Below are 53,179 nucleotides of genomic sequence, written 5' to 3'. Positions count from 1 at the left end.
CGCCCCTCGCCCCCGCCGCTCGCCCCCATCGCGCAGAGCTGACTTGTGGTCGTCAACCTCGCGCGAGAACGACCACAAGTCAGCCCTGGGCGAAGGCCTCAGCGTGAACGCATCGCCGCGCGGAGTCGGGCGAAGACGCGCGTCGGGTCCTGGATGTCGCGTCGGGTGATCTGGATGACGGTCCAGCCGAGGCTCTCGAGCTCACGTCGTCGCTCGATGTCCTCCACCGCCTTCGCCACGGTGAAATGGTGTTCTCCGTCGTATTCGAGCGCGATCTTCAGCGAGGGGTAGGCGAGGTCGATCCGCGCCACGAACCGCCGCCCGTCGAAGACGCGGTGCTGCAGCACGGGTTCCGGGAAGCGGGCCGAGATGAGGGCGTGGCGAAGCCGGGATTCTCCGGGCGACTCGACCTGCGGTCTGGCGAGTTCGACGGCAGCACGGAGCTGGGCGACTCCAGCACGCTTCGCCCAGGCGTCTGCGACTGCACGGAGCTCGTCCAGCGTGGCCAGCGAGCCGCCGTGGCGCCGTCCGGGGTAGTTGTCTGCGCGTGTGAGAAGTGCATCCGCCTGCACGAGGGTTTCGCGCGGGCTGACCTGAGCGGCGAGCTGCGCCCAGGCGACGCAGGGCGACAGCAAGCGGACACCCTCGAACTCGCGGTCGCTGAACAGGTGCGGAGCCAGCCGGATGCCCGTGACCGCGACTCCCGTTGGGACGTGCCGTGGACTCCGCACAGCGACGAATGTGTGTCTGCGCGATTCGATCGCAAGCGGGAGCGGGATTCCCCAGACCCGGCAGGCGGAGACGCTGGCCAGCGCGACGTCCCGCGGTGAGGCTCTCGCGTAGGCGAGGTCGGCGTCTCGCGGTGACGTGATCTCGCGGGTGGTTCTGATGCCGCGGTGCGGGCCGGTCGTCGTCGACGCTCTGACCTGACCCCGCGTGATCCCGTTCTCGAGAGCATCGGAGTAGCGGAACGTCGTGTCGGCGAACTCGGGTGGGAGCGGCGTCTTGGGTCGCATGCAGGAACGGTAGATGGATGCGCGCGGCTGCGCCCCGCGCATCTCCCCGCCTGTGGAGACGGCACTCTCGACACCCGACGTGCCTGCAAACCGCCCCGCCCACGCCCGCCCTCGCGCCGCCCACGCTCCAAAGATGACTTGTGGTCGTCAAACTCGAGGTTTGACGACCACAAGTCATCTTTGGGAAGACTGGGGGCGGGGAGCTACCTCACGCGGGCCCTACTTGACGAGGGGGAACAGCACCGTCTCGCGGATGCCGAGGCCGGTGATGGCCATGAGCAGGCGGTCGATGCCCATGCCCATGCCGCCGGAAGGAGGCATGGCGTGCTCCAGCGCAGCGAGGAAGTCCTCGTCGACGCGCATCGCCTCGGCGTCTCCCCGCGCCCCGAGCGCCGCCTGCTCGACGAAGCGGGCGCGCTGCTCGACGGGATCGATGAGCTCCGAGTACCCGGTCGCGAGCTCGAAGCCGCGAACGTAGAGGTCCCACTTCTCGACGACCCCGGGGATCGAGCGGTGGGATGCGGTGAGCGGCGACGTCTCGACGGGGAAGTCCATGACGAACGTCGGGCGCGTGAGACCCTCCTTCACGAAGTGCTCCCACAGCTCTTCGACGAGCTTGCCGTGCGTGGGGTGGTCGACCTCGACCTCGACCTTCGCCGCGAGCGCCTCGAGCTCGGCGAGCGACGTCGACGGCGTGATCTCGACCCCTGCCGCCTCCGACAGCGACGGGTACATGGACACTCGGTCCCAGTCACCGCCGAGATCGAACTCGGTGCCATCCACCCAGGTCACGACGTGCGAGCCCGCGACGGCCTGGGCCGCGTTCTGCACCAGCTCCTGGGTGAGGTCGGCGATCGAGGTGTAGTCGCCATAGGCCTGGTAGGCCTCGAGCATCGCGAACTCGGGGCTGTGGGTCGAGTCGGCGCCTTCGTTGCGGAAGTTGCGGTTGATCTCGAAGACCCGGTCGAGGCCGCCGACGACGGCGCGTTTCAGGTACAGCTCGGGCGCGATGCGCAGGAACAGCTCGGTGTCGAACGCGTTGGAGTGCGTCACGAACGGGCGGGCCGCGGCGCCGCCGTGCATGGTCTGCAGCATGGGCGTCTCGACTTCGAGGAACTCGTGGTTCGCGAAGGTCTGGCGCAGCGAGGCGTTGGTCTTGGCACGAGCGACCACCACCTCCCGGGCGACGGGTCGCTGGATGAGATCGAGGTAGCGCTGGCGGACGCGCGTCTCGTCGCTCAGTTCGGCGTGGAGGTTCGGGAGCGGCCGGACGGCCTTGGACGCCATCCGCCATTCGTTGGCCATGATGCTGAGCTCGCCGCGGCGAGACGAGATGATCTCACCGGCAGCGAAGACGTGGTCGCCGAGGTCGACGTATTCCTTCCACAGGTCGAGCTGCTCCTGGCCGACGACGGCGAGCGACAGCATGATCTGGATGCGCGACCCATCCCCCGCCTGGAGGCTCGCGAAGCAGAGCTTGCCGGTGTTGCGGAGGTGCACGATGCGCCCCGCGACGCCAGCGCGCTCGCCGGTCGACGCGCCGTCTTCCAGCTCGGTGTGGGCTGCCCGCACTTCCGCGATGGTGTGCGTGATGGGGAGCGTCAGGGGGTAGGGCGCGATGCCCGACTCCAGCATCCGCGCGCGCTTTTCGAGACGCACCTGCTTCTGCTCGGAGGCTTCGGCCTCGGAGAGTGCGTCTTGGATGGGCGCGTCGGCCATTCGGGCTCCTTGCGTTTCGTGCGGCTGAGTGTGGATGCGTGTCCCGGGCGCGACGAATGGCGCTCGGAAACGCACTCCCCCAGTTTGGTGCACTTCGCGCCGTCGCGCGAACCGGCGAGCCTCGAGGAGGCTACGCGGTGCGGGCCTTCGCCCAGTCGACGACGCCCTCGAGGTAGGCGATGATCGTCTCGGCCGCTGGCACGAGCTCGCGGCCCGAGCGCTGGTAGGTCTCGTCCGAGCGGCGGAACGGGTCGACCACGTCGTAGTCGGCGGCGTTCTCGAGCGGAGCGACGAGGCCGCGCAGCGGGGCGGCGGCGGCAACGGCCGCGGCGAGCGCGGCGGTGACGATGTCCTGCTCTGAGGCGCCAGCGCCGGCGCCGTCTGTGGCGCCTTCGAGCGCTTCGCGGCGCGAGCGACGCGAGCCGTGGCTCGCGCCCGGCGCCTCGTAGGACTCCTCGAGGTCTTCCGCGGTTACCTGGCTCGCGATGTGCGCGAACTCGCGCAGCGTGAACGTGCGCCGCACGACGGAAGGGGCGAGCTCGACGATGCGCTGGCGGTGGTCGCGGGAGAGCGCCAGCACGAGGCCTGCTCCCCGGGCGATGTCTTCCGTGAGCTGCCTCGAGATGTGCGCTTCCGCATCCGTTACCCCGTACTGGGCTGCGAGCGCGAGGGCCTGCTGCGGCATCCCGCTGCCGACGAGGGCACCTGTCCCCGCGCTCTCGACGGTGACGCCGGGCAGATCCCGGAGTCCGTCTCGAAGCAGCTGCTCGGCGAGTGGCGAACGGCAGATGTTGCCCGTGCAGACCGTCAGGATGCGAAAGCTCATGCGTGTGTTCCCCCAGGGGTCGTGGAACGTTCAGCGTAGCAACGAGACGAGCGGGAAGCGGCACTCGTGCTGTTCGCGCGCGTCCGGCTGAAGCCGGAGCCGCCCGCGAGCGCCTTAGCGGTACTCGCCGACGTAGGCCGGCATGTTGTCGATGAGGCGTGTGGTGCCGACGCGGGCGGCGACGAGCACGAGCGCCGTCCCGCGGTACGCCTCATTGACGAGCACGAACGTCTCGGGATCGACGATGGAGACGTAGTCCATCTTCACGAGCTTCTCATCCATGAGGGCGCCCTGGGCCTGCGAGATCATCTCGCGGATGCCGCGGTCGCCGTTGGCGGCGGCGGCCGAGAGCGCGCGCACGAGGCTGAGGGCCGCGCTGCGCTCGTCGTCGGAGAGGTAGACGTTGCGGCTGGAGCGCGCGAGGCCGTCTTCTTCCCGGATGATCGGCGCGCCGACCACGTCGATATCGAGGTCGAGGTCGCGGACGAGGCTCCGCACGAGGAAGAGCTGCTGTGCATCCTTCTCGCCGAAGACCGCCACGTTCGGGCGGATGATGTTGAAGAGCTTCGTGACGACCGTGAGGACACCGTCGAAGTGCGCGAGCCGGTGTGCCGCCTCGAGGATGCCCGCGGCGGGTCCGCCGACGAGGCGCGTCTGCTTGATGCCGTTGGGGTACATGTCGCTGACCGCGGGCGCGAACACGTAGTCGACGCCGGCCGCGTCGAGCTTCGCGAGGTCGTCCTCGAAGGTGCGAGGGTAGCGCTCGAAGTCCTCGCCGGGCGCGAACTGCATCGGGTTCACGAAGACGGACACCACGGTCTTCGAGGCGCTTCGCTTGGCGATGTCGACAAGCGAAAGATGGCCTTCGTGGAGAGCACCCATCGTGGGCACCAGGGCGATCGTGTCGGTTTTCCCGACTTCCCGGAGCACTGCTTTGGCTTCGGCGATCGTGGTCAGAACGTGTGGCAAGAGCCCTCCTCGGAACCTGCGGCTGCCGCTACGAGCGCGGGTCCGCCTCAGGAAGCGTACCGTCGAGCGGGTCGAGGCGTTGCGGGGTGGCGTCGGCGAGGGCGTTGTCTGCGGCCGAGCGCACGAGGCTTGAGAGCATGAAGCCGGGGTTCTCGACACCGATTCCGGTGAGCAGCTCCGTGGCCTGCTTGACGATGGAGCGAGTGAACTCCGTCGCAGTGTGGAGTGCTTCCGCGTAGGTTGGGCGGTCCTGCTCGGCGATGACGACCGGCTCCGCGCCGATCTCGACGACGAGGGCCTGCGCGATGGGCAGCACCGGCCGCGGCGCGGTCACTGCGCACCAGGCTTCCTTGAGGCGGTGCAGGTCGAGGCTCGTTCCGGTGATCTCGATCGCGGGATGCACGGCGAGCGGGATCACGCCTCGGTCGAGCGCCGTGCCGAGCACGGCAGTCCCGCGCCCGGCGACGGTGTGCAGGACCAGCTGACCCGCGACCCACGCTTTGGTCTCGGAGAGCTCGAGGACACGTGCTTCGAGCTCGTCCTCGTCGAAGGCGAGGATCACGAGCTCACTGCGCTCGATGGCCTGCCGCTGGGTGAGGTTGGGGGCCCCGGGCAGCATGGCGGATGCGCGCTCGGTCGCTTCGACGGACTCGGTGGCGACGCCGACCAGCGCGTGCCCGGCTCCGGCGAGTGCCGTTGCGACGATGAGGCCTGTGGGCGAGTCCCCCACGAGTCCTATGCCGAGCCGTCCCTCCCGTGTGCTCATGCGTTGCCCTCCGGAGCCTGTCTGCTGTCGTGGCCCGGCTGCTGGTCTGGCGCGGTGCCGTTCTCCCGCTGCTCCCGCAGCTGACGTCGGGTCAGTGGCTGCGCCTGGTCGGCGGCACCCGCAGACTCTTGGGCCTGGTCGCTCGCGATCTGCGGCGCCGCCGTGGGGGCAGCCTCGCGCTCGACTGGCGGGCGGTGCGTCGGCGCGGGGGCGATCGTGGCCGGCGACTGGATGGGAGTCGGGGTCGTGTCGATCGCGGACTCCACCGACGCAGGCGGCGCGGCGACGGGTTCCCAGGAGACGGGGGCCCAGGCGCCGTTCGCCGGCGGCCCTGGGACGGGACCGATGGACGTGGGCGAGGGCGCCGGAGCCAGAGCCGGAGACGGAGACGCTGAAGGACCGGGGGTGGTCGCAGGCGGGCCTGCGCTCTCGGGAGGAGCAGAAGGGCCGACGCCAGCTGAGGGCATGGATCCTGCTGAGCTGGCTGAGCCGAACTGCGCAGGGATCCTCGAGAGATCCGGCGCGGGCGTGGCCCGCTGGGCGGCGACCGGTTCCGCGACGGGCGGTGCGGAGGTGCCGTCCACGCCGCTCTGAGCGAGAGCCTGCTGATATTCGCGTTCGGCCTGCAGCACGGCGATCGTCTGACTGTCGACGGCGATCCCGCGGCTTTCCGCGTCGGCAACGCGCATGCGCGCGGTTGCGATGGCGCTGAGCGTGGCGGCTTCGCGCCAGCGGTGGGACGTGTCGAGGCTCGCGGCGCGAATGGCGACGGCGGAGACGTCGTCGAAGAGTCGGACGCCGATGTCGCCGTCGACCATGCCGATGCGGGTCGTGACGCCCATGCCGAGCACGGTGTGGGCGTGGAGGTTGACGACGTTCGCGAAGTAGCCCACTGGGCCGCGGTCGAGTCCGATGGACTGCATCCGCTCAGCGGGCACGATGGTGAGCTTGCGTGACCAGGCGCCGAAGCGCAGGTAGAGGGCGCGGCTGTCGAGGCGGAAGCCGTGTCGCCGCCACGAGAAGGGCCGCATCCACGCCGCGCGCTTGGGGGCCGTGACGAAGTAGTCGTCGTCGCCCTTGCTGTACATGCCGAGCTCGATGAGACGGCGCACCTCATCGTTGACGAGCATCGGGAGGAGGAGCGCGAGCACACGCTCGGTCTCAGCTCGCGTGCCGACAGGGAGCACGAGGTTGCGGGTGAGCGCTGCCTGGTTCTGCGAGCCGTCGGAGGAGACCTGCTCGGTGCCTGCGCGGGTGATGCGGACCATCCACCAGTCGAAGGGGCGCCAGAAGAGGGGCTGGGAGACCTGGACGGCGTGGATCCGGCCGGGCGGGACCGTGTCGTTGCTCGTGGTGAGGAGCCCTCGCCCGACGCGCACGCCGTCGGGCGTCGCGGCGATGCTGTAGTTGAGGGATGGCAGGATCTGACCGGCCGTGATGGCGAAGAACACCGCGCCGAGGGGCAGGATCGAGAAGAGCAGCCACCAGAACTCGAAGGTGAAGGTGATGATGAGCCCCGCGATGAGCGTGAGGATGACGACGACGAGCCACGGGTTGACGAGGTTGGCGACGACGAGGCGCCACGGCGGGAGGCGCACCACCGACTGCGGCGCCGCCTCTCCGGGGGCGAGCTCGGGGCTCGTGAGCTCCTCGACTCGCTGCGCGAAGAACTCGGAGGCTCTCGTGCGCAGCTGCTCGGCGGTCGGCGGGCGCTGGGCCGCTCCCTGGTCCACTGCCCCGGCGGGGCCGGCACCGCGCGACTGGCCTGCGCTCGTCGGCATGTGCATGCCGCCGTTGGCACCTGCGAAACCGGGCTGAGCGGGGCCCTCGAACGACTGGCCGTGGGCTGCGCGCTCGTTGCGCTTCGCCCCCGATGCGCGTTGCAGGATGCCGGCGCGAATGCCGTCGGCGTCGCGGGTGCGGACATAGACGAGCTGGATGTTCGCGTTCTCGCCGGCGACGCCGATCTCGATCTTGGACGCCCCGACGATTCTCGCGACGAGCGGGCGCTGAATGTTGATGTCCTGCACTCGATCGAGTCGCGCCTGACGGCTCTTCCGGAACAGCACGCCGCTCTGCAGCTCGATCGTGGTGTCGCTGACTCGGAACTGCGCAAAGCGCCACGAGAGGTAGCTGAAGAGTCCCAGGAGGATGATGACGAGGAGCGTCCCGAGCGCGGCCCAGAGCAGCCAGGTCTGGTTCTCGAAGACCATTCTCGTGGGGTCGTACTCGGCGCCGCTGTACTCGTCGAGCTGCGGGAAGATGAAGCTCGTGATCGTCTGCCAGGACTGGTTGATGAGGAAGGCGCCGATCGCGATGACGAACACGCCGACTTTGAGGAGCGGTGTGAGCGGGTGGAGTCGATGCCACTCACCGTCGATCAGGTCGGAGCCCTGGCCGAGCGCCGGCCCCGGAGGCTGCGCCTGTGGCGCCCCAGACGGCGGGCCCCCGAACTGGGCGCCGGGTGACTGAGGCGGGAGTTGGGCACTCATCAGAGCCCTGCTCGACGAGTCTCGGCGAGTGCGACGAGGTCGTCCCGGAGCTTCTCGGCGTCGCGCCAATCGAGGCCGGGAATGGTCACGTTGGTGATCGCGGCGGCGGTGACGACCTTGAGCGAGGAGAGCCCGAAGATGCGGGTGACCGGACCGCGTTGGATGTCGACCAGCTGCAGACGGCCGTACGGGATCGCGACCATGCGGCTCCAGAAGAGACCACGGCGGAAGACGAGGTCGTCCTGGCGCAGCTGGTAGCCGATGGCGCGCACGCGTCGCCATTCGAAGGGGATGGAGATGAGGATCAGCAGGAGGATGGCACCAGGGGCCAATGCGATCCAGTTCGAAACGTCCGGGATCACGAGGAGAGCGATGACTCCCGCGAGCGCCACAAGCGCCCAGAAGAACGCCCCGAGGAGTTCAGACCAGATGTACTTCGCGGAAACCCTGCGCCATTGCACGGTGGTGTGGTCAAGCGCGGTCATGCTGCCCCCTCGTTGCGACGTGTCGTCATGCGCCTACCGTATCGAGAACGACCGACATGTCGGGTCGCCCTGCCTGGCATCGGCCGAACTGCACTGTCCGCGTCAGCAGGTCGGTGCGACCAGCGCCTTGATGAATGCCCCGGATTGGTACAGGTACTGCCAGGCCCAGTTGGAGTCGCCGATGCCGACGCCGTCGTCCGTGGCGAGCACTCCCCCGCCAAGGCAGTCGGTGAAGATCATGCGGGCGCGGGAGATATGGGTGACGCTCGTGACGATCATGACCGACTCCCATCCTTCCGCGGCGGCCAACCGCTTGACCATGAGCGCTTCCCCTGCCGTGGTGAAGGGTTCTGGGATGAGGCACCGCGTGACGGGCGCGGTGGACGCGTGGTCCGCCCCGACCTCGCACGCAGGGATGTTGATGGCGGAGTCGATGCCGTAGTCGTCGACGGCGATGACGACCGTGTCGCTGTAGCCGTCGGCGGCCAGCTGCTGGGCGGCCTGGATGCGTGCCTCACGCGGCGGACCGAGCACGATGATGGCGTCGACCTCTCGGGGTTCGTCCGTGGAGGGGAAGACGAAGAGGGGAAGTCCGGCTGCGATGACGACGACGAGCAGAGCAAGCGCCACGCCTGCGATGGACGCCACCCGTCTCGCCATCCCCGTTCTGCTTCCGCTCACCAGCACAGGCTACGTGAGCGACGGGACCCGCCTCCGCCGCGCGCCGCGTCTCACTGCCGCGCGCGGTCCGAGCACACCCTCACCCCGGCACCTCGTGGGTGGACGCGGCCTGAGCTGGCGCCGCCACGGCGATGGCGATGATCGGAGTGGCCCAGGCGACAGCGCCCAGTAGGCTGCGCCGTTCAGCGCCCCGCTCCGACTCTGCAGCTGATTCGTGTGTGGACATCGTCGTTCCCCCTTGCTCTCGTGCGCGGGGCGTTTCCCGCGCACCAGGTCGGCCGGCGACTGACCCCCGTCGAGTTCCGACCTCCCGAATCCCCGACCCTACCCGGATTGGCTCGGTCCAGGTATGGGCAGAACTCCCCTGTGGATGCTTCTAGCAGGTCGCCCGTCCGAACGTCGCCGCCGGGCAGGTGCGGTCACGCGGGAACCGGGGGCAGGGCACCGGCTCCGTCGATCGCGCAGGGCAATAGCATTGGCCCATGAATGTCCCGGCGGAGCCGCCTCCAAGACGCTTCCTCGGCGCTGTCGAGCGGCGGCTTCCTGCCACGCTCGTCGAGCATCCGTTGCGCTGGAGCTGGGCGTGGTTCGTGGTCCTGGCGTCCGCGACGATCCTGGGCTGGGTCGCCGACTGGCCGATGCCCGTGTGGGCGGCGGTGGTCGTCGTGGGATCGCTGCCCTCGCTGACGGCGACGGTCGCTCTCCTCCTCCGCACTCCTCGCAGCCACCTCGACGAGCACGACTCGGTCTTCGGTCATTTCTTCGTCCGATTCGTGACGCTCGTGGTGGGGTTCGCGGCGTGGACGATCTCGGTGGTCATGAGCGCGAGCCTCTCGACGCTGCTGCAGCTCATGGCGGAGAACCGCGAGGACGAGATCACCTACTCGGGCATCCAGCTCTTCGCAGGCCTCATGCTCCCGGTCGTGCTGGCGATCTGGCTCGTCTTCCTGCTTCGCTGCGCCTGGTTCCTCGCCAAGCTCCGCGGATGGCGGGAGCACCCATCCCCTGAGCGCTCGCGTGTGCCAAGCACGTTCCTCGCCGAGTTCCCGAGGATGCGCCACGTGGTCGTCGGGTTTGCGCACCCCGGTGCGCTGCTCGCATCCGCTGGGCTCTCGTCGGCTGCAGTCCTCACGGAGGAGACGCTGCGCCTGACCTTCACGATGCTCTTCTAGACCTCTCGGGCCGTGCGCGCGGCCCAGGCGACAAGGGCACCACCGAGGAGCAGGACAAGAGCGGCCCCTGAACCCAACCCGCCCAAGACGCGGTCGACGATCGGAGCGAGCCGCTCAGGGCCTCGCCGAGCCCTGGCCGGGCATCGTCCTGACAGATAGCCAGTCAAAGCGACTACGCCGCATTCCGCCCCGCTCCCGGGGAACGGCGACGGGCCCCCGGCGAGTTCTCCACCCGATCGCGCTCGAGCTGCTCGGCGATCGACTTCCACATCTGGTCGAAGGTGTACCGGTCCTCGACGGCAGCTCGCGCCCTGCGGCCCACCTCGAGCAGCTCGGCTGGCCGGGCCAGAACCCTCTCGATCACCGCGGCAACCCCCTGCGGGTCATGGAGGGGCATACCGAAGTTGCTCACGCCCTCGTCGATGTACTCGCGCATCGCCTCCGTCTCGGTCACGACGCAGGCTTTGCCAGACGACATGGCCTCGAGCAGCACGCTCTGGCCAGTGGGGTAGGCGAGGTCATGGGTCGGGGTGACGACGAGCTGGGCCGCGAGGAGATTCTGCCGGTGGGTCTGCCCGTCGGTGGGGCCGCTCGTCGAGACGTTCTTCGGCAGGTCCATCTGCTGGAATCGGTGGAGGTGCGAGACGAGGTGGAAGTCGACGTGTGGGAGGAGCCGTGCGGCCTCGACGAGGGTCTCGAAGTCGCGGCCAGCATCGAGGCCTCCGCTGAAGACCTGGAATCGCTGCTCGACCGAGGAGTCCGGCACGTACTTCGTGTGCTCGACCCCGAAGTTGATGGGAGCGACTTTCCCACCGGCGCCGATCTGAGCGAAGAGCTCGACTTGGTTCCGTGAGAAGACGAAGATGCGATCCACACCCGCCACCGTTCGCGCGATCTCCTCGCGCCGCGCAGCCGAGCCGGTCTTCAGCTCCTCCCCCCACCAGCAGGAGACGGCGGCGAGTCGCGTCTTGGCATACGCGGTCAGGCCCCGGCGCTTGAGCGCGGCCGGAAGCACAGACTTGTCTTCGAGGATCGCCAGGACAGCATCCGCCCGCCGCGCCGATGCCAGCCCCCGGATAGCGAGGTCGGCGGGGACACCCGTTCGGTGCTCGACGACGTCCTTGACCTTTCGGTGCACCCGAGAGCTCGGCATGCGAACCGTGACCAGGTTGGCGTACTGGCCGAGCAGCTCCGCGCAGTAGGGCCCTCGCAGCTGATCGCCGGGCGAAGTCCCCGAACGGATCGAGGGCAGCCCGTCGTGGTCGAAGAGGCCCAGGATGGTGATGTTGTTGTTCACAACCTCAGCCTAGAGACACCGCGGCCATTTTCTCCCATCTTGTATGCTCGGGCGCATCTTGTTGCACACCAGGCGCTAGCCTGAGTGCGCAAACGCGTCCACCCCCCTGAAGGCGCGCGTACTTCTTGAGGGGGATCCATTTCATCGACACGATTCAGAGAACTGGACGGCCTGCGCGGCCTTGCGGCTGCTGCGGTCGTCGTAGGTCACTTCACGACCACATTCTCCGTTCACTACCCGACGGCGCCGGCAAGCTCCTTCGAGCTGCATCACGGCCAGTTCGGAGTTCAGCTCTTCTTCCTCATCAGCGGGTTCGTCATCCTCATGACCGCTGATCGGGCCAAGCGCGCTTCCGACTTCGCAATCTCACGGTTCGCCCGTCTCTACCCGGCCTACTGGATAGCCGTGGTCATCTCGGTCGTCGTGGGCGCGCTCGCGAACGTTCCGGGAACGCAGCTGACGCCGCTCCAGACGCTCCTCAACTTCACGATGATCCAGCGGCTGCTGCTCGTTCCTGACGTCAACGGCGCCTTCTGGACGCTGGCGGTGGAGATGCAGTTCTACATCATCGTCTTCCTCGTGCTCTTGCTCACCAAGTGCAGGCTGACGGACGTGCTCCTGCGATGGTTGGTGGCGGCCTGGCTCGTCATCGCGGTCGGTTCGGCCGTCGTGGCGGCAGTCCTTGCCCCCGGCATCGACATCACGGCCGCTCCAGTTCTGGTCCGCGCGATGGTCAACGTCACCCTCGCGGAGTACGGGCCGCTGTTCTGCCTCGGAATGCTGCTCTTCATGGCCCGCAGGAACCAGCGGTTCGAGTGGCTGACGATCCCGGCCTTCCTCGCCGTCGTCGTGTCTGCCGCCCTGCTCCACTCGCCGAGCTACGCCGCGATCGTTGCCGGCATCAGCGTCTTCTTCGCTTTCGTCGCGCTGCGCACGTCGACTCCTCCGCTTCGGCTGAGTCCCCTGCTCTGGCTCGGAAAGATCAGCTACTCGCTCTACATCGTGCACGTCGTCGTCGGCTACGCGACGATCGATCTCCTCTGGCCGCTCATCGGACGCGACCTCGCGGTGCTCGTGGCGATGCTCGTGGTCACCGTTCTGGCCTGGGGCCTGTACTCGCTCGCCGAAACCCGCATCACGCCAGCTTTGCGACGTTCATTGCTGCACCGGGCTGACGGACGAGGAAGGACCGCGACGTGAGCCATGTGAACACGTTGGCCATGGCCGTTGGCGCCAGTCTCGGGCCGACCTGCTCCTTGGCGCGTTCTCGCCGGCGCCTCAAGCTGCACGAAGGCCGGCCTCCGCGACGATCTGCCGAACGCCGCGGCGCTCCTCTCCCGAGTCGGGGCCCGGATGTAAACCGCGACTTCTGGAAATTGCACGTGATTTCGCGGGTGATATCCTCCGTTCGGGGCCAGCTGATGCTGTCGGCTCTTCACACACCGAAGTCCACTTGAGGTGACTACGATCTTGCTATCTAAACTGCAGCTCATCTTCTCCAAGGGGGCTCGCCGGAAGTTGATCATCGGGCTGATCGGCTCGGTGATCGTCGCACTCGCTGAGACTGGGTCGGTGCTCCTCGTCGGTCCGCTCTTGGCCATCCTCGCCGGCGGCTCCACGACAGAGGGCATGCTGGGCACCGTCGCGACGCTCTTCGGGAACCCCACGCCGGAAGTACTGATCATGTACCTGCTCGGAGGGGTGGTCGTCGGCTTCGTGCTGAAGGACATCTTCTCGATCGCGTTCCGCTGGTGGATTCTGGGCTTCATCAACCGCGAACAGGCCCGAACGGCCACTCGAATCCTCAACTACTACCTGCATGCGCCGTACAGCCTCCATCTCGGTCGAGGCACGGCTGATCTCCTGAGGACCATGGGCACCTCCGTCGGCCAGCTCTATTCGCTCGGCGTGATCGCGGCGCTGAACGCCATTACCGACAGCATCACGATCGTGGCGCTTCTTGTGTCGATGCTCATCGTCATGCCCCTGCCCACGCTGATGGCCTTCGTCTACTTCGGCATTGCCATGTTCGTCTTCGCCCGAGTCATCCGTCCGCGTGCGGAAGCGGCTGGCCGGATGAAGATGGATGCAGCAACACATGGCTATCGCGCGGCCCTGCACGCCCTTGGCGGCGTCAAGGAGATCAAGATCCGCAGCGCTCAGCCGCACTTCGTCAACGTCTACGAGAAGGTCGAGCTCCAGCACGCGCAGGCTCTCCGCCTCGTCGGCTTCCTCGCGGAGGTTCCGAAGTACTTGCTGGAGGCGCTGTTCATCCTGGGCCTGGGCGGGCTCATCATGTTCCTGCTGAACACGGGTGGAGGCATTGCAGCGGTGACCTCGATCGGTCTCGTCGGAGCCGCTGGCTTCAGGCTCCTCCCGTCGCTCTCTCGTCTCCTCGCCTCGATCTCGAACCTGCGCGTCGGAGCGCCCGCGCTCGACGAGGTCTGCACCGAACTCGAACGCGCAACAGAGTACGAGACGAGCGCGAACCTCGCGGCCGCCAACGACGGCACGCTCGACTTCTCTCACACTCTCGAGGCGAAGAATCTCGGCTTCCGCTACGAAGACGCCTCGGAGAATGTCCTGAGCGACATCAACCTGACCATCCCAGCAGGTTCGACGCTCGCGCTCGTCGGATCAAGCGGTGCAGGCAAGAGCACACTCGTCGACATCATCCTCGGGCTCCATCGCCCCACCGCAGGCACGCTCACCGTTGACGGGCAGGACCTGCGCGACGACCTCGTCAAGGCCTGGCAGCACCACGTCGCGATGGTTCCGCAGGAGGTCTTCCTCCTCGACACCAGCCTGCGGGAGAACATCGCGTTCGACGCCACGGCCGATGAGATCGATGAGGAACTCCTCGCCGAGGTCGTGCAACGAGCACAGCTGCAGGACCTTGTCGATTCTCTGGAGGGAGGCCTCGACTCCTCTGTCGGCGACCGAGGCTCACGGCTTTCCGGCGGTCAGAGGCAGCGCGTGGGCATAGCTCGTGCCCTCTACCGGCGCCCTTCGCTTCTCGTGCTGGATGAAGCGACTTCAGCTCTCGACAATGAGACAGAACACAAGATCATCGAGACCATCGACGGGCTCAAGGGCGAGGTGACCGTCGTCATCGTCGCTCACCGGTTGTCCACGGTCCGCGAAGCAGACGCGCTCGCCTACATGAAGAACGGGCAGGTCGCCGGATACGGCACCTTCGAAGAAGTGCGCTCCAGCAACGCTGATTTCGCTCGTCAAGTCGAGTTGGGCCTGCTGAAGGTCACCGACAGCGATCCCGTGACTCCGTGACGCGGCCTCAACCTCTTGAGACGCGCGTCGTCATGCTCGGCGGCGCGGTCCCGTACCCGGGTGTTCGCCACGCGGGCGGCCTGTACGTCCACCACCTGACGCGGTCGTTGTCGGAACACGGTGTGGTCGAGGTGATCGCTCCGGACCACACCGCGAACCAGAAGGCGCTCGAGCATGTGGACGCGCGCGTCGCAGCGCACCTGGTCGGCCGATGGGCGTCCCCCAGCTCACGACAGCGGCTGCTGCAACGCGGCGTCGGGATCGTCGAGAGGGGCTGGAGGCGCGTCGATCCTGCAGCACCCCCACTCGGCATCCTCGTGAGCCTCTACTTCGATCCGCGGGTGCGCGAGTCCGTCGCGAGCGCCGACCTCGTCGACCTGCAGTGGTTCGAGTTCATTCGCCTCGCCCCGCACATCCGACGTCTCAATCCGAGCGCACGGATCGTGGGCACCTTCCACGATGTGCTCTCGCAGCTCTACGCGCGTCGCGCTGACGACGGAGGCCTCGGGCGGTGGCGGCGCGCTGAGACCGTGGCCATCGCCGCGGAACGTCGCTCCCTCCGGCACCTCGACAGCGTCCTGACTCTGAACGAGAAGGATGCGGAGCTGCTGAGGCGACGCGGAGCGACCGAGGTCGAGGTCATCGACCCGCCTCTCTCCCCAGTTGCACTGCCGACTCGTGACGTGGACAGCGCCTCCCCGGAGGTCGTGTTCGTCGGATACTTCGCGCGGCAGGTGAACGTCGATGCGGCGAGCTGGTTCATCGATCAGGTCTGGCCGGAGGTCATCGCCGCGGTTCCCCACGCCCGGCTCACGCTGGTCGGCCTCGACCCGGATGGGGCGCTGGCTCCTCTCGTCTCGCGGGCGGTCCAGGTGACCGCGGCGGGATTCGTCGACGAGCTGTCGCCGGTCTACGCGCGAGCCGCTGCTGTGGTCGTTCCGCTCCTCTCAGGCTCGGGTGTGAAGTTCAAGACCATCCAGGCGATGACGCACGGCGTGCCGACGATCTCGACCTCCGTGGGCGCCGAGGGGATTGCGCACAGCGACGAGCTGGAGGCGGTGACGGACAACCCCGCAGCGTTTGCGGGGGCCGTCGTCGGGGTCCTGCGCGACCAGCGAGGCGCCGACCTCCGAGCCGACGACCTCGCCGGGAGACTCTCGGCGACCTACGGCGAAGAACGGTTCAGGGAGACAGTGAAGAGAATCTACGGCCAAGACGAGCCACAGGCAGCCGTCGACACGGACTCCGTGACGGTGGTCATTCCCTACTACGGGGAGCCGACGGACACACTCAACCTCATCGAGCAGCTGCGCGGGCAGGACGGTCTCGCCGAGATCATCGTCGCCGATGACGCGTCTCCCGTCCCCTTCCCCCAGCAGCCGGGGGTACGACTCGTGCGCCGCGAGGCCAACGGCGGGTTCGGCGCCGCAGTGAACACCGGCTCAGAACTGGTGGAGACCGACCTGATGCTGGTCCTGAACAGCGATCTGGAGGTGGGCGCAACGTTCATCCGCGACCTGCTCGATGCCGCTGGACCACTTCCTACCGCGGTCGTCAGCCCTCAGGTGGTGAAGTCGAGCGGTGAGCCGGAGTGGACCGCTCGCCAATTCCCACGCATCAGACACCACGTGGTCGAGTGGCTCTCCCCGCTCGCGCGCTGGCGCCACCTTCCTGCACTGCAGCGTGCCGTTGGGCACGTGACTGCGCTCACACCAGGGGGCAGCGACCGAGTCGACTGGGTCATCGGTGCCGCAATGCTCCTTCCCGTCAGGGATTTCAGGAGTGTCGGAGGTTTCGACGAGCGGTACTTCATGACGTCCGAGGAAGTCGATCTGCAGCGGCGTCTCCTCGCACGGGGCGTTCCCTCCTACGTGGCGAATACCGTCACCGTCACGCACGTCGGTGGCGGATCGTCGGACACTTCTCTGCGGCGGCAGTGGCTTCTGACTGCTCGGCAGCGCTACGTGAACAAGTGGGGCGGTTCGGTCGCCTTCACGACATCCCTGGCGCTGGCGAGCCTCGTCAACTTCGCGGTGAACGCCCCCCGGCAGCTGACCGGACGTGACCTCGACGCGCGCGCGACGCTGCGATACGAACTCGGCCTCCTCCGGACAGCGAGGCAGCAGGCGAGCCAACCGTCGCACCCGTCGACCCGTATCCGGGCGGAGCACGCATGACCGCCAAGACTCCACGCACGGTGGCCCTTCTGGGGACCAGGAAGGTCGCGCACCTCGCGAAGGGTGCGCTCGGCAAGGTCCACGGCGCACTCGCGGACGTGGAGGCCCGCCTCAGCAGGCGTATAGATGCGGGTGCGCGAGCCTCCGTCACGCCGGACGAATTGCTGGCGAGTCGCTTCGCCGCCTTCCGCCCACTCCACGCAGCCCCGCCAGCGCCCGGTCAGCGCCCGTCGGTCACGGTGTTCGGCTTCTTCAACAGCAGCGGCTTCTTCGGCGGCATCGCGACCCTGCTCAATTTCAGTGCGACCGTCGCCAACCACCTCGACTACGACCTGCGCCTGGTGCACACCACCTCGTTCGACGGTGACCCGGACGTCGCCGGCTTCCTCAGGAACCAGGGCATCGATGTCGACCCTTCGCGCATCCACTTCGTGAACGCAGCTCACCGCCGGGCCGCCGGCGCCTCGCTCCCCCTGCACCCCGACGATCTGCTGGTGGTCAGCGCCTGGTGGGACGCATTCGCGGTGGATCGACTGGCACACGACCGCCCGTATGTGTACCTCATCCAGGACTACGAGCCGATCTTCTACAACAACGGCGACCAGCAGCTCTGGGCTTCGTCGACGTACGAGTCAGTGAAGTTCGTGCCCGTCCTCAACAGCTCGATCCTGCACGACTACTTCCGGACGACTCCGCACCATCGCGTCGCGGCCGAGGCGCTTGTCTTCGAGCCAGCGGTGCGAGTCCCCAAGCGAGAGTCGACGCTCGTCGAGCGACCTGGCAAGAAGCGCCTCTTCTTCTATGCCAGGCCAGAGACTGATCGGAACCTCTTCTACACCGGCCTGCTCGCCATCGACCAGGCATTCGAGGAAAGCGCCGAGCTTCGTGACAACTGGGATGTCTGGCTCGGTGGAACCCACACGATCCCCCCGCTGCGGCTCAAGAGCGGACTCGAGTTGCAGCGGCTGGGGAAGATGTCGTTCGAGGACTACCAGCAGTTCACGCTGACCGCAGACCTCGCCATCTCCCCGATGCTGGCACCCCACCCGAACTACCCGACCCTCGAGTTCTCCCGCCTCGGGACGCCAGTCATCACAACCTCCTGGGAGACGAAGATCGACCTCGACCGCTACTCCGAGATGATCACGCTCGTCGAACCGACCGTGGCCGCGATGTCGCAGGCGATCATCGAGCGCGCGACGCGCGAGACAGCGCAGGAGGGCGCGGCTCCGAAGACCGAGGAGTCCTGGACACAGGCACTCGCTGAAACTGCCGCGACCGTGACCGCTCTGCACAGAGGCGCTCTCGGATGATCGCGCACGATCTGACCCTCGTCATCGTGGGCTACAAGCACGAGCGCTACGTCGGAGACCTGCTGCTCTCTCTCCAGCAGCAGACGATCTTGCCCAGCCGGATACTGCTCATCGACGACGACCCAGCAGGAGAGACCGCGGACGCCGCCGAGGTGTACCTCGAAGAGAACCCTCTTCACGTGTCCATTCAACGCAACCGGGTCAATCGAGGGCTCTGCGCGAGCCTGAATTCCGCGCTGTCGACGATCGATACAGAGTTCTACGCATACATCTCTGCCGACGACTGGATGCTCCCGACCCGCTTCGAGCGCCAACTCGAAGCGATGGCCGGCGCCTCCGCAGATGTCGCTGTCGTCTACTCGAACGCACTCCGAGTCGATGAGCACGGAAAGCAGCTCGAGCGCGACTTCAAGACTGAGTACGCGTGGCCTCCTCGACTGAGCGGGTCTGTCTACAGTGAGCTCTGCGAGTACAACTGGTTGCCTGCGCCCTCGGTCATGCTCCGGACTCAATCGGTGAAGGAAGCAGGAGGCTACGACCCCGATCTCTTCTTCGAAGACCACGACCTGTGGATCCGGCTCGCACTGAAGTCGGACTTTCTCTGCGTGGACGAGCCTCTCGTCGCTTTCCGCGAACTCGGGTCGTCGCTTGGACACCAGCAGTTCCACACCACGAATCCCCGCTTCGTCATGGCGTATCTCCAGATATTCTCGAAACAACTCGGGATCACGCCCGAACTCGACGCTGAGATGGAGAATCGCATCTGGACGCTGGCTCTGCGTCTCTGGCGCATCGAAGGACCGACGCCACGAGTCGTCGACTACCTGAAGACCTCTTTCCGTTCAGCTCCGAACCGGGTCACCGCACGGGTGTACGTTCTCTTGGCTCGTGCAGGGGTTCGAGCAACGGCAGTAGATCGCGTTCGAGGGTTCCTCCGCGCTCCGCGCGCCTAGGAGTTCGCGACCGTTCGCCTCGGAGGCGAAGCTACGACGCGCCAGCGATCGCTCGAAAGTGGTTCACTCGCTCGTCGAAGGTGGTCTCGAAGGGGACCGCCTCCATGAACGAGAGTCCACGGCGGGCCTGAACCTCGAGCTCCATCGGCCCGGTCGCGAGCCGTTCAGTCACTGCTGCCGCCGCGACCACGTCTGGTCTTGCTACGGCCCAGCCACCACCGCCAGCGGCCAGCAGCGGCGTGAGCGTCCTGTTGTGAAAACCAAGGACAGGAACCCCCGAACCCATCGCCTCGAAGTACGTACTCGCCGAATCCCCCTGAACGTGCGGCAGGAACATGAGGTCGACCTCGCTCCGCACAAAGGGCTTCCAGTCCTTCTCGAAGTCCAGGAATCCCGCGAAGCGCACATTCTTCGACTCGAGCCGGCGGAGCGCCGGTTCCAGATTTCCTGATCCGATTATCGTGAACTCGAAGCTGATCGATCTCCGTTCGAGTTCCGCGATGAACGGCTCGATCAACTTCACTCCCTTGATCTCGGTCAGACGGCCCGAGTACGCGATTCGCAACGGCCGATCGCCGTGCCAGTACTCCCGACGGCTTGCGGCAGCCATGTCACCTGCACGCATCCTGTGATCGAAGTACATATGCGTGGAGGGGTTCACGGCCTTGTAGTGCTCGGCTGCCGAGTGACCGTTGCATTGAAAACCATCGGCTCGGGCCGCGAGGGCATCCAGACGCCTCGTGCGCCGAAGCGCGCCGACTCTGATGCGGGCCCGGTCGACAGCTCCACGGGCCGTGACGAGACCAACCTCAAGGCGAACGGCGGGCGACCAGTCGTCAGTGAAGATGACCTTGAAGTGGTGGCCGAGAAGCGACGGACTCAGCGGTCCCACAACTGAATGCATGACCAGGTCAGCCCCGAGTCGGGAGAGGGCGGGCGCGTCAACTTGCGGGATGAATTCGAGGTCAGCGGCGAGATCGTGATCGGCCCACATCATCTGGGGGTCGTCTTCCTCGGCGAGAAGAGGAGCCTCGAGCGAGGACACGAGCACCTTGCCCGGCCACCTCTTCGCGTACTCGGCCAAGCCCGTCATGGATTTCGCGAATATGCCGAGCTTGCCATCCGCAGTCACACGAAGCGGGCTGTCGTTGAGGTAGAAGAATCTCACGGGCATTCCTTGGAGAAGGAGGTGGACAGGATGGGTGTCGACATTCGATGTTCACCAGCACGGCGATGAAACGCAGAGCTCACTTCGACGTGGAAGCCGAGCGTCGCCGCTGGAGTCGATTCGAGATCTTCACGGTGAGGATGCGCAACACACGCTGCCACCGCTCCAGCGAGCCGATGCGCTGACGCTCGACTCGACCACAGAGGGCTGCCCACTCGTCGACGAGCTTCACAAGCGAGTACTCATCGGCGCGGCGTGCCGCCCCGAGGCGGATACGCTCGAACGCCTCGGGTTCAGCCCGCAACCGTGCGAGCGTCGCTGGAAGCTCTCGAGCGTCGTTGATCAGCAGGCTGTCCTCTCCCGGGCTCGCGAGCTCGAGGTACGAGGCCTCGCCGCTGATAATCGGCACCGTGCGGGCATTCCATGCGTTGATGAGCTTCGTGGGCGGCTTCCGCACGTCGGCGTTGTCGACCATGCTGCCCCGGATGCACAAGGTGAGATCAGCGTTGCTGAAGTCATGCCAGGTCTGATCGCTGCCGTTTGTCGTGCTTGGAGAATCTATGTGCAGGCTGAAGCCGCTTGCGACGATGCCTGCAACCATGTCGGGCTCAAGGAGAACCTTCGGCACATGCTCCGGATTGCATTTCAGCGTGATCGCCTCGAAGACCGTCCTCGTCTGATCCCTGGGTATCAGCCCCCTCTGCGGGAGCGCAGGAAGGTACTCGGCGTCAGCACCGTAGCGCTGAATCCAGTACGCCGAACGATTCGGCACGATCACACGGTCTGGCCGGAATGGTGCGTCGAAATGCAACGCGGAATCACTGCGGATCATCAGACACGGGAATCCCGACAGCACCAGCGCCGTCCGGAGGTTGACGAAGTCCGAGATGAAGGCGACGACAAGAGATGTGCCGCCCGGCACATCCGGTCCGAGCGTGACGTCGTACCCCCGATCACGGAAACGCGCGAAGAGCTCGAGGATGTTGTGCCCGAATCCCGATGCGAACTTCTCGGGATCCTCGTCCGGTCTCCAGTGCCGGGCAACGCTTGCTACCTCTGGATCTTCGCAGTAGAAGTGCCAATTGCCATCGTTCACGCTGACCTCGACTTCCCGAGCGGCTGACCTACCAGCACCAGACGCAGGAGTTCACTCACCGAAGCCGCGCCGGCACTCGGGGAGTAGTGGTCCTGCCAACGCCGCGCGTTCGCGTCCACGTTGCTGTCAAGCCCACGCTCGATTTTCCGCTCGATAGCTGCCGCGAGTGCGAGTGCGTCGCCGGCAGGAAACACGTCGCCGCTCTGCGGCGGAACGATCTCCGGCAAGGCCCCAGCGTCGCTGACGAGCACCGGGACTCCCGCGGCCATCGCTTCGGTCACGACGAGTCCGAACGGCTCGGGCCACACCGAAGGGACCACAAGCAGGTCGATGCGATCGAAGAACGCAGCTGGCGCCACCCAGCCCGGCCGGTCGGTGAGGTGCGCGACGGGCTGCAACGCCTTCTCCACGGCCAGCTGAGCCTGTTTCGAGACGAATCGTGGCTCGCCGGCGAGCAGCAGCCGATAGCGCCCAGGTTTGCGCGCCTCCAGCTCCTGCACGGCGGCGGCCAGCACGTCCACGCCCTTGTCGATGGATGGCCTGCCCAGGAATCCGAGCACGATCGGCGGGCCGCTCGACACCCGGTTGCGTGTGCCGGGGCTCTGGCTCCAGTTCGGCAGCACCTCTGCGTTGCCGACGGCGGCCGCCATCGACGCGGATGGCACGAGCGTCGTGAGCGCCTTGAAGCGCGCCAAGGGCTCGAGGACGCGCAGCGCACCCAGTGGGCGTTGGTGGAGGTGCACGATTCGACCGGGGTGCCCTGCTGTCGCGGCGGCGGGTACGAGCCCGTTGCACCAGAGGAATCCCCGTCGCTGTGCGGCATCCCAGCGGCGGAGCGCGAGCATCCAGGATCTCCGCCCGGCCGCCTCGAGTTCCACCACGCGATGCCCGGCACCCCGCGCCGCAGCGACCAGCTCGCCCGGTTCGGAGGGGCCGACGATGGTCACGTCGACGCCGAGCTCCTCGAGCACGGCGGCGATGTTGAGGAGCATCACCTCTCCCCCGCCGATGTCGCCGTTGTTCGTGGCGATGGTGATGTGGTCCGGGAGGCCGCCCGGCAGGTCGGACGTGACTCCCGCCTCGGCATAGACACCGGCGATGGCTGAGGTCATGTCGGAGACCGACGGCCAGTCGTCGAGCGTCGTGACGGCGTCGGCGTCCAGGAGCGCACGCGCGACCTGCGCGACATCTTCGGCGTCGACGAGTCCGGCCTCCGCGACGATCTCCGGGTTTCCGCCGACTCTGGAGGCCACGATGCGCATCCCACGATTGGCCGCGTCGAGCAGCGAGTAGGAGCAGTTCTCCCAGACCGACAGCTGCGCCAGCACGTCGGCTTCCGCCATGGCCGCGTCGGGGTCCACGAACCCTGGGAAGTCGACGGCGTCGGCGAGGCCGAGGTCGCTGACCCGACGCCGCAGCTCCGCGCCCAGCTCGCCGACCCCGGCGATCGTCAGCCTGGCGCCCGGTCTCTGCGCGTGCACGCGAGCGAACGCATCGATGAGCTGCGGGATGCGCTTCTCGGGAGAGAGCCGCGCGAGGGCGAGCACGCGCAGGGAGTCGGAGGCGCGCACCGCGTGCGGGGGCAGCCGGTCGACGCCGTTGTGCACGACGTGCACGTGCTGCTTCGGGCCCCACTTCGCGAGCATCGCCTGCTTGGTCGCCTCGGAGACGGCGATGACGCCCTCGAACCGACGGAGCCGCACTCCGTGCACCCGAGCCATGAGCTGCGACTTCCAGGAGGACCCGTGATAGACGCTGTCCTCGCCGGCGATACCGTGCTCGCTCGTGACGCGCACGGTGCCAGGTGGCAGGGGCGTGGCGGCCACGACGACATCCGCGTACGCGAGATGCGAGTGCACGACAGCAGGCCGGAGGCGGCGCGCCGCCGACCTGAGGGTCCGGATCGACCGGCTCAGGCCGGCGTCTGGCCCGACCCTGCCCACGGCGAGGCGTGCGCCGACGGCACGGAGACGATCGACGAGAGGCCCCTCCGGGCAGAGCACGACGAGCTCGAAGCCGGGAATGCCCGCCTCGACCACGTCCAGGACGTGACGCGCGACCCCGCCCAGGTCGGCAACAGGAATCACCCAGAGCGCGATCGGCCGCGAAGAGCGGCCTCCGTCAGGTGCTGCCCGTGCCTCTAGAGCCACTTCTCGAGCCGATCGAGCGCCGTCCAGAAGCCCTGGCCGTTGTCGATGTGACCCTGCCAGATCTCAGGGATGAACGGGGCACCCGGCGCGAACTCGTCGAGCTGGCCCGCCAGCAGCGGCCAGTCGACCTCGCCATCGCCGACCTGGACACCCTCGCCGTCGACCCCCGTCGCGTCGACGAGGTGCAGGTGGATGCTGTGCGGCGCGACGAGCTCCGTGTAGTCGGAGAACTGCATCCCGAGGAAGTTCGCCGCGAGCTTCGAGTGAGACACGTCGAAGCAGAGCTTCGTCCCCGTCGTCGCCGAGAACTCCGCAGTGTCATGAGGATCGAGGAAGAGGTTGTGGAACTGCTGGCCTCCCATGAGCCACGGGAACGGCGGAAGCGTCTGCGCCGCGATCCGCACGCCGTCCGTGTCGAGACGCTGCACTGCATCCGCAATCCGCGCGTACATGGCGGTGCGCGCCTGAGCGGGGACGTGCTTGTCCTTCGTGAAGCCGCCCATCGTGACGACCATGATCGGCTCGCTCGAGCGCGTGAACCACTTCTTCAGGCTGCGGGTCGTGTCGATGGTCCGCTGCACCTCGCGGATCGACCGTTCCCAGTGCTCGTCGTCCGTCGATGCGAGGTCGACGAGGAAGTCGCCGGAGAACAGGTCTGGCAGGTGCGTCGTGAAGTCCATGTCGAGGGGCTCCGTGAAGAAGCTGTCGATGTCGACCTCGAGGTCCTTGTACGAGAAGTGGAACTCCAGGAAGTCGGGAGTCGAGTTCTCGATGAGCTTCTTGTAGTCGTGGTACCGAACAGGGAGGCCCCACGGGCGACGGAACTCGAACTCTCGCCCGACGGAAGCGGTGTCGGTGAGGTCGCTCTCGAAGAAGAACTCGCCTTCCGCCATGTCGTGGTTCACCGCGCGACCCACGAGCTCGTCGAGACGGTTCGGCTGCAGTCCGCGACCGGGGCTCTTCACGGCGATGTCCTCAGCTCGGAGCACCTCGCCCTCGCGCAGCTCTCGCGCCGCGACCAGCGACTTCGCGAGCGTCGTCCGGTTCATGAGCTCGCCCGTGGACACCTCTCGCGGTGCCGCGTTCCCCAACGAAAGCTCGATGTCTCGGATCTGCTCGACCATCTGCGCGAACTCGTCCGGGAGCAGCGAGACCGTGTGGTCATTGCCCTCCATGCCGCGATCGACGGTGAAGTGCTTCTCGATGATGCGCGCCCCGCGTGCGACCGCAGCGACGGGCACGTGCCAGCCGCGCTCGTGGCCCGAGTAGCCGACGATGCTGTCGCCGATCTCCGCGAGCCGGTCGAGGTAGGCGAGGTTGATGTCCTTGAACGGTGCCGGATATGTCGACTGGCAGTGGAGCAGCGCGAAGCTGGAACCCAGGGAGCGCATGAGCCCGACGGTCTCGAGGATCTCCGACTCCCGGGACATTCCGGTCGACAGGATGAGCGGGAGCCCACGCGAGCCCGCATCGCGGAGCAGCTCGTGGTTGGTGAGGTCGGCGGAGGCGATCTTGAGCCCCTCGATGCCGTAGTCGACGAGCGCCTGGACGCTCGGTCCGTCCCACGGCGTGCACATGAGGTCGACACCGCGGTCGCGCGCATGGTCGAAGACCGTGAACAGCTTCTCCGCGGGGAGCGAGACGCGCGAGAGGAGATCCAGCGTGTACTGCGCTCCGAGGTCTTCGCCTGCCGTCGACCCGCCGCTCTGGCGGTACAGCGCGTCCATGTCCCGCAGCTGGAACTTCACGGCGTCGGCGCCCGCGTCGGCGGCGAGGTCGACAAGTCGCTTCGCGAGGTCGACATCGCCGTTGTGGTTGTTGCCGATCTCAGCGATGACAAACGCGGGGTGGCCGGCGCCGATCTCGTGCCGACCGATGCGCAGCACATCATTGCGGTCGATGGCGACGGCGATCAGGTGGCCCGTCTCGTCGACGAGCGGCAGGTGCGTGATGCCGCCGTGCCCGAGCAGCGGAGCCAGCTCGGACGGCGTCGACGTCGCCGGCGCGGTGCGGGTGCTCGTGTTGGCGACTTCGACGCACGTGACGTCGAGCGAGGCCGTCGGGTTCGCGACGATCCAGCGACGGAAGTCACCGTCGGAGAGCGAGCCGCGCAGACGACCGTGCTCGTCGACGCAGAAGACGATGCGCTGCTGGTTCGCGCTGATCTTCTGCAGACCGACGACGATCGGGTCCTCCGCGAAGACGATGTACGGGGTGAGGTTGCGCTCGAAGATCACTGAGCGGAGTCCTTGTCTGTCGATGCTGCGGTGTGCGCTGACGGAGCGGCGGCCGCGTCAGGATGAAGCTGGGAGAGCTGGTGGTCTGCGATGGAGAGATCGAGCTCGGTGTCGATGTCGACGCCTTCGAGGTCATCCATCTCGAAGATGCCGATCGTGCCACCGAGCCGGTTGTGCTCCCGCTCGTAGATCTCGGTCTTCGTGAGGTAGAGCGAGCCCGTCTCGCGGTAGAACATCTGCGTGCGCTGCAGCTCCTGGCGGCGGGGCCTCGCGCCGATCGTGAAGTGCGCCTTCGGCTGGTCCCCCTCTGCCGCTCCGTACTGCCAGAGGAACGGCGTCTGGGGCACGGCACCCACCATCGAATCGACGCCCGTCGCCGCGAACTGCGAGATCGCACGGTCGAGGGTGCCCGGAAGCCGCACGGGCGAGGTCGCCTGCAGGAGCATGACGGCATCCGGTCGTCGCCCGGCGGCCGTGTACTCGGCGATGGCGTGCTCGACCACCGGCTCGGTCGCCGTCGTGTCTTCAGCGAGGTGCGCGGGGCGCAGCCACGGCACCTGCGCGCCGGCTTCCCGTGCGATGGCGGCGAGGGCCTCGTCGTCGGTGGAGACGAGGACATCCATCTGGGGACGCGCCGCGAGGGCCTGCTCGATGGTCCAGGCGACCAGTGGCTTGCCGGCGACTCGGCGCCTGTTCTTGCCCGGGATGCCTTTGGAGCCTCCCCGCACGGGGATGACGCACAAGATCCTCATACTGTTTCCTCCAGAATCCGCGAGATGCTCGCGGCTATCAACTGTGCTGGCTCTGTCTGGGGAACAGGAGGGGCAGGAGTCGAATCGCTGCCCCACTGCGAAAGACCATACCGTGTCCAGAAGTCGCGCACCCACTCGGGCGGGTCGACGCACGTCACCCAGGCATCCTGGCCGGCGGCGGCGGCCTCGAGGACCCCCGTGGAGAAGACGGAGACGACCGGCCGGTCGAGGGTCGCGAGCGACTGGCCCGAGCTCTCGAAACGCACTCCGCGCCGCTGCCAGGCGCGGTGCTGCAGACGCGACAGGCGGTCGGTCTCCGCTGGGTGCGGACGATACTCGGCACCGGTCGTCGTGCAGAACGTCCGGGCGGTCCTCGCCGACGTCCACCGAGACAGCTCAGCACCGTGCAGCTGGCCGAGGAAGACGGGAGTCGCGTCTCCGGGACCTTCGGGACGCCCGCGGTTGCGACGCGAGGCATGCCAGAGCAGCTGCGCACCCACGACCTCATGCGTGACATCACCTCGTCCCGACTTCCAGAACTCGGCGTCGTCCTGGGAGAACGCGAGCAGGTGACTGCCGCGAGCCAACGGCGGCGCGAACGGCGTCGTCAAGCCATGCTGGGCCACGACGAACCGTGCCCCGAGCTGCCTGCTCCAGCGGTAGCCGACGGCCCCAGCGGGAAGGAAGTGACCTGCTGCGAAGACGGCACGAACGCCGCGGAGCTCCCCCGGGAGGTCCAGCCCCTTGAGCCGACGGCTCGTCCAGCTGCCGTCGAGCATCCCGCTGAGGTCTTTCGGCGCGAGAACGGCGACCTGTTCGCCTTCGAGGAACCGCAATGGCTCCGCGTAGGCCGCGACCGCACTGGGGGTCGGCACATCGATGAGGACAAGCAGACGCGGTTCGGGCCCGTTGACCATGAGCGTGAACTCCGGCTCCGCAGAGGGACGCCGCACACGGGTCATGATCTGGCGTTTGAGGGACCTCGAATTCTGCCAGCGCTGCCACGCCTCGAGGTCCTCCGGAATGTTCAGTCCCACAGCGCCTCCAATGCTCGAGCGCGGTGCTCGAGGGTGTGCTCGGCCAACGTCCGTCTGCGAGCTGCCTCGCGCACCTGGGCGGCCCACGCGGGCTCGCGCTGCGCGCGACGCGCCGACTCCACGATCTCCTCGACGCTCTCGAACACCAGCACCTCCTTGCCGACGTCGTAGAACTCGCTCACATCGGGCCTGTCCACGAGCTCGAGCCCGCCGACGCCTGCGGCCTCGAAGGTGCGCATGGTGAAGCCGTCCTGATTCGCGTGCACGTTCAACGTCGCGAGGCTTCCCGCCATCACGCCGTACGCGGCGCCCCGCGTCAGGTCTCCGCTGGCAGGCACGCCTGCCGACCGGAAGCGTCGCGTCCTCACGACGTCGGAGAGCTTCCGTGACCAGTCGCGGCCGTACGCGCGCACGGGAACTCCAGAGCCCTGGATGCCGCGCACCAGCTGCTCGCGATTCGGGTAGCGGGCACCGACCAGCGTCACCGCCGGCACCTCGACGCGCGCGAACGACTGGCTCGAGTCGAAGCCGAGGGGAACGAAGACGGCATCCGCGCCGTGTTCTCGAAGGAGGCGCACGTCGTCGTGGCTGTAGCTCGCGACGCGACCGGTCGACGCCAGGAACTCCGGCGTGTACCTGGTCCTGCGGATCTCGTCGTACAGCCAGACGACGGACGGTACCGACTGTGCGCTCAGGGCCTCCCACCAGGCGTCGCCGAGCTGGTCGCCCTTGATGACGAGGACCGCCTCGAAGGTCTCTGCGCGCAACTGCTCTACTGCGCGCGAGGTGGCCTTCTCCGCCGCGGCACGAGACCGCATCGACTCCGGGAGGTCATGGAGCAGCTTGTTCTGGAACCGATCGGCGAACGTCGCGTGACTGTCGTAGCGGTGCACCCTCACCGAATAGCCGATCGACTCGAACGCCGAGGCAACCGCCTTCCAGTACCCGTGGAAGTCGGGACTCACGATGAGCAGGCGCTTCAGCATGCGCCAGCTCCCGCGCAACCCGCACTCGCGCGGCGCCAGCGTGACATGTCCACGTTCATTCCCTCGAGGTCAGGTCGTTTGCAGACGGGGAGTCCGTGCGATCGCGTCGATGCCCGGGAGGATGGTCGCCAGGAGGGCGTCGATCTCGGCGACTGCCTGCTTGGCCACCGCGGGGCCGCGGCCGTACGGATCCGCGAAGTCGAGGTCGCCGCCCGGCGGGGTCTTGACATGCGCGAGGAATGGCAGCGGCGCCGCGCGCCGGGGAATGGTCTCGAGCAGCCGTGCCGCGCTGCGGATCGTGAAGGTGTTTCGGACGGCCTTGGGCGACTCGCTGAGCATCCACGATCGGTGCGCACCCTCGAACGCGAGCACCAGGTCTGCCTCCTTCAGCATGGAGACGTCGACCTGCCGCGCCGCGTGGGGCGTCGGCTCGACGCCCAGCTCACGGACGGCCGCCGAGATCGTCGGGTCGATGTCCTCGCCGACGAGAGCACGGACGCCAGCGCTCGACACCTGCCAGTCGCTCTCAGGCCCGAGCTGCGCACGCGCGAGGAACTCGGCCGCGGCCGAGCGCGCGATGTTCGCGTGGCAGACGAAGAGCAGGCTCGGCACTAAGCGCCTCTGCGCGATCGACGGCTCTGTGGCTGCTCGGTTGCGACGGCAGTCGGAGCCGAGGACGGAACGGGGCCCGCCTGCGGCTGCACAGGAGCAGCCTGCTCGGCGGCCGGCTGGGCCGGGCGGGAGGGCGAGAGCGACTCCCGCTGCGGTGCGGCCACGTCAGGCTGGGCACCGAAGTGCTCCGAGGGGTCGGTGTGCCCCTTGACCGCCTTGAACTTCGGCATGCCCTTCTTGTCTGCGGTGACGTAGTAGCTGCGGTTGCGGCGGTACTCGTAGCCGTCTGCGCTGTCGCGCGGGGGCACCATGTTGAGCACCGTTCCGAGCATGCGGCTGTGCACCTGCTTGAGCATGTCGCGCGCGGCCATCACGTCCTCCCGGCGGGTACGACCCGCGGAGGCGACGAGCACGACGCCGTCGACGCGCGTGGACAGCACGGCGGCGTCGGTGACGGGCAGCAGCGGGGGCGCGTCGATGACGACGATGTAGTCCTTCGAGAGCAGGCTCACGATGGACTTCATCGCCTCCGAGCCGAGCATCTCCGACGGGTTCGGGGGGATGCGCCCGGACGGAAGTACGTAGAGCCCGGGGATCTTCGAGCCGACGAGCGCATCCTCGAGCGACACCTGGCCGCTGAGCACCTCGCTCAGACCGATCTTGCCGTCGATGCCGAGGACGGTCGCGACGGTCGGACGACGGAGGTCCGCGTCGATGAGGATCGTCGGCGTGTTCGACTGCGCCAGGACCTGCGCGAGCGAGGTCGCGACGGTCGACTTGCCCTCACCCGCGTTGGCGCTGGTCACGACGATGGAGCGGATCTCCTCGTCGACGCTCGCGAAGCGGAGATTCGTGCGCAGTCGCCGGAAGGACTCGGCGGCGATGGCGTCGGCGTCGTTCGTGCCCCGGTTCTTGCCCATGAGCTGCGGCGACTTCGGGATGCGACCGAGCGTTCCGGCGCCGGAGGCCGTTGCGAGGTCCTTCGAGTCGCGGACCTTGACGTCGAGCGAGCGACGCAGGAGCGCGAAGGCGTAGGCGAGCACGAGGCCGATGGCACCACCGATGATGAGATTGTTGCGGAGGTTGGGGCTGACCGGCGACGTTGGCTCGACGGCGTTCTGGAGGGGAACGACGGTGACTCCGGAGGTTCCGCCCCCGACCTGCGTCTCGATCTCCGTGATGACGTCGGCCATCGCCTGCAGCGCCCCGTTGGCCAGCGCGACCGCCGATGAAGGCGTGCTGGCACTGGCGCTGACCTGGATGAGGTTGCTGTTGGGTGCGACCGTCGCGGAGAGACGACCGGTCAGCGTCTCGCCCGCGGCGAGTCCGGAGTTGGGGTTCTCGGCGATCTTGGCGTACACGGGCTGGCTCGTTATGAGGGGAAGGTACGAGTTCGCCTTGGTGATCGCCTGCTCCGAGCCGTCGATGGACGAGAACTCTCCGGAGCTGCCGGCGATGACGAATCCTGCGGAGTCGGCTTCGTAGACCTTCGGCTGGATCTGCGTGTAGCCGAACGCGGCCAGCAGCCCGACGATGACCCCGATAGCGAGGATCTTCCAGCTCTTGCCGGTGAGACGCAAGAAATCGAGTACCGTCACAGCGCGTACGCCTCTCCTAGACACAACATTCCGCGCACGGGCATGAGACCCGTGCGCGAGGACAACTCACAGTAACAACTGGACGCACCGAACGCCATCCGCTGGCCGTTCATGCGGTCCAGGGATGCGGCATCGCGCGACACGCGCATGTCACTTCTCCCCACGGCGCGTGGCCGCTTCGTCGACGAGTTCGTGCAGCCGCCGCGCGAATGCCTGTTCGGAGAATCCGTGGGCGTGGGCCTTGATGGCCGCGACGTCCCAGACCTGGAAGCGCGAGGCCGCGACGGCGTCCGCGATCGCGGCGGCGGTCGGCACGTCGAAAAAGCGTCCAGTTGCCCCTTCGCGCACGGTGTCGAGGTACCCGCCGGCCCGGAGGGCGATGCTGGGCTTGCCCCACGCCGCCGCCTCGATCACGGTCAGTCCGAAGTCTTCATGCGATGGCGCGATCAGCGCGCGGCTCCTGGCGTACAGCCAGCGAAGGTGCTCGTCGCTGATGCCGGAGACGAGGCGGACGTTGTCCGGCAGCATCGCCGACAGCTCAGCCCGCTGGGGACCGTCGCCGACGATGACGAGGCGCTCGTTCGGCAGGCCCGCCACGGCTCGGATCGCGGCGTCCACGTTCTTGTAGGGAAGCAGGCGCGACACGAGCAGGAGGTGCCCACCGCCGCCGACGAAGTCAGCGAGTTCTGGCATTGCGGTTCTCGGCCCGCTGATGTCGACGCTGTGCGGTGGGAAGAGCAGCTCTGACGAACGCCCGTACACATCGGAGACTCGCTGCTGCACGATGGACGAGTTCGTGAGGTAGGTATCGACGCTGGCTGCCGCCTTCTGGTCCCAGCGCTTGAGGAACGGCGTGAGCATGCGCAGGCCCATTCGCGCAGGGGAGAGACGGCCAGCGCCGCCGAGGTACTGGTCGCTCAGGTAGAGATAGCGGGCGGGCGAATGGCAGTACGCGATCGTTCTTCCGGTGGTTCGAAAGCCGTGCGCCCACCCGGTTGTCGATGCGATGACGACGTCGGCGTCGATGTGCATGCCGGAACTCGCGGCCGCCAGGAGCGGCAGCGCCTTGCGGTGGTCTCTCCGGAGCGGCCCGACCTTGTTCAGCGGGGACGTGACGATGTCGATGTCGCGGAACTCGGGGAACGTCGTCTCCGGCTCGTAGAGCGTCGTGAAGACCTGCGCCTCGGGGAACGCTCGGCTGAGGGAGAGCACAACACGTTCTGCGCCTCCGCGCTGCGTGATGTAGTCGTGGGCGATCGCGACGCGGGGACGCGGAGAGCCAGTCGCGCGCATTCCACCACCTCGGTTTTCGTTCATGGGCCACCAATGGGAGGTGAAATGCAGATTCCCCGAATGCGGATCCTGGAATTCCAGAAACCCGACTCCCCACATTCTATGCAGGCCGGCTCAGCCCTGTGGCCGAGGAGCAACGATCCCGCAGAATCGCTTCCCCCCGGAACCGCTCTGCAGCGGCGCTGTTGGACAGCACCGGCAAACACCGTAGCATCGGAACGTGACAGAGCATTCTCCGTTGGCAGGGGCCATCAGCAAAACTCCGGACTTCGTTCGAGATTCCATCTTTGCCGTCGGCAGCACTCGCATCATCGATGCCGTGCTGATGATGTTCTTCGTCGTCCGCATCGCGACACCCGGCATCGGGCTCCCCGTGAACGACGTCGCCGGACTGCTCCTCGTCGCCGTCGCCGCCTTCCGCCGGCCCACCAGGCAGCTGAGCGGCACGACCTGGTTCGCGGCGATCAGCGTCCTCCTCGTCACGTTCCTCGTCATCGTGGCGATCGCGACGGGCCCGAATCAGGCAGACATCACCCGCCTCGGCCGAATCCTCATCCTGTTCTTCCTGGCCGGCTTCATCGCCAGCGGACGCATCGACATCGTCTCGGGCCTCAAGGGATTCTCGGTCGGGCTGCTCGCCAACATCCCGCTCTTCTACGCAGGGCTCGCCCCGGACACCTACGGCGGGCTCCTCACCGGCTTCCTCAACGACAAGAACGTCGCCGGATTCACGTACGCGATCATGACCGTGCTCCTCTTCCTGATCTACAGGCGCCTCTGGACCCGAATCGCCCTCACCGGCCTCGGCCTGGGGGCAGTGGTGCTGACCGACTCTCGGACCTCGATGGCCGCACTTGCCGCAGCCATCATCTGGCTGGTCCTCGCGCGCTTCCTCGGCCCGTTCTTCCGCGTCGTCCTCGCCGGAGTGCTGCTCGGCGGGTTCTTCTATGCAGAGAACAACCTCTCGCAGGTCGGCGCCTACGCCGCACGTTCCGGATCAGACGAGCTGCGCGACCGAATCGATGCCGCATCGCTCGAGAAGACACTGGCTGCGCCCTGGTACGGCCACGGACTCGGAGAGGCGACCACCGAGGTCGCCGGGGATGTCTGGTTCTTCCACAACTCCTACTGGGGCCTCATCACGGAGGGCGGCTACGCCTTCCTGCTCGCCATCCTCGCGCTCCTCGCGTTCGCTGGATTCCAGTTCCTGGGGAAGGGTAAGCAGACGCCTGAAGCCCGCATCGTCGAGGCCGCGACGATCGTCATCCTGCTCTGCTCGTTCCGCCTCGGAGAGGTGTTCATCACCCTCCCGACCTTCATCGCCATCGGCATCGGCCTCGGCATCTACTCGCAGCGACACTCTGACTGGCTCGTCCGTCAGGCGGCAGCGGGCCCGGAGGTCGAAGGGGCGCTCTTCCCCATCCAGCAGCGCGTCAGCTAGGTCGCCGACCCGGCAGCGTCCGGCAGCGCACGAGACGACGAAGCGCCCGACCCGCACGAGGCGGGTCGGGCGCTGTGCTTCCAGCGCAGGGGGCCGAGCTGGAAGCGTCTGGGCCGGGACGCGTCTCCCCAGACACGAGACCCGACCTGCGCCGCGAAGCGGCGGCCGGTGCCCCCAGGCGCCAGCATCGCGACAGCACGTCCATTGTGCTGCGAACGCGGATACCGCTCACGCGAAAGGGAGATTCTGGCGCAAGTGGGGCACGAAACGGCAGCAGATGCCGCGCCCACCGCGCCGGGCCGCTGACGGGTCAGACGGCGCCGAACCGCGGAAGCGGCCACACGATGGAGAAGACCTCGCCCACGACGTCGTCGTCGCGGACCGTGCGCAGGCAGGAGGCGTCCACTCCTCCGCCGCGGCACGCGGCGAGCGAATCGGAGGAGTTGGTGCGGTTGTCTCCGAGGACCACGATCTGGCCTTCCGGCACGGTGAACTCGTCGAAGCAGCGCAACGAGGCCGGAGACGTGGAGCAGTCGAGCGTGCCTGGCACGAACTCGAAGTCGAGGTCGACGTAGGAGCTCTCGTCGAGCGCGGTTCCGTCCACGACGATGCCACCTGTCGCCGGGTCGACCGCCATCGTCTGACCTCCGGTCGCGATGACGCGCTTCACGAGGATGTGCGAGAAGCCCTGGCCGATGCCGAAGACCTCCCCCACCACGCGTGCGGCGAATCGCAGCGGATCGCTGGGAGCCTCGGGCGGCGCCTCGTCCCACGTGTCAGAGGCCGCGAACACGACGATGTCACCCGTGATCGGTTCGGCGTCACCCAGGTACGCGAGGCGATTGACCAGGATGCGGTCGCCGACGGCGAGCGTGTCGTCCATGGAGGCGGACGGGATGGCGTACACCTTGACGAAGAACGCCTGCACGAGCGCGAGGACCGCGAACGCGGCGACGAGATGGAAGAGCGGATGCGACGTCACACGTCGCAACCGCGATCGCGGCGCCCGTCTGCCAGGGGCGTCCGCGAGGTCGCCGTCGCTCACTGACCCGCCGTATTGCCGACGACCGCGGCTTGCACGCGTTCGACGAGATTCGCCTCCACGAGACCTTCGAGGGCCACCTGCACCAGGTGACGCGCGTCCGGGACCTCACCGTACTGCTCGATGAGCGCAGCTGTGAGGCTCGTGAGGGTCGTCCAGTCGCCGAGAAGCTCCCAGAGACCAGGCGCGATGCCGGCCAGTTGCCTGACGATGCGCGATTCGAGCGTGACCGCCTCGTTCTCGAACAGCAGCCAGTGGACGCCAGAGGCGCGTCGGTAGGAGTCCTCTCGGACGGTGGCCGAGGGTGTCCTCGTGTCTGCCACGCTGTGACCCGATGTCCACGGCTGGAGGTCGCCCTGAGCGGCGAGGATCTCGGGGACCAGCGCAACGACCTGCGAGGCCTCTGAATACGTGACCCGTCGCACGCCGTCGGTGGCGTCGATGAGCTCCGCAAGCTGCACCAGCGGATCCGGCAGGGCGGGCAGGTAGCTCAGCTCCGGGACCATCGAGCCGATCGCACTGCCGGTCGCCACTGGCGAGAGCTGCGGGCCGTCGACGAGCTCGTGCTCGTCGACACGGTGCAGGAGCACGATCGCGGCGATCTTGAGCGGCGCCTGCGGGAGGGGGCGCAGCCCGAGCTTCGCGGGTGAGAGCTGCGCCTTGGGCCGAGCCGAGTCGACGATGACCGAGAGCGGCTTGCGGTACGGCAGGACGGTGCCGTCGAAGTCGACGGCGAGGGTCTCGTCGGTGACGTAGCCGAATTCGCGGCCGAGGGTCCTCGCGAGGGTCGTCTTGCCGCGCCCAGAAGGACCGACGAACGCGATGACTCGGCCGTCGTCGAGCGCGACGCCCGCCGCGTGGAGCATCACGAGGCGACCGCCGTTGTGCTCGATCGCGTCGAGCGTCACCGTGGTCGAGATCTGCGAGGCCAGATCGGCTGCCGAACCGCTCACCACGTCGGTTGCCTCGGGTTCGCTCAAGGGAGCGAGCGCAAGACGATGTGATTCGTCAGGCTCACCTTCCCCGGGCTGGCCAGTCACGTCGGCCCAGGACTCCCGCAGATCCGCCTCGAACTCCGCCGAGATGCTCTCATCGAGGCGAAGTTCTACGTCTACGCCAAGTGGATTCAGGCGCAGTGTTCTCGTCATGCTGGCAACTGTACCAAGCAGGCGCGGCCTGGGACGGCTCAGGGGAGCACTCCCCATTCCCGCGCCTCGAGCTGTCGCCCGAAAGGGAGGCTTCGAGCACACCTTCGAGGCGGTCCGAACGTGCCGTCCGACGCCTCAGAAGTGCACGCCCACACACTCGCAGACCTCGATATGCTCGCTCTTGCGAGTTCTCTCGGCTCGCGACGCAGATCTAAGGACCCCAGTGACCGCAGCAGCCGCGTCCCCGGACGCCGCGACCATCGCGTTCTCGGTGAACGATGGAGTCGCGCTGTCGACGGCGCTCACGCAGCATGTCGCCCGCGAGCAGGGCATCCGCATGCTCGTCATCAAGGGGCCGATCTCCGCCGATCTCGGACTGCGCACTCGCCGGTACTCCACCGACGTCGACATCATCGTCGAGCCCGGCCGCGCGAAGGACCTCATCGAAGCGCTCCAGGCGTACGGGTGGCGCCCTCGCCCTTGGCCCGACTTCCCGAAGCTGCTCGAGCAGCACTCGCGCACCCTCATCCACGAGTCCTGGCCGAACGACATCGACGTGCATCACTACTGGCCTGGTTTCCTCGGCAGGCCGCAGGAGGCATTCGATCGCCTGTGGGCGCACCACATCCAGGTCACCGTGGCCGGCCACCCCATCGACACTCCCGATCGGGCGGGCAGCGCCCTCGTCCTCGCGCTGCACTCCCTCCGCGAGGAGGGCCAGGTCTCAGCGGACTCCCGCCAGATGACCGAGTACAGCGAGCTCGTCAGCGCGCTGAAGAAGATGGATGGCTCCGACACGCAGTTCGTCTCGGACGCGCGCTCGACCGCGTCCCTCACGGAGCAGATCCTGCAGGACGCGGTCGGAACGGACTCGACGCAGACCGCGCGACGCTTCCTCACAGACCTCGGACACGATGTCCCGCTCGTCCCGAACTCGAACGCCAGCGAGGCGCTGCGCCTGTGGCGTCTCAACGCCAAGGCTGAGCACGCGATGACGGGCTGGATGCTCAAGCTGCAGCGGGCTCCCGTCCTCGAGAAGCCGGGCATCGCGGCCCGCGCGTTCTTCCCCTCTCGCGCGGATCTCGCGGCCATCGACCCCGAGCTGCGCAACGGCACGATCAGCGTCGTCAGGGCCTGGTGGAAGCGAGCGAGCCGAGGGCTGCACGGTCTTGTGCAGGCCAGGCGCGATCTCAAGGCGTTCGACAAGCGCTAGCGGCGTCGGCCACCCCAATGCTGACGGCGTACGTCGCGACTGCTACGCGGAGGTGTGCGAGTCGAGGATCTGCAGCAGGTGGGCGTCCAGCAGCTGCGTCACGAAGCCGAGCACCTGCTCACCGATGACCTGCTCGTCGAGCCCGTAGTCGGCCGAGAGCTCGCGCACGATGAGCTTCAGCGAGCGGACGCCGTCGAGCTCGTCCCAGATGACGGCCGCCGTCCCGCTGAGCACCAGCGGCTTGCAGCTCGTGTCGACGAGCGACAGGACGGTCAGGTCTCCGCTCTCATCGTCGCGGACGAGGGCCAGAGCAGGCGCCGGGGTGATCACGGCCTCGAAGAGCTGCTCGCTCTCACGACGCTGATCGCCTATCGCCTGATCCATCCCGCCAGCCTACTGTTCGGCTGAGATCCACTGCGTGCAACAGACCGGCGCACACAAAGAAGCAGCGGCGACCCACCTGGTGGGTCGCCGCTGCTCACTGTGCGTGATTCGCCCTAGTAGGCGCCCTCGCTGGCGACGACTGCACGAGCCGTGCGGAAGAGGATGACGAAGTCGCCGGCCATGGACCAGTTCTCGACGTAGTAGAGGTCGAGGCGCACCGTCTCCTCCCAGGTCAGGTTGGAGCGTCCGCTCACCTGCCAGAGGCCCGTGATGCCGGGCTTCACCATGAAGCGACGGTGCACGTGGTCTTCGTACTGCTTGACCTCTCGGTCCAGCGGCGGACGGGGGCCGACCAGCGACATGGAGCCGCCGAAGACGTTGAACAGCTGCGGGAGCTCGTCGATCGAGTAGCGACGGATGAACTTGCCGACCTTCGTGATGCGAGGGTCGTCCTTCATCTTGAAGAGGATGTCGTTGCCCGCGTCGCGGCGCTCGCTCTGCAGCTTCTTCAGCACCTCTTCGGCGTCGGCTCGCATGCTGCGGAACTTCCACATCGTGAACCGGCTGCCGCTGTAGCCAACGCGCTCCTGCTTGAAGAACACGCCGCCAGGCGAGGTGACGGCCACGGCGATCGCCGTTCCGACCAGGAGGGGCGAGAGGACGAGGATGAGGAGGCCGGAGACGAGGATGTCGAAGGCGCGCTTGAGCAGGAGCCCCATGCGCGTGAACTTCGGGGAGTCGACGTGCAGCAGCGGCAGGCCGGCGACCGGGCGCGTGACGATGCGCGGGCCACCCACGTCGAGCAGGCCTGGCGCGACGATGAGGAAGTGGCGGTCCGGGTCGAGGTCCCAGCCGACTTCGCGAAGCCACTGCGTCGAGGTGACGTCGTTGCCTGCGATGACGACGGTGTCGGCACCGATGGCGTCGAGCGAGCCTGCCAGGTCCTCCGGGTTGCCGCCGATGGGGACATCCGTTCCCGGCAGGAAGTCGGGAGAGTTGGGGTCGAGCTCGCCGCTCTTGCCGTCGATGAGGCAGGCGCCGACGACGTTGTAGCCGGCGGCTTCACGACGCGAGAGGTCGCGGTTGAGGTCGAGCACCGAGTAGCGCGAGCCGACGAGCAGCACACGTGCCTGCAGGTTTCCGCCCTTGCGCTGGCGGACGAGCCACTGGCGACCGATCCAACGGGAGAGGAGGAGCGCGACGGTGCCGACCGGGAAGGCGATGAGCACGTATCCACGGGCAAGCTCGAATGCCGAGAGGTAGGCGAAGATCGAGACGATTCCCGCGAGCATGAGCGAGGCGTTGAAGATGCCGCGGTACTCCTCGAACCCTGAGCCCAGGATGCGGTAGTCACGGGTGTCGAAGAGGGAGAGCATCCAGGCCCAGCCGACGACGATGACGGTTGAGACGAGCCAGTAGGACACTTCGCTGCTGATGAAGCCGCTGCCGCCGGCGGGAACGGCCGCGTTGCCGCCGCCGAGCCAGACGAGCTGGGCTCCCACCATGACGACCGCCAGAATGGCGAGGTCTGTCAGAACGAGGAGCTGCGCGTACCCCTGGCGCCAGTTGGCGCGGCGTTTGTTGCTTCGCTGGACCCGAGCGTTCTGTTCTGAGGAGGTCTGCGCGAAGTGCGGTTCGACCGAGGGCAGCATGTCGCTGTCTCGCGAATCGTCAGTCGCGGTTGCGACTGGGATCTGCGAGGTAGCGGGCCCTGAGGTGGGTGGCGTCACGTGTGCTCCAATAAGAGATGAGTACTTCTTGGTGCGCAGACCGCGTCGGTTCCGGGAATGCGCTTCGGGTCTCCGTGGCCACGGGCCACGCTCTGTATGGGCCTGTGGGCTCATCGTAGAGATCCTGGGTGCTAGCTGAGACTATCTCAACGTTCCCGCATAACAAAAGGGTCACCCAGGTATTTTTTCCGCATCTCTGGCGTGTTTTCCTGACCGAAACACACTTGTTGTGCATTTGGGTTTCATTTCAGGGAAGCGAGACATCGCTCGGCCCGACTCGTGCTCGAAACTTGCGCCGTGTCATACTCGCCTGCATGGAGCAGACCCCAGGACAGCCTTCGTCGCGCCCTCGAAGCGACGACGACGCCCTCACAGATCTCTTCGAGCACGAGGCTGATAGCGGTTCCGGCGGCACACGCCGCGCGGCACGCGAGCACGGCAAGAAGAAGCGTCGTGGGCCGAAGATCCTGCTGTGGACACTCGTGGGCGTCCTCATCGTCGCAGTGGCAGGTGCCGGCATCATCTGGTGGAACGTGAACCAGGCGTTCAACAACATCGAGAAGATCGATGACGCCCTCCCCGGAGACTACGAGGGACGCCCGGAGCAGGTCGTCACCGAGGCGGGCTCGCCCATGAACATCCTCCTGCTCGGAAGTGACTCGCGCGTCAGCGGGAGCACATCGATCATGACCGACCTCGGCAGCCGCAGCGACACGATGATGCTCGTGCACATCCCCGCCGATCGCAGCGACGTGCAGGTCATCTCCATCATGCGCGACAGCTGGCTCGCGATCCCGGGCCACGGCGAGGCCAAGATCAACGCGGCGCTGTCCTTCGGTGGCGTGCCGCTCGTCGTCCAGACGGTCGAGGGCCTGCTCGGACTCCGCATCGACCACGTCGGGGTGGTCGACTTCGACGGCTTCGCGGGCATCACGGATGCGCTCGGTGGCGTCACCATCAACAACGACGTCGCCTTCAACTCGTCGCACATGCAGGGCAAGACCTTCGAGGCCGGGCCCATCACGCTGACGGGCGATGAAGCGCTCGCCTTCGTGCGAGAGCGCTACGCCTTCACCGACGGCGACTACCAGCGCGTGCGGAACCAGCAGGCCTGGGTCAAGGCGGTGCTCGACAAGATGCTCACGGCGGAGACCCTGACGAACCCGGGCAAGGTGCAGGAGATCATCACGAAGTTCTCCCCCTTCATCGCGGTCGACAGCACCTTCGACCTGCAGACCATGCTCAACCTCGGCCTCTCGATGCGGGACATCCGCGGGAGCAACGTGCGCAGCTTCACCCTGCCGACCAACGGCACCGGCATGGTCGGCGACCAGTCGGTCGTATTCCTCGACACGGTCAGCATCGGGGAGCTCAAGAAGCACCTCGTGACCGACACCGTCAGCGAGTACCAGCCCACCGGGCGATAGCAGGGCCGCTCCGCCTCCTCGCCCCGCGCATCCGACTGGATGCGCGGGGCGATCTGCGTCTCCGCATCCGGATCCACGCATCACCGAATCCGCCCGAGTCTGCGAACACCAACATGTCCGAGGCACATGCTCGGGACTGAAGCACGTCTCCGTCGCGAGACCCGAGCAGCAGTCCACGACAATCGCCAGAACATGGCATCTCCCGCCGAAAAGTGCGACGTATTTTCTGGTGATGCGGCAAAGAGTGAGACTCGATACAGCTTCGTTCAACCCGCAGATCCTTCCGCGGTCACAGCAGGGGTTCTCCCCGTTCCACCGAAGCCCGCCGTGATGTGAGTCGGAAAGGAGATGACAGGCGTGATCTCGGAGCTCGATGTCGCACTTCGTGGTGAGAGGGCCGTCGATTGGCTCCAGTCACGTGGCCTCCAGGTCGTCTCAGCGGACGGCGAAGTGAAGATCTTCGCCGACCTCGCGACGTGCCCCACGATCGTCATCGGCCGCATCTGGGTGACCCCGATGGTGGTCCAGATCAAGCCGCGCCCCCAGGACGACAACGGCTTGGTCTTCCTGAGCTTCGCGATGCGCGGCACGTCGAGGCTGAACGGTCAGAACGAGTCCGAGGGTTCCGTGCCGTCGCCGTTCTACGTCCACGAGTCCTCGGAGCCCATGCGCGTCGAATCCTCGGACGCCTCGACTCGACTTCTGTTCGGGATACGACGGTCGAAGATCAAGGCGGTGCTCGGGAACGAGCTCAACTACACCGGCCCGCGCACACCGAACGCGCACCTGCGCAAGGTCCTGACCAGCGCCGCCATGGCATCGCTTGACGGCTCGATCGACGAGGACAACCCGGGGTTCCCCGCCTGGCGGACCGCGATCGAGAACCTGGTGATCGCCGTGCTGCGCTCGTCGATTCGCGAGAGCACCGTGGCCGGCCCCTCGAAGACCCTGCTGATGCGCGCGCACCGGCTGATCGCGGAGCAGGCCCACGACGCGAACTTCTCGGTGGTCGATCTCGGCCAGCAGCTGGGCATCTCGCAGTCGCACCTGCACAGGGTGTTCAGGGAGACTGGCACGACGCCCGCGAGGCTCCTGCGCGAGACCCGTCTCGCGTTGGCGGAGGACTTCCTCGGAACAGGCGACCCGACGGTGCAGGATTTGAAGGCCGCAGCCGCCTACAGCGGGTTCAGGAATCTCCGCATGTTCCGCCGGGCAAGCGCAGAAGAGTCAGGTCAGGCCGAGGCGCAGACCGGAGGAGTCCAGGGCGCACAGCCGACCTCGGAGGATGGCCCGGAGAGCTCGTCTGAGGACGCTTCCGAGAACGCGTCGGGGTCGGCCCTGGTCTGAGGGACTCCCCCGACGGGGACTGACCTCCAGGCGCGGAGGAGGACTCAGCACTGCATCCGGAAGTAGTCCGGCACGTCCGGTGCGAGGAGATCACGGTCGCGGATGACCGTGAGCGGCGCGCGGCTGTCGTCAGCGCAGACCTCCTCAGGTGTTCCTGCGAGAGCATCGGTGTACTCGATCTGCAGGACGAGATCGCCGTAGGCGCTCGAGTACGCGGCGCACTCCCCGTACACACCGCACTCCTCCGCGACGGCGAAGTCGAAGCCCAGCTCGGCTCGGCCGCGATCGGCGAGCTCTGCCGCGTTCTTCTGCCCGATCGCGAGACCAGCAGTGTGGGCGGCTTCGACGTATGCCGCCGCGAGCTCGAGCGCCCCGCTCTCGTCGATGCCGTCTCCCCCACCGCTCGTGGACGCGTCGAAGCGCGTGAAGGTGTCGAGGTTGTCGATCTCGACGGCGTCGAAGCCCGACTCGGCGCAGCCCGTGATGATCGGGGCCATCACGGCGAGGATGCCGTCGCGCTGCTCGGCCGTCGACGGGTCGAGGATGTACTCGTCGGGCCAGTCCGGGTCGACGACCGGCTGACCGGCGTCGTCGTGGAGCAGCAGCTCGCTGCGTTCGTCGAGCCAGGTGGCAGATTCCCCGGGCTGCGTCTGGAAGCCGTTCACGTAGCAGATGCTGTACGCCCCGGAGTCGGGGGCGGCAGTGGAGTCTCGGGCGACGACGTCGAGGCCACCGTCGATCTCGTACGGCTCGCCGAGCTGGTAGTCGAAGGTGCCGTTTGTCGGCGGGAGGGGCACGTACGACCCGGTGTATTCCACCACCCCGCCCTGCGCGCATCCGCTGAGGACGAACACACTCACGACGAGGAGCAGAGCTGCTGGAGAGACGCGCATGACGTCATCATGCTCCACGGCAGATCTCGGTTCTGTGTGCATCCACGTCGATTTCACCTCGCCTTTCACCTCGAGAACCTCTCTCGAGAAGAGGGCCGCGCCTAGGCTTGTTGGCCTCACCACGAAGGAGTGCCGGTGTCCCCCACCACGCCCCGCGGCCCATCCCCCGATGCACGCGCCGCCGACCGCCCGGCGTCGGCGTAGGCCGGACAGGCGACGGTCGCTGCGTGGTTCACCAGCCAGACACGGTCCTGCAGCTCGTCGGGTGGATGCTCCTCGCCTGCGGTGCTGCGCTCTTCGCGCTCATGATCGTGGCGGCGGTGCTCGCAGCTCGACGGCAGGACTCCTCGAAGCGCAGGCTGCAGGCGCTCAGCGTGATCCTGGCGACGCTGGGCAGCCTGAGCGTCGTCATCGGCGGCGTGAGCCTCGCTGCCGGGACCTTCGCGTGATCTCCCGTGCCGCCGAGACGACCTAGCTCGCGAACACCGTCGTGAGCTCGCCGATCCCCTCGACTCGGATGCGCACCGAGTCGCCGTCGGCGACGGCGCGGTGGTCGCGGAGTGCATCTGGCAGCTTCTGCGGGGTGCCTGTCGCGATGACGTCACCCGGCTGGAGCGTGATGGACTGCGAGATGTACGAGACGAGCTCCGCGAACGGGAAGATGAGGGTCGACGTGCTCTGCGACACGGTCGTCTCGCCGTCCCGGATGACCTCGACGAGCAGGTCTGCGGGGTCGTCGATCTCGTCCGCCGTCACGATGGCGGGCCCGAGCGGCGCGAAGCCGTCGAAGCACTTTCCGAGCGTCCACTGGCTGGTGCGGTTCTGCCAGTCACGGGCAGACACGTCGTTGACGAGGGTGTAGCCGGCGACGTGCGCCAGCGCGTCCTCGGCGGATACGGCGTGCGCCGCCCGTCCGATGACCAGACCGATCTCGCCCTCGTAGTCCACGTCGCTGCTCTGTGGGGGCAGAGTGACGGCGTCGTCTGGTCCGAGCAGCGTGTTCGCGGTCTTCACGAACACGTCGGGGCGTTCGGGGTCAGGCTGTCCCTCCCCGCCCGCGACCACATGGCCGCGGTAGTTGTAGCCGACGCAGAGCAGCACCCGCGGCGTCACGGGCGCGAGCAGTCGCTCCCCGTCGCGCAGCGGCAGGCCACTGACGTCGGCCGACGCGACCGCGGCGCGTGCATCCGCGAGCAGCTGCTCGTCGGAGAGCAGCTCGAGTGTCGATGCGACGAGACCGGCCAGGTCGAGGAGCCGATCACCCTCTGGCGACTCGACGAGGGCCGCGGGCACGCTCTGCCCGGCACGATCCCAGGTGACGATTCTCATGCGCCTGCTCCCCCGCTCACCAGTACCGCTGCCAGTCGGGACGCGACGCGCGCGTCAGCGCCTCCAGGAAGAAGTAGTCGCCCCAGAGTGTTCCCTCGTCGACGCCCACGAGCTTCGGCATGTCGTACACCCCGTGCAGGAGGAGCGCGTCAGAGGACTCGGCCGGCCGCGGCGTGGCCTCGGCGATGAGCGCGTCGAGCTGCGCGTACGCGGCTGCGCGGGCGCGCGCCGACCGCTCGGGGTCCGGCTCGACCGCGGCGAGCTCGAAGAACCCGCAGGCGGCGATCGCGGCGGCAGAGCTGTCGCGGGGAGCGTCGCTGCCCTCGGTGTAGACGAGGTCCCAGTAGGGGATGCCGTCGCTCGGCAGGTGCGCGAGGTAGTAGTCGGCGCACCTCCAGGCAGCCTCGAGCTGCCTCGGGTCGCCAACGGCCTGCGAGTTGAGCGCGAAGCCGTAGATGCCCCAGGCTTCCCCGCGCGCCCAGCACGACTCGTCGAACGCGCCCTGCTCGGTGCCCCCGCGCAGGGGCTCGCCGGTCTCCGCGTCCCAGTAGAACGTGTGGAACGTGGAGTCGTCGGCACGGAAGATCTGCGTGCGCAGCTGCTCCGTGTGGCGCCGGACCGCATCCGCGTATCGGGGGTCGCCCGTCTGCTCGCCGACCCACGTGAGCAGCGGCATGTTCATGAGGCTGTCGATGATGGCGCGGCCACGCTGCGCTGGGTCGCTGAGGTCCCCCCAGGCCTGCAGGATCCCGGCAGGCTCGAGGAAGCGCGTCATGAGCCGCTCCCCGGCCTTGACCCCGGCGGTGCGCCAGCGCTCATCGCCGGTCTGCTTCCACGCGGTGACGACCGAGAGCGAGTAGAGGAATCCGAGGTCGTGGGTCTCGAGGTCCTCGTCCCCGTAGAGGCGGCGCTCGAAGTCGGCGGCGTGCGCGAGGGCGGCTTCGTGGAAGGCCGCGTCGCCGGTGACATCGCCGGCGAGCCACATCATGCCCGGCCAGAAGCTCGTCGTCCAACCGCGGTTGGCTCCCTCGGCGAATGCCTCGGTCGCGGGTCGCAGCAGGTAGCGGCCGTCGGTGGTCGTGTCGTCAGGGTAGGCGGCGCCGAACGCGACAATGTTGCGTCGGACGGTTTCGGTGGCCGCTGCCAGCGCGTTCTCCACGGTCGTGGATGCGGGCGCGAAAGTCATGGGAATTCCTTCGAGTGAGTTCGTGGTGTCCGTCAGGCCGCGGCGTGTGCCGGGGTCTGCTGCAGGGTGTAGCGGCCGCCAGCCCAGACGACGTAGAGGCAGGCGGCGGCCGAGAGCCCGATGGCGATGGCCGGGGCCGCGGTGAGCACCGCGGCCTGGACGGCGACGATCGCGAAGGACGCGAAGGTCATCGGCCAACGGCGCACGGCGAGGAAGAGGGATGCGCGCACCAGCACGAGCAGGCGCGTGTCGTCGGCCTGCGTGATGGCGACGAGCGACACCGCTGCGGTCGCGAGCGTCAGGATGGCGACGACGGCCAGCAGCGGGACGATGAGGACGCCGATGCCGGTGGGAACGAGGACGAACACGTCCACGAGTGCGACCGTGACGACGGCGGAGGTGACCGCCGAGATCACGAGTGCACGCTTCCAGGTGCGGCGAACACCGCGGAGGAACGCGCGGATCACGTCGCTGTCGCCCTCGGCATGCGCGCGGAAGGTCGCGAATGCACCGGCGATGCCCGGGCCCGTGAGTGCCGCGCTCGCCGCGAGCAGCGGCCACGACAGCGATGGGTCCGTCGTCACGAGCAGCACGAGGAACGGCAGGCTCATGATGGCGAGCATGGCGTTCACGCCGAGGGCGAGGTACGCGACGTTGAACGCCGTCGAGTAGATGCTGTGCGGGATGCGCTTCATGATCAGCCCTTCAGTCCGCTCGTGGCGACGCCTTCGACGAAGTACCGCTGGCCGAGGAGGAAGACGATGGCGATCGGGATGACCGAGATCGTGAGCCCCGCGAAGAGCACGCCGTAGTCGACGTCGTACAGGCTGGAGACGAAGTTCTTCAGACCGAGCTGCATGGTCCAGAGGCTCGGGTCGCGCAGGTAGATGAGCGGTCCGAGGTAGTCGTTCCACGTGTTCACGAAGGTGAGCAGCGAGAGGCTGGCGATGGCGGGAATCGAGAGCGGCAGCATGATGCGCCGCCAGATGCCGTACTCGCTGAGGCCGTCGAGGCGTGCTGCCTCGGAGAGCTCCATGGGGATGGACTCGTAGAACTGCTTCATGAGGAACACGCCGAAGGCGCCGAAGGCCTGCAGCAGGATGATCGCCCAGAGCGTGTTCGAGAGGTTCGCGTTCGAGAGCATGATGAACTGCGGGATCATGTACGACTGCCACGGCACGGCGATCGTTCCGACGTAGAGCAGGAACAGCGCATCGCGGCCGGGGAACTTCACTCGCGAGAAGCCGTAGGCGGCGAACGAGCCGGTGAGCACCTGCAGCGCCGTGACGGTGACCGACAGGAACAGCGTGTTGCCGATCCAGGTCATGATGTCCGACTTGGTCCAGATGTCGACGTAGTTCTGCCAGACGAAGACCTCGGGGATCCATCTGACCGGCACCGAGAAGACCGCGTTCGCGTCTTTGAGGGAGCTCATGATCATCCAGAAGAACGGCGTGAGCATGGCTGCCGCGGCGATGATCAGCGCGATGTAGAGCAGCGCCTTCGCGAGCCCGGCCTTCTTCTTCTTGCCGGCTGCCGCGGGGTGCGCGGGTGGGTCGATGAGGAGGCGACGTGAGTCCTCTTCCGGGAGGACGACTGCCATGGTCTGGGACATCAGTTGTCCTTCCGCTTGTTCCACAGGAACTGGATGATCGTGACGACGATGCAGAGGAAGAACAGCACGACGGAGGCCGCTGACGCGTATCCGAACTCGTTCTCCTCGAAGCCCTTGCGGTAGATGAACTGTGAGATGACAGTCGTGGACTGTCCCGGCCCGCCCTCGGTGAGCACGAGGATGAGGTCGAAGATCTTGAAGGAGTTGATCGTCAGCATGACGGTGACGAAGAACATGGTCGGGCGCAGGCACGGGAGGGTCACGTTCCAGAAGCGCTGCCAGGCGTTGGCGCCGTCGACTCGGGCGGCCTCGTGCAGCTCGGGCGGCACCGTCTGGAGGGCCGCAAGGAAGAGCACCATGTAGTAGCCCATGTCGCGCCACGTGCTGATGATGACCACCGCCGGCATCGCCCACTCCGTGGAGGTGAGCCAGCCTGGCGGGTTGTCGATGCCGATGAGGCGCAGGCCCTCGTTGATGGGGCCGAAGTCCGGGCTGAAGAGCAGGTTCCAGACGAGCGCGATCGCGACGATCGACGTGATGTAGGGGAAGAACGCGGCGGTGCGGAAGAACGCGACGCCGCGGAGCTTGTTGTTGAGCAGCAGGGCGAGGCTCAGCGACACGACGATCGTGAGCGGGATGTGCAGCACCGAGTAGTAGATGGTGTTGCCGAAGGCGACCTGGAAGCTGCCGTCGTTGAAGAGTCGGGTGAAGTTGTCGAAGCCGATGAACGTGGACGTGCCGAAGATGTTCCAGTTCGTGAGAGACATGTAGAACATCACGATGACGGGCACGAGCGTCAGCGTCGCGAACCCGATGAAGTTCGGCAGGATGAAGCTCCACCCGACGAGGGTGGTCTTCCTTCGCAGGCGGTTGCGCTGCTTGCGCGCCTCGGCTGTCAACTCCGGCGGGGCTGCCGACGGCGGCGTCGGTTCCGTGGTGGTGGTCATGATTCTCCTGGAGAGAGGGTGCCGGTCGGCCGGTGAGAGAGCACCGGCCGACCGACGGCAAGGGGGTTAGTCGAGGCCGACTTCGTTGGCCACTCGGCCTTCGGCTTCAGCGATGGAGTCCTGCACCGACTTGGAACCGGAGAGGATCGAGGAGTGCATGTCGTTCAGGATGTTCTGGACGGCTGCGGTCTTCGAGTTGGTCGGGCTCTCGGGGAGCGTCTCGTGCGTCTGCACGGCGAACGCGGAGAGCTCGTCCTGCGGGGCGCCCTCGACGGCGAAGTACGCCTCGACGACGGGGTCGCTCAGGAGCGCCGGCGTGATGCCGATGCCAGCGAGCTTGGTTGCCGCCTCTTCGCTCGCGGCGTAGGCGAGGAAGTCCTTGGCGGCCTGCGTCTTGCCCTCGTCGATGTTGGCGTTGATGCCGAACCCTGCCGGGTCACCGAACGTGACGGGAGTGTTGTCCATGCCGGTGGTGGATGCATCCATCTGCGGGACGGGTGCGATGCCCCACTCGAAGTCGTCGGCTTCGCCGGAGGCCTGCTGCGAGATGAGGGTCGCGACGAACCACGAGCCCATGGGGATCATCGCGGCCTTCTGCTTGCCGAACTCGCCCTGGTAGGTGAGCTTGTTGGCCGTGACCGTGTTGAAGGAGGCCTGCGCGCCGTCGTCCTGGAGCTTGAGCGACTTGTCGTAGTAGGGCGCGAAGTAGTCGTACTCGCCGCTGAAGATGTCGCCGCCGGCCTGCGCGTTCGCGAAGCCCTGCACGGTCGACTGCCAGCTGTGCTGGTGAGCGCCCTTGGCGGTCGAACCCGCACCGGCGAGGTTCGTGGTCAGGAGGTCGGCGTTCTCGACGTAGTCATCCCAGGTCCAGCTGCCGTCGGGGTAGGCGACACCTGCCGCGTCGAAGAGGGCCTTGTTGTAGTAGAGCACCCACGAGTCCTGGCGGTAGGGAACCGCCCACGTCGTGCCGTCGATGTTGTACGACTCGGCACCGCTGATGCCCTCGGGGAGCGCGACATCGGAGACGTCGAGGAGCTGTCCGCCCTCCTGGAAGGTCGTGACGAACTTGATCTCCTTCTGGGTGATGATGTCCGGCCCGGAGCCCGCCGCGAGGTCCGCGGTGATGAGGGTGTTGTACTCGGCGGGGTCGTAGTCGACGACCTCGACGGTCACGTCGGGGTACTTCTCCGTGAAGCCGTCTGCGAGCAGCTGGAACTCGGGGGTGGATGCGACGCTCCAGCCCGACACCGACAGCGTGATGGGGCCGTCAGGGTCGACGCTCCCGCCGCCGCTGCATCCGGTGAGGGCCAGTGCGGCGGCGGCGAGGCCCGCAGTGGCGATCATGGTGCGCTTCTTCATGGTGCTGCTCCTTTGCTGCAATGAACGAGATCCGCTTCGAATCTCTGAGAACCGACGCCCGGGCTACGAGAGGCGGTAGTTGGTGAGGTCGACGGCGCTGTGGGCTCCGTCTGACCAGGTGATGGCGGCTCGCTCTTCGGTGAGCTCGACGCCGGTGGTGCTGCTGGGGGTGTGGTCTGCGCCCGCGAGGGTGAGGTGCGCGGCGACCCAGGTGTCCGGTTCGACGGGGGCGTCGAGGATCGGGACCCGGGTGGATGCGCCGAGCGGGCTCGCATCCGTCCTCGTCACGGTCCGGGCCGTCGTGCCGGCCGTCAGCCCGCGGAGCGCGCTCGTGACCTGCGCGTCCTGTCGGCTCGTGACGGGCCAGCCGCCCCAGCGGAGCCGCCAGTCGGCCCCGTCGACCCCTGCCTCGGTGTCGGTGACCCGGGCGAGGCGCACTTCCTCGGCGCCGCGGACGACGGAGACGACCGTGAGCCGCGCGATGACGCTCGCGTCACCGTCGAGGCCCGAACCGTGACGCTGCTGCTTCAGTGCTGGCTGCAGCGTGTGGGCGAGCCAGGTGGATGCGGCCACTCCGGCGGCGCCGTCCTCGCTCGTGCTGAGGAGCTCCATCGCGGCGCGGTGGGTGGCCGTGCCGGTTCCGTCGACGAGCGCCACCGACTGCTCGAGGGGCTCGTGCCAGGCGAGGTCGTCGAGCAGCGGGCTCGTTGCACTCGAGTAGGCGAGGCGGGCGTAGAGGGGTGAGTCGCCGACGAGGGTGTTCGGCTTCGCGTGGTCGGTGCCGTGGTTGGCGATGCGAACGATGCCGTCGCGGCTCGTGCCGGTGACCACCCAGCCGGGGGCCGCGATCGTGCGCACGAAGTCGCCCTGTTCAACCGGGAGTGGCTCGGCCTCGGCGGCCCAGACGGGGTGGTCGGCGGGAAGCAGCACACCCAGGAGTCCCTTGGAGGCCCAGTACGGTGAGGCCGGCCCGGAGTAGGCCTGCGCGAGCTGCCGCCATTCGCCGTGCCAGCCCATCGTGAGGAGGCCGCGCTCATCGGGAACACCGCGCTCGTCGAAGTGGGTGACGACCTTCTCGGCCGCGTGCCGAAGGGCGCCGAGCGACACGGAGGGGACCTCCGCGAGCGCGCCGACCCAGAATGGGGCAGCCGCCGCGAAGCGGTAGATGAGGCTGCGGCCCTGGAGCAGGGGCGAGCCGTCGCCGCCGATGAGGTGCACGGCGTCCTGCAGGAAGCGGTCGAGCGCGGCGACGTCGCCCGCCAGGCGGTCGCCTGCCAGCTCGTCGGCGCCGCGCATCCGGGCCCAGAGCACCGGGTAGATGTGCAGCGCCCAGCCGACGTAGTGGTCGTAGGAGCGCTCTTCCCCGTCGGACAGCCACCCGTCGGCACGCACGAACGAGTCGTGCAGCGCGAGGTCCGCGGTGACGTCCTCGGGCGACCACGGGCCGCCGACCGAGCGGAGGAAGGTCTGGACGACGAGGCGGAACCACAGCCAGTTGGTGCGCGGGTAGGTGTCGTCGCCGACGGCGGGAGCGAAGTAGTCGACGACACGCTGCTGCGTGAGCTCGTCGAGCGAGTCCCAGATCCAGGGACGGGTGAGGTCGAGGATGAGGGCGAGCGACGCCGCCTCGACCTTCGCCTGGGGGTGCTCCTCGAGCCGCACCCATCGGTCCGCGGCCTCGGGGTCGACACCGGTTCGGATGCCCTCGGAGAAGAAGGAGATCAGCTCGTCGACGCCCTGACCGCGCTCCCCGGCGATGCGGAATCCTGCGAGGAGGAAGGTGCGTGCGAAGCCCTCGAGGCCGTCGATGTCGTGGCCGTAGCCGCCCTCGGCGCCGGGAGGCGTGATGCGCGCCTTGCCCGGTGAGGCCCAGGCCATGGCTCCGGCAAGAAGGCGGTCGGCGTAGCCGGTCCAGTCGTCGCGGGTCCATGCCGACTGCGACGCTGACTGCGCCGCGGTGGCGGGCGACGCGGGCGTGAATGCAGTGGACACGGATTCTCCTTTGAATTGCCGTCCGAGGGAGGGTGAACCGTCTCCTCGGGGTGGTGACATTTCCGAGCGTAGCAATCATTCTCGATCACAACAATGCGGTTATGATCGTGCATGATCGTTTACGATCGATTTGTGAAAGAGGTCAACGATGACAGACACCAGGCCTAGGCCGACGCTTCGCGCTCCCCTGCTGCACGCCTTCACGGCGCAGCTCGGGCTTCGAGGCGACCTCGATCTCGCAGCCGCCCTCCGCGCGATACTCGCCGACCCGAGCGACGCCCTGCCCGTGCCACCCGCATCCTCGTGGCAGCCGGACGGACCAGATCCGATGACACTCGCCGCCCTGAGTGCGCGCGCCCGCACTGAGCGCGGCACCCCCTGGCCGCAGCCGCTCGCCAGCGACGCCGCCCGCTACCACGGCGACGGCGACCGCCTCGCCTGGGAGACGCCCGCCTTCGCGCGGCAGGAGCGCCTCACCCGCGTCGCCGTGGCCGCCACCGCCGACCCGGCGATGCTCGGCGACGTCGTCGACGGCATCACCCTCCTCTGCGAGCAGAGCTCCTGGTGCTGGCCCGCCCACGACGACACGCTCCAGCGCCACGGCTCGGTCCTCGCCACCGTCACCGACCCGTACCTCGACCTCGGAGCAGGCGAGGTCGTGGGCCAGCTCGCCTGGATCGACCAGCTGCTCGGCGACCAGCTCGACGCCCGCTACCCCGGCGTGCGAGCCCGCATCCGCCACGAGGCGCGCGTGCGGGTCTTCGAGCCGTTCACGCGCCGCCGCGACTGGCACTGGCTCGGCCTCGACGGCGACGCCCACAACTGGAACCCGTGGATCCACGGCAACGTGCTCGTCGCCGCGCTGCGCCTGCTCGACGACCCGACGGAGGCCGACGAGCGCGCCCGCATCCTCGCGCTCGTCATCGAGGGACTCGACCGGTACGTCGCCGTGCTCCCAGAAGACGGCGCCATCGACGAGGGCTACGCCTACTGGTGGAACGGCGCCTGCCGCCTGCTCGAGGCCCTCGACCTGCTCACCTCCGCGACCGGCGGCCGCCTCGACCCCGTGCCGAGCATCCGGGCGCTCCGCGAGACCGTGGCCTTCCCCCACCGCATGCACCTGGGCGCCGGCTGGTTCGTGAACGCCGCAGACGGACAGGCGAAGCCGAGCGCCGACCAGCCCTGGCACTCCCTCCACCGCGCCGCGGTGCGCGCCGGCGACCTCGACGCGCAGCGGTTCGCCGCCTCCCATCGGCGTCCGGATTCGCCAGCGGTCGTCGAGGCCGAGGGGCTCGGCCGGGTACTGCGCGGCATGACGGATGCGGCCTGGCTGCAGGCGAGGGCGTCAACTCCCCCGACGCCCGCCGCGACCTGGCTCCCGTCCACCCAGATGCTCGTCGCCCGCGAGCGCGACAGCTCGTCCTCTGGGTTGTCTGTCGCAGTCAAGGGCGGGCACAACAACGAGCACCACAACCACAACGACGTCGGCAGCTTCCTCGTCGCCTCCGACGGGGTGCCCGTCATCGTCGACGCCGGTCGCCCGAGCTACGACGCCCGCACCTTCAGCGAGCGCCGCTACGAGCTGTGGCCGATGCAGAGCGAGTGGCACAACGTGCCGTTCGTCGCCGGGCGCGGCCAGCCGACGGGCCGCGAGCATGCCGCCACCGTCATCGACGTGCAGACGGGGGATGCCCCCTCGCTCGAGCTGGAGCTCGCCGGCGCCTACGACGTCGCCGAGCTCGAGTCCTGGCGCCGCGAGGTGCGCCTCGACCGCGAGCGTGCCGAGGTCCGCATCCACGACGCCTGGCGCTTCGCGCAGCCCGGCCCTGCGCCGGCCGCTGCGGCGGCCGCCCCGTCCCCCGCACCCCACGCGGGCCCCGCTCTCGCCGCGCCCGCCGAGCCCTCCGCGCCCGCAAAGTTGTGGCCAAACGCGATCGCCCGCGACACGAACCGCACTTCGCCACAACTCTCCGCCGCGGAAGCCGCATCCGCGCCGGCCGCGCTGGCCCAACCAGCGACCCACGCACCCACACCCGCCACATC

Annotated in this window: 44 protein-coding genes; 12 read left to right on the top strand and 32 right to left on the bottom strand. The window is 67.6% G+C overall.

Annotated elements, in window-relative coordinates; translation table 11 throughout:
* Window positions 1-98 precede the first annotated feature (98 nt).
* The 9 genes from C5B99_RS03370 to C5B99_RS19170 form a co-directional block, all read right to left on the bottom strand.
* Window positions 99-1,016: an endonuclease domain-containing protein gene (locus C5B99_RS03370; RefSeq protein WP_181064926.1), complete on the bottom strand. Its 918-nt coding sequence runs from the start codon at window positions 1,014-1,016 to the stop codon at window positions 99-101.
* A 219-nt stretch (window positions 1,017-1,235) separates the two neighbouring features.
* Complete coding sequence (gene lysS / locus C5B99_RS03365) at window positions 1,236-2,735, bottom strand: lysine--tRNA ligase (protein WP_104240383.1); 1,500 nt, start codon at window positions 2,733-2,735, stop codon at window positions 1,236-1,238.
* Window positions 2,736-2,865: 130 nt separating this feature from the next.
* Window positions 2,866-3,561: a low molecular weight phosphatase family protein gene (locus C5B99_RS03360; protein ID WP_104240382.1), complete on the bottom strand. Its 696-nt coding sequence runs from the start codon at window positions 3,559-3,561 to the stop codon at window positions 2,866-2,868.
* A 114-nt stretch (window positions 3,562-3,675) separates the two neighbouring features.
* Window positions 3,676-4,530 (bottom strand): pantoate--beta-alanine ligase, encoded by an 855-nt coding sequence (panC, locus tag C5B99_RS03355; protein WP_104240381.1) that lies wholly within the window; start codon window positions 4,528-4,530, stop codon window positions 3,676-3,678.
* A gap of 28 nt (window positions 4,531-4,558) precedes the next feature.
* Complete coding sequence (locus tag C5B99_RS03350) at window positions 4,559-5,296, bottom strand: DUF2520 domain-containing protein (RefSeq protein ID WP_104240380.1); 738 nt, start codon at window positions 5,294-5,296, stop codon at window positions 4,559-4,561.
* On the bottom strand, window positions 5,293-7,788 hold the full coding sequence (locus C5B99_RS03345; protein ID WP_104240379.1) for a PH domain-containing protein: 2,496 nt from the start codon (window positions 7,786-7,788) through the stop codon (window positions 5,293-5,295). The genes C5B99_RS03350 and C5B99_RS03345 overlap by 4 nt, the downstream gene beginning before the upstream one ends.
* Window positions 7,788-8,273: a PH domain-containing protein gene (locus C5B99_RS03340; protein WP_104240378.1), complete on the bottom strand. Its 486-nt coding sequence runs from the start codon at window positions 8,271-8,273 to the stop codon at window positions 7,788-7,790. Before C5B99_RS03340 ends, C5B99_RS03345 begins: the two co-directional genes overlap by 1 nt.
* Window positions 8,274-8,375: 102 nt before the next feature.
* Entirely contained in the window at window positions 8,376-8,954 is a 579-nt protein-coding gene (locus C5B99_RS03335) for a YdcF family protein (protein WP_146081926.1), read from the bottom strand.
* A 79-nt stretch (window positions 8,955-9,033) separates the two neighbouring features.
* Complete coding sequence (locus C5B99_RS19170; RefSeq protein WP_181057739.1) at window positions 9,034-9,180, bottom strand: hypothetical protein; 147 nt, start codon at window positions 9,178-9,180, stop codon at window positions 9,034-9,036.
* Window positions 9,181-9,436: 256 nt separating this feature from the next.
* Here C5B99_RS19170 and C5B99_RS03330 point away from each other — a divergent pair, with 256 nt between their 5' ends.
* Window positions 9,437-10,126 carry a hypothetical protein gene (locus C5B99_RS03330; RefSeq protein ID WP_104240376.1) on the top strand — a complete coding sequence of 230 codons (690 nt, stop codon included), beginning with the start codon at window positions 9,437-9,439 and terminating at the stop codon, window positions 10,124-10,126.
* 172 nt (window positions 10,127-10,298) lie between these two features.
* On the opposite strand, the gene C5B99_RS03325 is transcribed toward C5B99_RS03330, so the two are convergent.
* A complete protein-coding gene (locus tag C5B99_RS03325) occupies window positions 10,299-11,423 on the bottom strand; it encodes a glycosyltransferase family 4 protein (protein WP_104240375.1) in 1,125 nt (374 codons plus the stop codon).
* A 138-nt stretch (window positions 11,424-11,561) separates the two neighbouring features.
* On the opposite strand from C5B99_RS03325, the gene C5B99_RS03320 reads away from it, so the two are divergent.
* From C5B99_RS03320 to C5B99_RS03300, 5 genes are all read left to right on the top strand, one after another.
* Window positions 11,562-12,623 carry an acyltransferase gene (locus C5B99_RS03320; RefSeq protein WP_104240374.1) on the top strand — a complete coding sequence of 354 codons (1,062 nt, stop codon included), beginning with the start codon at window positions 11,562-11,564 and terminating at the stop codon, window positions 12,621-12,623.
* Window positions 12,624-12,881: 258 nt separating this feature from the next.
* A complete protein-coding gene (locus C5B99_RS03315) occupies window positions 12,882-14,711 on the top strand; it encodes an ABC transporter ATP-binding protein (protein ID WP_146080475.1) in 1,830 nt (609 codons plus the stop codon).
* Window positions 14,708-16,888 carry a glycosyltransferase gene (locus tag C5B99_RS03310; RefSeq protein ID WP_146081925.1) on the top strand — a complete coding sequence of 727 codons (2,181 nt, stop codon included), beginning with the start codon at window positions 14,708-14,710 and terminating at the stop codon, window positions 16,886-16,888. The genes C5B99_RS03315 and C5B99_RS03310 overlap by 4 nt, the downstream gene beginning before the upstream one ends.
* Window positions 16,885-18,201 carry a glycosyltransferase family 1 protein gene (locus tag C5B99_RS03305; protein ID WP_104240371.1) on the top strand — a complete coding sequence of 439 codons (1,317 nt, stop codon included), beginning with the start codon at window positions 16,885-16,887 and terminating at the stop codon, window positions 18,199-18,201. Before C5B99_RS03310 ends, C5B99_RS03305 begins: the two co-directional genes overlap by 4 nt.
* Window positions 18,198-19,154 (top strand): glycosyltransferase, encoded by a 957-nt coding sequence (locus C5B99_RS03300; RefSeq protein WP_104240370.1) that lies wholly within the window; start codon window positions 18,198-18,200, stop codon window positions 19,152-19,154. The genes C5B99_RS03305 and C5B99_RS03300 overlap by 4 nt, the downstream gene beginning before the upstream one ends.
* Before the next feature lie 31 nt (window positions 19,155-19,185).
* Here C5B99_RS03300 and C5B99_RS03295 read toward each other — a convergent pair whose 3' ends face one another.
* From C5B99_RS03295 to C5B99_RS03250, 10 genes are all read right to left on the bottom strand, one after another.
* Window positions 19,186-20,238, bottom strand: a complete 1,053-nt coding sequence (locus C5B99_RS03295; RefSeq protein ID WP_181064925.1) for a glycosyltransferase — start codon at window positions 20,236-20,238, stop codon at window positions 19,186-19,188.
* A gap of 163 nt (window positions 20,239-20,401) precedes the next feature.
* Complete coding sequence (locus C5B99_RS03290) at window positions 20,402-21,418, bottom strand: glycosyltransferase (protein ID WP_104240368.1); 1,017 nt, start codon at window positions 21,416-21,418, stop codon at window positions 20,402-20,404.
* Window positions 21,415-23,568, bottom strand: coding sequence for a glycosyltransferase (locus tag C5B99_RS03285; protein WP_104240367.1), 2,154 nt, complete (start codon window positions 23,566-23,568; stop codon window positions 21,415-21,417). Before C5B99_RS03285 ends, C5B99_RS03290 begins: the two co-directional genes overlap by 4 nt.
* Window positions 23,559-25,805, bottom strand: a complete 2,247-nt coding sequence (locus C5B99_RS03280) for an N-acetylneuraminate synthase family protein (RefSeq protein WP_104240366.1) — start codon at window positions 25,803-25,805, stop codon at window positions 23,559-23,561. Before C5B99_RS03280 ends, C5B99_RS03285 begins: the two co-directional genes overlap by 10 nt.
* Window positions 25,802-26,557 carry a cytidylyltransferase domain-containing protein gene (locus C5B99_RS03275; protein WP_104240365.1) on the bottom strand — a complete coding sequence of 252 codons (756 nt, stop codon included), beginning with the start codon at window positions 26,555-26,557 and terminating at the stop codon, window positions 25,802-25,804. Before C5B99_RS03275 ends, C5B99_RS03280 begins: the two co-directional genes overlap by 4 nt.
* Window positions 26,554-27,594: an RNA-binding protein gene (locus tag C5B99_RS03270; protein WP_104240364.1), complete on the bottom strand. Its 1,041-nt coding sequence runs from the start codon at window positions 27,592-27,594 to the stop codon at window positions 26,554-26,556. Before C5B99_RS03270 ends, C5B99_RS03275 begins: the two co-directional genes overlap by 4 nt.
* Window positions 27,585-28,580, bottom strand: coding sequence for a glycosyltransferase (locus tag C5B99_RS03265; protein WP_104240363.1), 996 nt, complete (start codon window positions 28,578-28,580; stop codon window positions 27,585-27,587). Before C5B99_RS03265 ends, C5B99_RS03270 begins: the two co-directional genes overlap by 10 nt.
* A gap of 69 nt (window positions 28,581-28,649) precedes the next feature.
* Window positions 28,650-29,192: a hypothetical protein gene (locus C5B99_RS03260; RefSeq protein WP_181059669.1), complete on the bottom strand. Its 543-nt coding sequence runs from the start codon at window positions 29,190-29,192 to the stop codon at window positions 28,650-28,652.
* On the bottom strand, window positions 29,192-30,790 hold the full coding sequence (locus C5B99_RS03255) for a polysaccharide biosynthesis tyrosine autokinase (protein ID WP_104240361.1): 1,599 nt from the start codon (window positions 30,788-30,790) through the stop codon (window positions 29,192-29,194). Before C5B99_RS03255 ends, C5B99_RS03260 begins: the two co-directional genes overlap by 1 nt.
* A 150-nt stretch (window positions 30,791-30,940) precedes the next feature.
* Window positions 30,941-32,083, bottom strand: coding sequence for a glycosyltransferase (locus C5B99_RS03250; protein WP_104240360.1), 1,143 nt, complete (start codon window positions 32,081-32,083; stop codon window positions 30,941-30,943).
* 220 nt (window positions 32,084-32,303) lie between these two features.
* Between C5B99_RS03250 and C5B99_RS03245 the strand changes: the two genes are divergently transcribed.
* On the top strand, window positions 32,304-33,524 hold the full coding sequence (locus C5B99_RS03245) for an O-antigen ligase family protein (protein WP_146081143.1): 1,221 nt from the start codon (window positions 32,304-32,306) through the stop codon (window positions 33,522-33,524).
* A gap of 310 nt (window positions 33,525-33,834) precedes the next feature.
* Here the strand turns inward: C5B99_RS03245 and lepB are convergent, their stop codons facing one another.
* Window positions 33,835-34,506, bottom strand: a complete 672-nt coding sequence (gene lepB, locus C5B99_RS03240) for a signal peptidase I (protein WP_181059671.1) — start codon at window positions 34,504-34,506, stop codon at window positions 33,835-33,837.
* Window positions 34,507-34,565: 59 nt separating this feature from the next.
* Entirely contained in the window at window positions 34,566-35,714 is a 1,149-nt protein-coding gene (locus C5B99_RS03235) for a hypothetical protein (RefSeq protein WP_181064924.1), read from the bottom strand.
* 223 nt (window positions 35,715-35,937) lie between these two features.
* Here C5B99_RS03235 and C5B99_RS19165 point away from each other — a divergent pair, with 223 nt between their 5' ends.
* Window positions 35,938-36,927, top strand: coding sequence for a nucleotidyltransferase family protein (locus C5B99_RS19165; protein ID WP_181064923.1), 990 nt, complete (start codon window positions 35,938-35,940; stop codon window positions 36,925-36,927).
* A gap of 42 nt (window positions 36,928-36,969) precedes the next feature.
* Here the strand turns inward: C5B99_RS19165 and C5B99_RS03225 are convergent, their stop codons facing one another.
* Both C5B99_RS03225 and C5B99_RS03220 read right to left on the bottom strand, forming a co-directional pair.
* A complete protein-coding gene (locus tag C5B99_RS03225) occupies window positions 36,970-37,311 on the bottom strand; it encodes a PqqD family protein (protein WP_104240355.1) in 342 nt (113 codons plus the stop codon).
* A gap of 113 nt (window positions 37,312-37,424) precedes the next feature.
* Window positions 37,425-39,041 carry a sugar transferase gene (locus C5B99_RS03220; protein WP_258063023.1) on the bottom strand — a complete coding sequence of 539 codons (1,617 nt, stop codon included), beginning with the start codon at window positions 39,039-39,041 and terminating at the stop codon, window positions 37,425-37,427.
* Between the two features lie 314 nt (window positions 39,042-39,355).
* On the opposite strand from C5B99_RS03220, the gene C5B99_RS03215 reads away from it, so the two are divergent.
* Together C5B99_RS03215 and C5B99_RS03210 are read left to right on the top strand one after the other, a co-directional pair.
* Window positions 39,356-40,468 (top strand): LCP family protein, encoded by a 1,113-nt coding sequence (locus C5B99_RS03215; protein WP_104240353.1) that lies wholly within the window; start codon window positions 39,356-39,358, stop codon window positions 40,466-40,468.
* Window positions 40,469-40,816: 348 nt separating this feature from the next.
* Window positions 40,817-41,815 carry an AraC family transcriptional regulator gene (locus C5B99_RS03210; RefSeq protein WP_104240352.1) on the top strand — a complete coding sequence of 333 codons (999 nt, stop codon included), beginning with the start codon at window positions 40,817-40,819 and terminating at the stop codon, window positions 41,813-41,815.
* 44 nt (window positions 41,816-41,859) lie between these two features.
* Here the strand turns inward: C5B99_RS03210 and C5B99_RS03205 are convergent, their stop codons facing one another.
* Window positions 41,860-42,708, bottom strand: a complete 849-nt coding sequence (locus tag C5B99_RS03205) for an endo alpha-1,4 polygalactosaminidase (protein ID WP_104240386.1) — start codon at window positions 42,706-42,708, stop codon at window positions 41,860-41,862.
* A 227-nt stretch (window positions 42,709-42,935) separates the two neighbouring features.
* On the opposite strand from C5B99_RS03205, the gene C5B99_RS03200 reads away from it, so the two are divergent.
* Window positions 42,936-43,157, top strand: a complete 222-nt coding sequence (locus tag C5B99_RS03200; RefSeq protein ID WP_104240351.1) for a hypothetical protein — start codon at window positions 42,936-42,938, stop codon at window positions 43,155-43,157.
* A gap of 22 nt (window positions 43,158-43,179) precedes the next feature.
* Here C5B99_RS03200 and C5B99_RS03195 read toward each other — a convergent pair whose 3' ends face one another.
* From C5B99_RS03195 to C5B99_RS03165, 7 genes are all read right to left on the bottom strand, one after another.
* A complete protein-coding gene (locus tag C5B99_RS03195; RefSeq protein WP_104240350.1) occupies window positions 43,180-44,037 on the bottom strand; it encodes a fumarylacetoacetate hydrolase family protein in 858 nt (285 codons plus the stop codon).
* Window positions 44,038-44,053: 16 nt separating this feature from the next.
* The gene (locus C5B99_RS03190; protein WP_104240349.1) at window positions 44,054-45,223 is read right to left on the bottom strand and encodes a glycoside hydrolase family 88 protein; all 1,170 of its coding nucleotides are present in this window, start codon (window positions 45,221-45,223) and stop codon (window positions 44,054-44,056) included.
* A gap of 32 nt (window positions 45,224-45,255) precedes the next feature.
* Entirely contained in the window at window positions 45,256-45,918 is a 663-nt protein-coding gene (locus C5B99_RS03185; RefSeq protein WP_104240348.1) for a ferredoxin-NADPH reductase, read from the bottom strand.
* 2 nt (window positions 45,919-45,920) lie between these two features.
* Window positions 45,921-46,838, bottom strand: coding sequence for a carbohydrate ABC transporter permease (locus C5B99_RS03180; RefSeq protein WP_228496633.1), 918 nt, complete (start codon window positions 46,836-46,838; stop codon window positions 45,921-45,923).
* A complete protein-coding gene (locus C5B99_RS03175) occupies window positions 46,838-47,785 on the bottom strand; it encodes a carbohydrate ABC transporter permease (RefSeq protein WP_104240347.1) in 948 nt (315 codons plus the stop codon). Before C5B99_RS03175 ends, C5B99_RS03180 begins: the two co-directional genes overlap by 1 nt.
* Before the next feature lie 66 nt (window positions 47,786-47,851).
* On the bottom strand, window positions 47,852-49,144 hold the full coding sequence (locus C5B99_RS03170) for an extracellular solute-binding protein (protein ID WP_104240346.1): 1,293 nt from the start codon (window positions 49,142-49,144) through the stop codon (window positions 47,852-47,854).
* Between the two features lie 63 nt (window positions 49,145-49,207).
* A complete protein-coding gene (locus tag C5B99_RS03165; protein WP_258063022.1) occupies window positions 49,208-51,136 on the bottom strand; it encodes a DUF2264 domain-containing protein in 1,929 nt (642 codons plus the stop codon).
* Between the two features lie 148 nt (window positions 51,137-51,284).
* On the opposite strand from C5B99_RS03165, the gene C5B99_RS03160 reads away from it, so the two are divergent.
* Window positions 51,285-53,179, top strand: a 1,895-nt coding sequence (locus C5B99_RS03160; protein WP_104240344.1) for a heparinase II/III family protein, incomplete at its 3' end; no start/stop codon positions are given.

It is taken from the genome of Pseudoclavibacter sp. Z016 (assembly GCF_002931215.1).
In the GTDB taxonomy this organism is placed as follows: domain Bacteria; phylum Actinomycetota; class Actinomycetes; order Actinomycetales; family Microbacteriaceae; genus Pseudoclavibacter.
The sequence above is the reverse complement of the archived record's forward strand: the minus strand, read 5'-3'. Positions and strand labels throughout refer to the sequence as shown.

What these genes read in the sequence shown, in the direction of transcription:
- C5B99_RS03350 (WP_104240380.1), bottom strand. Translation starts at nt 5,296, where the DNA reads ATGAGCACACGGGAGGGACGGCTCGGCATAGGACTCGTGGGGGACTCG.
- C5B99_RS03225 (WP_104240355.1), bottom strand. Translation starts at nt 37,311, where the DNA reads ATGGATCAGGCGATAGGCGATCAGCGTCGTGAGAGCGAGCAGCTCTTC.
- C5B99_RS03370 (WP_181064926.1), bottom strand. Translation starts at nt 1,016, where the DNA reads ATGCGACCCAAGACGCCGCTCCCACCCGAGTTCGCCGACACGACGTTC.
- C5B99_RS03345 (WP_104240379.1), bottom strand. Translation starts at nt 7,788, where the DNA reads ATGAGTGCCCAACTCCCGCCTCAGTCACCCGGCGCCCAGTTCGGGGGC.
- C5B99_RS03340 (WP_104240378.1), bottom strand. Translation starts at nt 8,273, where the DNA reads ATGACCGCGCTTGACCACACCACCGTGCAATGGCGCAGGGTTTCCGCG.
- C5B99_RS03175 (WP_104240347.1), bottom strand. Translation starts at nt 47,785, where the DNA reads ATGACCACCACCACGGAACCGACGCCGCCGTCGGCAGCCCCGCCGGAG.
- C5B99_RS03360 (WP_104240382.1), bottom strand. Translation starts at nt 3,561, where the DNA reads ATGAGCTTTCGCATCCTGACGGTCTGCACGGGCAACATCTGCCGTTCG.
- C5B99_RS03275 (WP_104240365.1), bottom strand. Translation starts at nt 26,557, where the DNA reads ATGAGGATCTTGTGCGTCATCCCCGTGCGGGGAGGCTCCAAAGGCATC.
- C5B99_RS03300 (WP_104240370.1), top strand. Translation starts at nt 18,198, where the DNA reads ATGATCGCGCACGATCTGACCCTCGTCATCGTGGGCTACAAGCACGAG.
- C5B99_RS03205 (WP_104240386.1), bottom strand. Translation starts at nt 42,708, where the DNA reads ATGCGCGTCTCTCCAGCAGCTCTGCTCCTCGTCGTGAGTGTGTTCGTC.
- C5B99_RS03330 (WP_104240376.1), top strand. Translation starts at nt 9,437, where the DNA reads ATGAATGTCCCGGCGGAGCCGCCTCCAAGACGCTTCCTCGGCGCTGTC.
- C5B99_RS03215 (WP_104240353.1), top strand. Translation starts at nt 39,356, where the DNA reads ATGGAGCAGACCCCAGGACAGCCTTCGTCGCGCCCTCGAAGCGACGAC.
- lysS (WP_104240383.1), bottom strand. Translation starts at nt 2,735, where the DNA reads ATGGCCGACGCGCCCATCCAAGACGCACTCTCCGAGGCCGAAGCCTCC.
- C5B99_RS03210 (WP_104240352.1), top strand. Translation starts at nt 40,817, where the DNA reads ATGACAGGCGTGATCTCGGAGCTCGATGTCGCACTTCGTGGTGAGAGG.
- C5B99_RS03235 (WP_181064924.1), bottom strand. Translation starts at nt 35,714, where the DNA reads ATGACGAGAACACTGCGCCTGAATCCACTTGGCGTAGACGTAGAACTT.
- C5B99_RS03265 (WP_104240363.1), bottom strand. Translation starts at nt 28,580, where the DNA reads ATGCTGAAGCGCCTGCTCATCGTGAGTCCCGACTTCCACGGGTACTGG.
- C5B99_RS03185 (WP_104240348.1), bottom strand. Translation starts at nt 45,918, where the DNA reads ATGAAGCGCATCCCGCACAGCATCTACTCGACGGCGTTCAACGTCGCG.
- C5B99_RS03250 (WP_104240360.1), bottom strand. Translation starts at nt 32,083, where the DNA reads ATGCGCGCGACTGGCTCTCCGCGTCCCCGCGTCGCGATCGCCCACGAC.
- C5B99_RS03170 (WP_104240346.1), bottom strand. Translation starts at nt 49,144, where the DNA reads ATGAAGAAGCGCACCATGATCGCCACTGCGGGCCTCGCCGCCGCCGCA.
- C5B99_RS03180 (WP_228496633.1), bottom strand. Translation starts at nt 46,838, where the DNA reads ATGTCCCAGACCATGGCAGTCGTCCTCCCGGAAGAGGACTCACGTCGC.
- C5B99_RS03305 (WP_104240371.1), top strand. Translation starts at nt 16,885, where the DNA reads ATGACCGCCAAGACTCCACGCACGGTGGCCCTTCTGGGGACCAGGAAG.
- C5B99_RS03195 (WP_104240350.1), bottom strand. Translation starts at nt 44,037, where the DNA reads ATGAGAATCGTCACCTGGGATCGTGCCGGGCAGAGCGTGCCCGCGGCC.
- C5B99_RS19170 (WP_181057739.1), bottom strand. Translation starts at nt 9,180, where the DNA reads ATGTCCACACACGAATCAGCTGCAGAGTCGGAGCGGGGCGCTGAACGG.
- C5B99_RS03190 (WP_104240349.1), bottom strand. Translation starts at nt 45,223, where the DNA reads ATGACTTTCGCGCCCGCATCCACGACCGTGGAGAACGCGCTGGCAGCG.